Origin of the sequence: Dietzia sp. KRD202, assembly GCF_017168155.1 — a bacterium.
Lineage (GTDB): Bacteria > Actinomycetota > Actinomycetes > Mycobacteriales > Mycobacteriaceae > Dietzia > Dietzia kunjamensis.
In genome coordinates this window covers 1-56,171 of the sequence record NZ_JABFAN010000013.1, presented here as the reverse complement: position 1 = coordinate 56,171, position 56,171 = coordinate 1, and the positions used below count along the sequence as shown (strand labels likewise).

The 56,171-nt window shown below is 70.6% G+C and carries 54 protein-coding genes, 1 tRNA gene and 2 pseudogenes (1 of these 57 running past the window's edge); 33 read left to right on the top strand and 24 right to left on the bottom strand.

The genetic code is table 11. From position 1 onward, the window contains the following. The 4 genes from J1M64_RS09620 to J1M64_RS09605 all read right to left on the bottom strand — a co-directional run. A protein-coding gene (locus tag J1M64_RS09620) for an FAD-dependent oxidoreductase (RefSeq protein WP_206474035.1) crosses the window boundary here: on the bottom strand, window positions 1–416 show its start. The gene continues 1,144 nt to the left of window position 1, outside the view; the window shows 416 of its 1,560 coding nt (coding positions 1–416); it begins with the start codon at window positions 414–416; its stop codon lies off the left edge, out of view. A 9-nt stretch (window positions 417–425) separates the two neighbouring features. Then, entirely contained in the window at window positions 426–1,415 is a 990-nt protein-coding gene (locus tag J1M64_RS09615) for a diiron oxygenase (protein ID WP_120285540.1), read from the bottom strand. A 236-nt stretch (window positions 1,416–1,651) separates the two neighbouring features. After that, entirely contained in the window at window positions 1,652–2,308 is a 657-nt protein-coding gene (locus tag J1M64_RS09610) for a TetR/AcrR family transcriptional regulator (RefSeq protein ID WP_120285539.1), read from the bottom strand. Continuing rightward, on the bottom strand, window positions 2,305–3,342 hold the full coding sequence (locus J1M64_RS09605) for an AraC family transcriptional regulator (protein ID WP_206474034.1): 1,038 nt from the start codon (window positions 3,340–3,342) through the stop codon (window positions 2,305–2,307). Before J1M64_RS09605 ends, J1M64_RS09610 begins: the two co-directional genes overlap by 4 nt. Before the next feature lie 90 nt (window positions 3,343–3,432). On the opposite strand from J1M64_RS09605, the gene J1M64_RS09600 reads away from it, so the two are divergent. Both J1M64_RS09600 and J1M64_RS09595 read left to right on the top strand, forming a co-directional pair. Next, window positions 3,433–5,019 carry an NAD(P)/FAD-dependent oxidoreductase gene (locus tag J1M64_RS09600; RefSeq protein ID WP_206474033.1) on the top strand — a complete coding sequence of 529 codons (1,587 nt, stop codon included), beginning with the start codon at window positions 3,433–3,435 and terminating at the stop codon, window positions 5,017–5,019. Further along, complete coding sequence (locus J1M64_RS09595; protein ID WP_206474032.1) at window positions 5,016–5,849, top strand: SDR family NAD(P)-dependent oxidoreductase; 834 nt, start codon at window positions 5,016–5,018, stop codon at window positions 5,847–5,849. Before J1M64_RS09600 ends, J1M64_RS09595 begins: the two co-directional genes overlap by 4 nt. 264 nt (window positions 5,850–6,113) lie before the next feature. On the opposite strand, the gene J1M64_RS09590 is transcribed toward J1M64_RS09595, so the two are convergent. Genes J1M64_RS09590 through J1M64_RS09580 form a run of 3 tightly spaced genes read right to left on the bottom strand, consistent with a single transcriptional unit; the run spans window position 6,114 to window position 9,894 of the window. Continuing rightward, complete coding sequence (locus J1M64_RS09590; RefSeq protein WP_206474031.1) at window positions 6,114–7,229, bottom strand: ABC transporter ATP-binding protein; 1,116 nt, start codon at window positions 7,227–7,229, stop codon at window positions 6,114–6,116. After that, a complete protein-coding gene (locus J1M64_RS09585) occupies window positions 7,222–8,802 on the bottom strand; it encodes an iron ABC transporter permease (protein WP_241261387.1) in 1,581 nt (526 codons plus the stop codon). The genes J1M64_RS09590 and J1M64_RS09585 overlap by 8 nt, the downstream gene beginning before the upstream one ends. A gap of 48 nt (window positions 8,803–8,850) precedes the next feature. Continuing rightward, window positions 8,851–9,894, bottom strand: coding sequence for an ABC transporter substrate-binding protein (locus J1M64_RS09580; protein WP_307872414.1), 1,044 nt, complete (start codon window positions 9,892–9,894; stop codon window positions 8,851–8,853). A 151-nt stretch (window positions 9,895–10,045) separates the two neighbouring features. On the opposite strand from J1M64_RS09580, the gene J1M64_RS09575 reads away from it, so the two are divergent. Next, window positions 10,046–10,510: an SRPBCC family protein gene (locus tag J1M64_RS09575; RefSeq protein WP_069389847.1), complete on the top strand. Its 465-nt coding sequence runs from the start codon at window positions 10,046–10,048 to the stop codon at window positions 10,508–10,510. Window positions 10,511–10,558: 48 nt separating this feature from the next. Here the strand turns inward: J1M64_RS09575 and J1M64_RS09570 are convergent, their stop codons facing one another. Continuing rightward, on the bottom strand, window positions 10,559–10,768 hold the full coding sequence (locus tag J1M64_RS09570) for a DUF2945 domain-containing protein (RefSeq protein WP_067713023.1): 210 nt from the start codon (window positions 10,766–10,768) through the stop codon (window positions 10,559–10,561). A 96-nt stretch (window positions 10,769–10,864) separates the two neighbouring features. Beyond that, complete coding sequence (locus J1M64_RS09565; RefSeq protein WP_206474028.1) at window positions 10,865–11,743, bottom strand: alpha/beta fold hydrolase; 879 nt, start codon at window positions 11,741–11,743, stop codon at window positions 10,865–10,867. Window positions 11,744–12,009: 266 nt separating this feature from the next. Here J1M64_RS09565 and J1M64_RS09560 point away from each other — a divergent pair, with 266 nt between their 5' ends. Both J1M64_RS09560 and J1M64_RS09555 read left to right on the top strand, forming a co-directional pair. Continuing rightward, the gene (locus tag J1M64_RS09560) at window positions 12,010–12,351 is read left to right on the top strand and encodes a transglycosylase family protein (RefSeq protein WP_206474027.1); all 342 of its coding nucleotides are present in this window, start codon (window positions 12,010–12,012) and stop codon (window positions 12,349–12,351) included. Between the two features lie 150 nt (window positions 12,352–12,501). Continuing rightward, a complete protein-coding gene (locus tag J1M64_RS09555) occupies window positions 12,502–13,857 on the top strand; it encodes an MFS transporter (protein WP_206474026.1) in 1,356 nt (451 codons plus the stop codon). A 3-nt stretch (window positions 13,858–13,860) separates the two neighbouring features. Here J1M64_RS09555 and J1M64_RS09550 read toward each other — a convergent pair whose 3' ends face one another. Beyond that, window positions 13,861–14,448, bottom strand: coding sequence for a dihydrofolate reductase family protein (locus J1M64_RS09550; RefSeq protein ID WP_206474025.1), 588 nt, complete (start codon window positions 14,446–14,448; stop codon window positions 13,861–13,863). A 116-nt stretch (window positions 14,449–14,564) separates the two neighbouring features. Here J1M64_RS09550 and J1M64_RS09545 point away from each other — a divergent pair, with 116 nt between their 5' ends. From J1M64_RS09545 to J1M64_RS09535, 3 genes are all read left to right on the top strand, one after another. Further along, window positions 14,565–15,059: a glutathione peroxidase gene (locus J1M64_RS09545; RefSeq protein WP_067713012.1), complete on the top strand. Its 495-nt coding sequence runs from the start codon at window positions 14,565–14,567 to the stop codon at window positions 15,057–15,059. 81 nt (window positions 15,060–15,140) lie between these two features. Beyond that, complete coding sequence (locus tag J1M64_RS09540) at window positions 15,141–16,427, top strand: alpha/beta hydrolase family protein (RefSeq protein WP_067713009.1); 1,287 nt, start codon at window positions 15,141–15,143, stop codon at window positions 16,425–16,427. Between the two features lie 93 nt (window positions 16,428–16,520). Next, entirely contained in the window at window positions 16,521–17,693 is a 1,173-nt protein-coding gene (locus J1M64_RS09535; protein ID WP_206474024.1) for an alpha/beta hydrolase family protein, read from the top strand. 120 nt (window positions 17,694–17,813) lie between these two features. Here J1M64_RS09535 and J1M64_RS09530 read toward each other — a convergent pair whose 3' ends face one another. Next, the gene (locus J1M64_RS09530; protein ID WP_206474023.1) at window positions 17,814–19,043 is read right to left on the bottom strand and encodes a pyridoxal phosphate-dependent aminotransferase; all 1,230 of its coding nucleotides are present in this window, start codon (window positions 19,041–19,043) and stop codon (window positions 17,814–17,816) included. A gap of 95 nt (window positions 19,044–19,138) precedes the next feature. Here J1M64_RS09530 and J1M64_RS09525 point away from each other — a divergent pair, with 95 nt between their 5' ends. The 3 genes from J1M64_RS09525 (at window position 19,139) to J1M64_RS09515 (ending at window position 23,141) form a co-directional block, all read left to right on the top strand. Continuing rightward, window positions 19,139–20,695, top strand: a complete 1,557-nt coding sequence (locus J1M64_RS09525) for a PLP-dependent aminotransferase family protein (RefSeq protein ID WP_206474022.1) — start codon at window positions 19,139–19,141, stop codon at window positions 20,693–20,695. Between the two features lie 37 nt (window positions 20,696–20,732). Then, window positions 20,733–21,560, top strand: coding sequence for a mycofactocin-coupled SDR family oxidoreductase (locus J1M64_RS09520; RefSeq protein WP_206474021.1), 828 nt, complete (start codon window positions 20,733–20,735; stop codon window positions 21,558–21,560). Between the two features lie 117 nt (window positions 21,561–21,677). Continuing rightward, window positions 21,678–23,141 carry an FAD-dependent oxidoreductase gene (locus tag J1M64_RS09515; protein ID WP_206474020.1) on the top strand — a complete coding sequence of 488 codons (1,464 nt, stop codon included), beginning with the start codon at window positions 21,678–21,680 and terminating at the stop codon, window positions 23,139–23,141. Window positions 23,142–23,245: 104 nt separating this feature from the next. On the opposite strand, the gene J1M64_RS09510 is transcribed toward J1M64_RS09515, so the two are convergent. Beyond that, complete coding sequence (locus J1M64_RS09510; protein ID WP_206474019.1) at window positions 23,246–23,554, bottom strand: fasciclin domain-containing protein; 309 nt, start codon at window positions 23,552–23,554, stop codon at window positions 23,246–23,248. A 2-nt stretch (window positions 23,555–23,556) separates the two neighbouring features. Between J1M64_RS09510 and J1M64_RS09505 the strand changes: the two genes are divergently transcribed. Together J1M64_RS09505 and J1M64_RS09500 are read left to right on the top strand one after the other, a co-directional pair. Next, on the top strand, window positions 23,557–23,964 hold the full coding sequence (locus tag J1M64_RS09505; protein WP_206474018.1) for a cupin domain-containing protein: 408 nt from the start codon (window positions 23,557–23,559) through the stop codon (window positions 23,962–23,964). 128 nt (window positions 23,965–24,092) lie between these two features. Then, window positions 24,093–25,349, top strand: coding sequence for a glutaminase (locus tag J1M64_RS09500; RefSeq protein WP_206474017.1), 1,257 nt, complete (start codon window positions 24,093–24,095; stop codon window positions 25,347–25,349). Here the strand turns inward: J1M64_RS09500 and J1M64_RS09495 are convergent. The 3 genes and pseudogenes from J1M64_RS09495 to J1M64_RS09485 form a co-directional block, all read right to left on the bottom strand. Further along, window positions 25,327–25,590, bottom strand: coding sequence for a hypothetical protein (locus tag J1M64_RS09495; protein ID WP_206474016.1), 264 nt, complete (start codon window positions 25,588–25,590; stop codon window positions 25,327–25,329). The genes J1M64_RS09500 and J1M64_RS09495 overlap by 23 nt on opposite strands. Window positions 25,591–25,698: 108 nt before the next feature. Then, window positions 25,699–26,853: pseudogene (locus J1M64_RS09490) on the bottom strand (ISL3 family transposase); the annotation flags it as partial. Between the two features lie 378 nt (window positions 26,854–27,231). Then, window positions 27,232–27,543 carry a putative quinol monooxygenase gene (locus tag J1M64_RS09485; protein WP_096906522.1) on the bottom strand — a complete coding sequence of 104 codons (312 nt, stop codon included), beginning with the start codon at window positions 27,541–27,543 and terminating at the stop codon, window positions 27,232–27,234. 107 nt (window positions 27,544–27,650) lie between these two features. Here J1M64_RS09485 and J1M64_RS09480 point away from each other — a divergent pair, with 107 nt between their 5' ends. Then, the gene (locus tag J1M64_RS09480) at window positions 27,651–28,592 is read left to right on the top strand and encodes a GlxA family transcriptional regulator (protein ID WP_154830090.1); all 942 of its coding nucleotides are present in this window, start codon (window positions 27,651–27,653) and stop codon (window positions 28,590–28,592) included. Between the two features lie 393 nt (window positions 28,593–28,985). Here J1M64_RS09480 and J1M64_RS09475 read toward each other — a convergent pair. The 5 genes and pseudogenes from J1M64_RS09475 to J1M64_RS09455 form a co-directional block, all read right to left on the bottom strand. Next, a pseudogene (locus J1M64_RS09475) lies at window positions 28,986–29,621 on the bottom strand (flavin-containing monooxygenase); the annotation flags it as partial. Beyond that, a complete protein-coding gene (locus tag J1M64_RS09470; protein ID WP_206474014.1) occupies window positions 29,618–30,547 on the bottom strand; it encodes a patatin-like phospholipase family protein in 930 nt (309 codons plus the stop codon). The gene J1M64_RS09470 and the pseudogene J1M64_RS09475, both read right to left, overlap by 4 nt. A 57-nt stretch (window positions 30,548–30,604) precedes the next feature. Further along, window positions 30,605–31,042 carry a nitroreductase family deazaflavin-dependent oxidoreductase gene (locus J1M64_RS09465; protein ID WP_120285517.1) on the bottom strand — a complete coding sequence of 146 codons (438 nt, stop codon included), beginning with the start codon at window positions 31,040–31,042 and terminating at the stop codon, window positions 30,605–30,607. 74 nt (window positions 31,043–31,116) lie between these two features. Beyond that, window positions 31,117–32,346 (bottom strand): alpha/beta hydrolase, encoded by a 1,230-nt coding sequence (locus tag J1M64_RS09460; RefSeq protein ID WP_206474013.1) that lies wholly within the window; start codon window positions 32,344–32,346, stop codon window positions 31,117–31,119. Between the two features lie 22 nt (window positions 32,347–32,368). Continuing rightward, entirely contained in the window at window positions 32,369–32,803 is a 435-nt protein-coding gene (locus tag J1M64_RS09455) for a pyrimidine dimer DNA glycosylase/endonuclease V (RefSeq protein ID WP_206474012.1), read from the bottom strand. A 97-nt stretch (window positions 32,804–32,900) separates the two neighbouring features. Between J1M64_RS09455 and J1M64_RS09450 the strand changes: the two genes are divergently transcribed. After that, window positions 32,901–33,578 (top strand): DNA alkylation repair protein, encoded by a 678-nt coding sequence (locus tag J1M64_RS09450; RefSeq protein ID WP_206474011.1) that lies wholly within the window; start codon window positions 32,901–32,903, stop codon window positions 33,576–33,578. 27 nt (window positions 33,579–33,605) lie between these two features. On the opposite strand, the gene J1M64_RS09445 is transcribed toward J1M64_RS09450, so the two are convergent. After that, window positions 33,606–34,778, bottom strand: a complete 1,173-nt coding sequence (locus tag J1M64_RS09445) for a glycosyltransferase (RefSeq protein WP_307872413.1) — start codon at window positions 34,776–34,778, stop codon at window positions 33,606–33,608. A 61-nt stretch (window positions 34,779–34,839) separates the two neighbouring features. Here J1M64_RS09445 and J1M64_RS09440 point away from each other — a divergent pair, with 61 nt between their 5' ends. The 7 genes from J1M64_RS09440 to J1M64_RS09410 all read left to right on the top strand — a co-directional run bounded on the left by J1M64_RS09440 (window position 34,840) and on the right by J1M64_RS09410 (window position 42,377). Further along, complete coding sequence (locus J1M64_RS09440; protein WP_206474010.1) at window positions 34,840–35,724, top strand: WcbI family polysaccharide biosynthesis putative acetyltransferase; 885 nt, start codon at window positions 34,840–34,842, stop codon at window positions 35,722–35,724. Further along, window positions 35,721–36,743: a hypothetical protein gene (locus J1M64_RS09435; protein WP_307872412.1), complete on the top strand. Its 1,023-nt coding sequence runs from the start codon at window positions 35,721–35,723 to the stop codon at window positions 36,741–36,743. Before J1M64_RS09440 ends, J1M64_RS09435 begins: the two co-directional genes overlap by 4 nt. Then, entirely contained in the window at window positions 36,740–38,122 is a 1,383-nt protein-coding gene (locus tag J1M64_RS09430; protein WP_241261374.1) for a glycosyltransferase, read from the top strand. Before J1M64_RS09435 ends, J1M64_RS09430 begins: the two co-directional genes overlap by 4 nt. 104 nt (window positions 38,123–38,226) lie before the next feature. Further along, on the top strand, window positions 38,227–39,459 hold the full coding sequence (locus J1M64_RS09425) for a glycosyltransferase (protein WP_206474008.1): 1,233 nt from the start codon (window positions 38,227–38,229) through the stop codon (window positions 39,457–39,459). Further along, complete coding sequence (locus J1M64_RS09420) at window positions 39,456–40,598, top strand: glycosyltransferase (protein ID WP_206474007.1); 1,143 nt, start codon at window positions 39,456–39,458, stop codon at window positions 40,596–40,598. The genes J1M64_RS09425 and J1M64_RS09420 overlap by 4 nt, the downstream gene beginning before the upstream one ends. Continuing rightward, the gene (locus J1M64_RS09415) at window positions 40,595–41,440 is read left to right on the top strand and encodes a galactosyltransferase-related protein (protein WP_307872411.1); all 846 of its coding nucleotides are present in this window, start codon (window positions 40,595–40,597) and stop codon (window positions 41,438–41,440) included. Before J1M64_RS09420 ends, J1M64_RS09415 begins: the two co-directional genes overlap by 4 nt. A gap of 70 nt (window positions 41,441–41,510) precedes the next feature. Then, a complete protein-coding gene (locus J1M64_RS09410) occupies window positions 41,511–42,377 on the top strand; it encodes an alpha/beta fold hydrolase (RefSeq protein ID WP_206474006.1) in 867 nt (288 codons plus the stop codon). A gap of 241 nt (window positions 42,378–42,618) precedes the next feature. Here the strand turns inward: J1M64_RS09410 and J1M64_RS09405 are convergent, their stop codons facing one another. Next, window positions 42,619–43,914, bottom strand: a complete 1,296-nt coding sequence (locus J1M64_RS09405; RefSeq protein ID WP_206474005.1) for an amidohydrolase — start codon at window positions 43,912–43,914, stop codon at window positions 42,619–42,621. A gap of 132 nt (window positions 43,915–44,046) precedes the next feature. Between J1M64_RS09405 and J1M64_RS09400 the strand changes: the two genes are divergently transcribed. Next, on the top strand, window positions 44,047–44,424 hold the full coding sequence (locus J1M64_RS09400) for a PH domain-containing protein (protein ID WP_096906852.1): 378 nt from the start codon (window positions 44,047–44,049) through the stop codon (window positions 44,422–44,424). A gap of 40 nt (window positions 44,425–44,464) precedes the next feature. Beyond that, window positions 44,465–45,652: a PD-(D/E)XK nuclease family protein gene (locus J1M64_RS09395; RefSeq protein ID WP_206474004.1), complete on the top strand. Its 1,188-nt coding sequence runs from the start codon at window positions 44,465–44,467 to the stop codon at window positions 45,650–45,652. A 90-nt stretch (window positions 45,653–45,742) separates the two neighbouring features. Here J1M64_RS09395 and J1M64_RS09390 read toward each other — a convergent pair whose 3' ends face one another. Continuing rightward, window positions 45,743–46,834 carry a Ku protein gene (locus J1M64_RS09390; RefSeq protein WP_206474003.1) on the bottom strand — a complete coding sequence of 364 codons (1,092 nt, stop codon included), beginning with the start codon at window positions 46,832–46,834 and terminating at the stop codon, window positions 45,743–45,745. 72 nt (window positions 46,835–46,906) lie between these two features. Here J1M64_RS09390 and J1M64_RS09385 point away from each other — a divergent pair, with 72 nt between their 5' ends. The 3 genes from J1M64_RS09385 to J1M64_RS09375 all read left to right on the top strand — a co-directional run bounded on the left by J1M64_RS09385 (window position 46,907) and on the right by J1M64_RS09375 (window position 49,486). Then, complete coding sequence (locus J1M64_RS09385; protein WP_241261373.1) at window positions 46,907–47,674, top strand: sulfite exporter TauE/SafE family protein; 768 nt, start codon at window positions 46,907–46,909, stop codon at window positions 47,672–47,674. 72 nt (window positions 47,675–47,746) lie between these two features. Then, window positions 47,747–48,304 (top strand): hypothetical protein, encoded by a 558-nt coding sequence (locus J1M64_RS09380; protein ID WP_241261372.1) that lies wholly within the window; start codon window positions 47,747–47,749, stop codon window positions 48,302–48,304. 216 nt (window positions 48,305–48,520) lie between these two features. Beyond that, complete coding sequence (locus J1M64_RS09375; RefSeq protein ID WP_206474001.1) at window positions 48,521–49,486, top strand: NADP-dependent oxidoreductase; 966 nt, start codon at window positions 48,521–48,523, stop codon at window positions 49,484–49,486. Between the two features lie 93 nt (window positions 49,487–49,579). Here J1M64_RS09375 and J1M64_RS09370 read toward each other — a convergent pair. Beyond that, window positions 49,580–49,649, bottom strand: a tRNA-Lys gene (locus J1M64_RS09370). A 76-nt stretch (window positions 49,650–49,725) separates the two neighbouring features. Here J1M64_RS09370 and J1M64_RS09365 point away from each other — a divergent pair. The 6 genes from J1M64_RS09365 to J1M64_RS09340 all read left to right on the top strand — a co-directional run. Then, window positions 49,726–50,439 (top strand): RelA/SpoT domain-containing protein, encoded by a 714-nt coding sequence (locus J1M64_RS09365; RefSeq protein ID WP_206474000.1) that lies wholly within the window; start codon window positions 49,726–49,728, stop codon window positions 50,437–50,439. A 10-nt stretch (window positions 50,440–50,449) separates the two neighbouring features. Then, the gene (locus J1M64_RS09360) at window positions 50,450–50,713 is read left to right on the top strand and encodes a hypothetical protein (RefSeq protein WP_069389813.1); all 264 of its coding nucleotides are present in this window, start codon (window positions 50,450–50,452) and stop codon (window positions 50,711–50,713) included. 114 nt (window positions 50,714–50,827) lie between these two features. Further along, window positions 50,828–53,470: an ATP-dependent DNA ligase gene (locus J1M64_RS09355; protein ID WP_206473999.1), complete on the top strand. Its 2,643-nt coding sequence runs from the start codon at window positions 50,828–50,830 to the stop codon at window positions 53,468–53,470. A 519-nt stretch (window positions 53,471–53,989) separates the two neighbouring features. Continuing rightward, window positions 53,990–54,649 (top strand): SipW-dependent-type signal peptide-containing protein, encoded by a 660-nt coding sequence (locus tag J1M64_RS09350; protein WP_206473998.1) that lies wholly within the window; start codon window positions 53,990–53,992, stop codon window positions 54,647–54,649. Between the two features lie 103 nt (window positions 54,650–54,752). Continuing rightward, the gene (locus J1M64_RS09345; protein WP_206473997.1) at window positions 54,753–55,355 is read left to right on the top strand and encodes a signal peptidase I; all 603 of its coding nucleotides are present in this window, start codon (window positions 54,753–54,755) and stop codon (window positions 55,353–55,355) included. Beyond that, a partial coding sequence (locus J1M64_RS09340; protein WP_206473996.1) for a hypothetical protein occupies window positions 55,348–56,171 on the top strand: 824 nt, incomplete at its 3' end. The genes J1M64_RS09345 and J1M64_RS09340, both read left to right, overlap by 8 nt.

The following is a 56,171-nucleotide window of genomic DNA, read 5'->3' as shown; positions in this document are numbered from 1 at the left end:
AGCCGATCGAACACCGTCACCTCCACGCCGGGCTGGCGGAGGAGTTCGTCGGCTGCGTACAGCGCGGCGGGGCCGGCTCCCACGACCGCGACCCGCAGGGTCGTCCGGGTGGGGCCGAGGCGGACGATCGTGGGGACGCGGGCCTGGGGCCTGCTCGGCCGGTCGTCCCCGGTCAGTGCCTCGTTGATCCCGAGGAAGTCCTGCTGCTCGGGGGCCAACGCGGTGTGCGGGACGATCGCCCCGACCGGGCACGCCCCCACGCACGCCCCGCAGTCCACGCAGGACACCGGGTCGATGTAGAGCATCTCGGCGGTGGCGAAGTCGGGCTCGTCGGGGGTCGGGTGGATGCAGTTGACCGGGCAGGCGTGGACGCATGAGGCGTCCGCGCAGCAGGCCTGTGTGACGACGTGGGGCATGTCGGCGGCCTAGTCGCGGAACGCCACGGGCGGCTCGCCGCGGTACCGGGAGGGGCGCCCGTCGATCTTCAGGGCCTTCCACACCCGCCGCGCGGCCGGGTTCATCAGGCCCGAGTCCTCGGCGAGCTTGCGGACGTCGCCGAAGAGGTCCGACAGGAATCGCTGCGACTCGGGGCTGTCCCAGTACAGCTCGCGGACGACCTCGTCCGGGATGTCGAACGTCTCGCGGAACTCCTTGGTGGGCTTGAGGATCGCGTCGCACAGCACCCGCATGATCACGGGGAAGGCCAGCGACACGAGGAACGACTCGTTGCGCGACATCCGCGGGGCGTTGCGGGCCACGTAGGTGTGCGCGAACGAGATGTGCCGGGCCTCCTCGGCCACGTGGATCTCCATGATCCGGGACAGGACCGGCGGCAGGGTGTCCGAGTTGCGCAGGACCTGCTTCTGGGTGTGGTCGATGGGTTCCTCACCGGCCAGGACGCCGATGAAGAACGCCACCGGGAACGGGCCCGCGGCGAGCGGGATGATCGGGGACAGCCGCCGGATCCACCGCGGCATGCCGGGCACGTCGGCGCCGATGCGGTTCACGCCCTGCTGGAACATCTGGGTGTGGTGGCATTCCTCGGTGGCCTCGTGGGTGAGGTACCGGAACTCCGCGGCGCCGTTCTGGCTCTTGAAGACGTACTGCATGATCCCGCGGATGAGGATGTTCTCGAACTGCAGGCCGACCTTCATGATGTTGGCCTGACGCCACAGGCCGATCGCGATCTGCTTCTCCCGGGGCAGCCCCAGGTACCACGGGTGGCCGCCGAGCGGGTCGATCCCGGCGGGCAGGATCCAGCGCTCGTCGGTGGGGTCCACCGCGAAGTCCGGGTCGTCCCACGGGATGTCCTTGAAGGCGTCGAAGCTGCGGTGGACCGAGGCGTGCGACAGGCGCCGGAGCGTGTCCTCGTACTCCTCGGTGGTGGCCGACGGGGAGGGGGCGACAGCGGTCATGGCTCATCCTTCCGGTTCCCGACTCGTGGATCGGGAGCGTGGACTGCAGATCGACGGTGACAGAGTGACATCCGTGATCTATTTGTATCTGACGCTAGACACGCAGAGGCGATTCGTCAACCATTCATGAGGTTCGGTTCAGATCTGCGCGGCGGGGATCCTCGCGGCGAGACTCTGCGCGGCGAGACTCTGCGCGGCGAGACTCCGCGCGGCGGGGCTCTGCGCGGCGGTGCGGGTCAGCCCTCGGCGAGTCCACCGCCGAGCAGCGGGCCCAGGTGGGTGCGTGCGAACGCCCGGGAGACCTCGGGGTCGTCCAGATCGATGGCGGTCGACGGCGTGAGGACGAACGAGATGACGAGGCGGACCGTGAGCTCGGCCCCGACGAGCAGTTCCTCGTAGGGGCGGGAGTCGGGGACGGTCCGCGAGATCTCGGCGGCCAGGAAGTGTGCGGCGGCGGTGATGAGCGGCGCCCCCTGCACCGTGAAGTGCGGGACGGTCGCCTCCGGCTCGGTCTCCAGCAGGCGGTTGAGCAGGTCGTGGTCGCGGAGCGTCTCGACGGTGAACGCGAAGCCCTCGGTGAGCTTGTCCTCCACCGTGGCGTGGGCGTCGATCTCCCGCTGCAGGTCGGCGAGGAACCAGGCGGCTTCGCGCAGCAGCGTGGCCTCGACCAGTTCCTGCTTGTTGGCGAAGCGCCGGTACAGCGTCATCCGCGCCAGCCCGGCCCGCCGGGTGATGTCGTTCATCGTGGACCGGGCGATCCCCACGCTCTCGAACTGTGCGGACGCCGCGTCGAGGATCTGCTCCCGGATGGGGTCGTCCATCGAGGTGCCGTCCGGCAGGCTTCGCCCGGAACGCAACATCGCCAACGGGTCGGACGCGGGGGTGTCGCTCATGTGCGCGATTGTCCCACTCCGGGCGGGGTCGTGTGCCCGTGCCTGAACTCGCGTGCGGTCATCCCCCACCAGCGCCTCGCGTACTGGCTGAACGTCGTGGCGTCGCCGAGGGCCAGCGCCGAGGCGATCTGGGCCAGCGGGATCTCCGTCGTGGTGAGCAGGCGCACTGCGATGTCGCGGCGGACCTCGTCCCGCAGGGTCGCGAAACTCGTGCCCTCCCCGGCCAGCCCGCGTTGCAGCGTGCGTGGGGAGACCGAGAGCAATCTTGCGACCTGGGGCAGCGACGAGGTGCCGGTGTCGAGGGACTGGTGCAGGACCGCGCGCGTCCGTTCGGTCATGCTCCGCCGGTCCTCGGGGATGTGCTGGTCCAGGTACCGCAGCGCGAGTTGCTGGACCGCCTCGTCGCCGCCCGAGATGGTGCGGCCCAGGAGTGCGGCCGGCACGCGCAGCACCGCGGCCGCGGTCGACGGCGTGACCGGCGCGCCGAAGAGCGATTCGTACCGTGCGGCGTCGGTGTTGAGCGGGTTGGGCAGGTCGACCGACACCAGGCCGTAGTCCCCGCCGAGCACGCTGCGCATGGCGCGGTGGAGGAAAAGCAGGACGAGATCCACCGTCTGCGGCGGGATGAGCTGCCCGGGGTCCCGGTAGCCGAACCGCACCCCCAAGATGTCGGCCTCGTCGCGCGGATCGGGCACCACGGTGATCTCGATCGAGCGGGAGTGGAAGAACAGGTACTTGGAGGTCATCTCGAGCGCCTGCGTGGTGGTCCGGGCGTTCTTCACGGCCACGGCGACCGGGCCGAGCATGTCCAGATCCTGGTGCCCGGCAACGCGCAGCCCCAGGTCGGGGCACCGGAGCTCCGCGGCCGCGGTCTCCAGCAGGAGGGCGATCGACAGGTCCTCCACCAGGATCTCGTCGCTGTCGAGGGCGCCGGCGGGAAGCCCGGACCGGCGGGCCAGGTCGTCGGGGTCGCCGCCGAGTTCGGTGACCACCTGCCGGACCCCGCGCAGGCCGGCCGATCGGATGAACGCCATGGGACCACCCTGCGGCACTTGGCGCGATCGAGCAACTTATTGGCGCATTCCGGCAAGCCTGCGGTGCCGTCGGCGGATACCGTACCGGTCATGATCAATTCCACCGAGCGTCCGGACGGCCCGGGCGCAGCGCCCGGAGACCCGCTGGACCTGCTGATCGTCGGGGCGGGCCTGTCCGGCATCGACCTGGCCCACCACGTGCACGAGGCGTTCCCCGACTGGCGATGGGAGATGCACGACGCCCATGACGACCTGGGGGGCACGTGGCACACGTTCCGCTACCCCGGCATCCGCTCGGACTCGGACATGGCGACCTTCGGGTTCCCGTTCCGGCCCTGGCCACACGCCTCGACCCTCGGCAGCGGCGCGGAGATCAAGGAGTACCTCCGCGACACGGCCCGCGAGGCCGGCGCGCTGGACCGCCTGCACCTGCGCTCGTGGGTCGCCGACGCGGACTGGCGCAGTGACCACCAGCTGTACCGGATCACCTGCGTGACCGATGACGGCGAACGCATCGTGTGGGCGCGGCGCGTGCACTTCGGCTCCGGCTACTACTCGCACGCCGAGGGGTTCCGCCCCGAGTTCCCCGGCGAGGCGGATTTCCGCGGCGAGATCATCCACCCCCAGCAGTGGCCCGCCGACCTCGACTACACCGGCCGGAAGTTCGTGGTGATCGGGTCGGGCGCGACGGCCGTGACGCTGGTGCCGGCGCTCGCCGAGCTGGGCGCGGACGTGACCATGCTCCAGCGCACCCCCAGTTATGTCGGCCCGCTGCCGGAGAAGGACCTCATCAGCGCGGTGTGGCGCCGACTGCTGCCCGCCCCGTGGAGCTACCGGGCGGCGCGCCTCAACCACGGTGCGCGGGACACCGCCCAGTTCGTCATCGCACAGCGGCTGCCCTGGCTGTTCAAGGCCGGGCTGCGGCTCATGCAGAGGCGCTACATCTCGTCCGAACAGATTGACGAGCACTTCACGCCGCCGTACCGGCCGTGGGACCAGCGTGTGTGCAAGGCCCCCGACGGGGACATCTTCCGGGCGATCCAGCGTGGTGGCGCACGGGTGGTGACCGGGCACATCGACCGGTTCACGCCGGCCGGGATCCGTCTGCGGTCGGGTGAGGAGATCGAGGCCGACGTCATCATCTCCGCCACCGGCCTGCGGCTCGAGGCGTTCGGCGGCGGCACGTTGAGCATCGACGGCGAGGCGCTGGACGTCCCGAGGTTGGCGACCTACCGCGGCATGATGCTGGCGGGAGTGCCCAACTTCAGCTTCACGGTCGGCTACATCAACTCGTCCTGGACACTGCGCGCGGATCTGGTCTCCCGGTACATGGTCAAGCTCTGGAAGGCGGGCGAGTCGGTGTACGCGCCGCGCCTTCCAGAAGGGCCCGCGGACCAGCTCCTGCTGGACTTCGACGCCGGGTACATCCAGCGTGACGGCCACAAGTTCCCCAAGCAGGGCACGACCCGACCGTGGCGTTACGTCCAGAACTTCCTGGTGGAGATCCCCGAGCTTGCCTTCGGTGACCAGCGCCGCGAGATGGCGTTCGGGGACCGGGTGGAGCTCACCGACGCGCGCCGTGGGCGCGAGGCGGTCGGCGTCGGCCGCGACGGTGGGCAGGTCGAGGACGCACAGGATCACGAAGACGACTACGACGACGAGGTGGCCACCGCATGAGCCGATTTCTCCCACGGAAGAGTGCCGAACGGTCCGGGCGGGCGGTCGCCGACGGTGGTGGCAGGCGCGTGTTCATCACCGGTGCCGCGTCGGGGTTGGGGTTGGCGCTGGCCAGGGAGTACCTGGCACTCGGGGACGAGGTGATCCTCACGGACGTCCACGCCGAGCCCCCGCCCGCCGTGCAGGAACTGGTGGGGCGGTGGACGTACCGCCGGGTCGACGTCACCTCGGATGACGACTGGCGGGCCGCCGCGGAGGAGATCGAGTCGCTGGACATCCTCGTCAACAACGCGGGGATCGCGATCGGCGGTGCGCTCGGCTCCACCTCGATGGAGGCGTGGCAGCGGATCGTGGACATCAACCTGCTCGGGGTGGTGCGCGGCTGCCGGGCCCTCGCCCCCAAGCTGGGTCGGGGTGGCCGCCTGGTCATCACCGCCTCGGCCGCCGGCCTGGTGCATGCGCCCCAGATGGGCGCCTACAACGCGACCAAGGCCGCGGCGGTGGCGCTGGGGGAGACCCTGGACGCCGAGCTCCGGCCCCGCGGGGTGTCGACGTCGGTGATCTGCCCGCAGTTCTTCAGGTCCGGGTTGGCGGACTCGCTGTCCGGTGAGGACGCGCGGGCGGACGAGATGGCGCGCAAGCTGCTGTCGCGGACGCGGTTGACGTCGGAGACCATCGCCCGGCGGTCGGTGCGTGGCATCGAGGCCCGGCGCGTGGTGATCACGCCCGACGCCCTGGCGACGTTCTTCTGGTACTCCAAGCGCTTCACGCGCGTGCCCTTCCTGGGCTCGACGCGCCTCATCGGCAGGGTCGTGGCGCGCGGCCGCTGAGCAGGGACGGGTCCGGGGACGGGCCCACTGCGGCCGAGCAGAGGATTTCGCGCAGAGCCACTCGGGCGATACAGGCGAATTCCTCTGCTCGGACGGACAAGATCATCACCCGCTCCCCTCAGTGGTGCGCCGTGGACCTGCGTGACGACAACCAGGAGCTGATCGACCCCATGAGCCCCGCGGCCCGGGCCCGGGCCCGGGCCCGGGGCCGTGGGCTGTGGGCTGTGGGCCCGGGGTTCGGGTCCGTGGGCTCGGGCTCCCGTCTCAGTCCCGCGGGTAGACGAACCCGCGGCGTACGTCGATCCCCACGGCCTCGCCCACCCGCGTCGGCACGGCGGTGCCCGTCGGCACGAGGACCCGCAGTTCGATGTCCTCGTGCCGGCAGATGACGGTCCGACCGCTACGGCCGTACAGCGAGGTGACGAACTCCGCGCCGATCCGGTCGGGCCCTGCTCCGGACCGCGGCCCGACTCCTGATCCGGCCGCGGTCTCGACCCCGGCGCCGGGAGCGGACAGGGCGAGCCCTGCCGGCAGGAGGGCGAGCGTCGCCGGGCCCGTCACGGACCCGGCCGGCCCGGTCAGCGCGTCGGGGCGCAGGGTGATCCCGCCGGACTCGGACCGGAACCCGTCACCGGAGACGGTCCCGTCGACGAGCGTGGCGTCGTGCAGGAAGCCCGCGACGAACGCGCTGGTCGGCGCGGCATCGAGCTGGTCGGGCACGTCGCACTGCACCAGCCGGCCCCGGTGGAGGACGGCCACCTCGTCCCCGATCGCCAGTGCCTCACCGCGGTCGTGGGTGACGTGGACCATCGTGAGATCGTGCTCGGCGGCCAGCCGGCGGAGCATGAGTCGGAGGGACGCGCGGAGGGGTTCGTCGAGTGCGGACAGGGCCTCGTCGAGGAGCAGCACCCCCGGCCGCGCGACGATCGCCCGGGCGAGCGAGACCCGCTGCCGCTGGCCGCCGGACAGGGTGTCGGGGCGACGACGGGCGAAGTCGCCCAGTTCCACGGTCTCGAGTGCCTCCGCGACGAGTCGGCGCCGCCGGGCGGCCGGGACCTTCGCACGCCGCAGCGGGTAGGCGACGTTGTCCTCCACGCTGAGGTGCGGCCACACGGCGTGGTGCTGGAAGACCATGCCGAGACCCCGCTCCTCGGGCGGGAGGTGGATGCCGTCGCCGACAAGGGTCCTGTCGCCGACCCGGATCGTTCCCGCGGTGGGTCGTTCGAATCCGGCGATGGCGCGCAGGAAGGTGGACTTGCCGGACCCGGACGGCCCCAAGAGCGCGAGGATCCGGCCGGAGTCCACCCGCACGTCGAGGTTGTCGAGGGCGACGGTCTCGCCGAAGCGGACGCCGACGCCGTGGGCGACGAGTTCAGGCACGGATACTCCTGGGTGCGGATTCGGACCCGGTGGCGGGTCGGCTGTAACGGGCGCCGAAGGCGGCCAGGACCAGCAGGCCCACCACCATGAGGACCACGGACAGTGCGGAGGAGGCGTTGTAGTCCCCCGCCCGCTGGTACTGGAAGATCACCACGCCGAGGGTCTGCGTTCCGGGCGCGACGAGCAGGACCGAGAGTGTGAGTTCGCGGACCGCCGTCACCGCGACCATGATCATGCCGATCCCGACCGACGGCAACGCCAGGCGCACGCTGGTGTCGAGGCGGGAGCGCAGCGCCTTCGCCCCGCCGATCCGCGCGGCCTCCTCCATCGACGAGTGGATCCCCGCGAGCGGTCCGCGGACGGTCTGGACGACGATCGCCGTGAACGCCGTGACGTACGCGCCGAGGATGACCCAGCGGGTGTTGAACAGCCCGGTGTAGCGGCCGAGGATGAGCCACCCGGTGGCGATCACGAGGCCCGGCACGGCCTGCGGGAGCAGCACCGACAGGAGCATCGGCTCCCGGTCACGACCGGCCAACCGCGTGGTGAACAGCGCGACGAGCAGGCCGAGGACGCCGCAGACCACGGCGGCGCCGAGGGCGAGCACCACGGAGTTGGTCACGCCGTCGATGGTGGTCGAGGCGGTGAGCGCGCGGCGGAAGTTGTCCAGGGTCGCGGTCTCGAGGGTGAGCGGGACCCCCGGGGCGGGCAGGAGCGCCCGGACGGCCAGCCCGACGAGCGGGGCGAGGGTCACCACGACGCTGACGACCCACGCGATCACCCCGAGCGGGACGCGCGCACGGCCGAGGGCCTGGCGGTCGGCGGGACGTCCGGTGCCGCCGAACTCCACGGACCCCTTGGTGACCTGCCGGTCCAGCAGCGTGCCCAGGACGCCGAGCAGGAGCAGCACCACCCCGATCTGGGAGACGGTCTGCAGCGGTGAGGCCACGGAACCCGACTCGAGGAACCGGTAGACCATGGTGGAGAGCGTCTCGTACCCGGCCGGGAGGCCGACGATGACGGGGATGCCGAAGTCGCCGATCCCGCTGACAAAGGTCAGGGTGAACGCCGCTGCCATGGCCGGGCGGATCAGCGGCAGCGTGATGTCGACCTGCGTCCGCGACGGCCGGGCACCGGAGAGGCGGCTCGCCTCCTCCAGTTCGGCGGGGATCCTGCGCAGCGCCGCGGCCACCACGAAGTAGGCCATCGGGTAGGCGTGCAGGGTGAGGAGGAAGACCACCCCGGGCCCGCCGTAGAAGTTCCACGGGGAGAATCCCAGCACCCGGTCCACCAGGCCGCCGTCGGTGAGCAGGCCGCTCCACGCGATGGCGCCGATGAACGGCGGGATGAACAGCGGGGTGAGCAGCAACAGTCGGAGCGCGCCGCGACCGGGCAGGTCGGTGCGGTCGAGCAGGAACGCCATCAGCGTGCCGATGATGACCGCCCCGATCGCCGAGAGCAGTGAGCTGACGAGACTGTTGGCGGTGGCGCGGAGCAGGCCCTGGTCGATGAGTTCAGGGAGGTGGTTCGCCCCCAGCCCCAGGGAGATGACCAGGGCCAGGGGCACGACCATGACGCCCGCGAGGGACGCCCACAGTGCCAGCCGGAGGGGGAGCGTCACCTACCGGACGGCGGCGTTGAAGGCGGCCACGGCCTCGTCCTGGGAGGCGGCGATCGCCTCGAGGTCCTGGTCGAACAGCGTGATGTCGGTGAGCGCCGGGGCGCCCCCGGGGGTTCCGGCGTCGTCGCGGACGGGCAGGTAGTTCTGCTCGACCGCGATCTGCTGGCCCTTCTGGGACACGATGAAGTCGAGGAAGAGCTTGGCGGCCTCGGGGTTCGGGGCGTCGGCGAAGACCGCGCCGGGCTGGGTGATGTAGGGGACGCCCTCGCTCGGGTAGCTCACGGCGATGGGCGAGCCCTGCGCGGCGAGATCGCGGACCAGGTAGTCCACCACGATGCCGACGGGCTTGGATCCCTCGGCGACGGCCTGGGAGACGGGGCCGTTCGACTCGGCGACCTGCGGGTTGTTGGCGCCGAGCCGGTTGATCCACTCCTCGCCGAGGTCGGGCTGCAGGCTCCACGCCGCTGCGTTGAAGGCGGCCGCACCGGAGACGTCCGGGTTGGGCAGGATGATCCGGTCGAGGTACCCCGGTTCGGCCAGCTCGGCCCAGGACGTGGGCGGGTCCGTGACGTCGCCTGTGTTGTAGGCGATCACGGTGGGGATGATGCGGGTGCCGACGTAGAACCCGTCCGGGTCGACGGCGACATCCTCGATGGCGTCGGCCTCGCTCGGCTCGAACTCCTGGAAGAGGTCCTGGTCCTTGTACTGCTCGAACGTCGGGACGTCGGCCGCGAGCAGGATGTCGGCGGCCACCGCGCCGGTGCTCCGCTCCGCCTCGATGCGGGCCTTGAGGTCGCCGGTGCCCGCACGGAAGACCTTCACCTCGATGTCCGGATGCTCCTCGTTGAACGCGGAGATGATCTCGTCGATCTTGGCCTGGGGTTCCGAGGTGTACAGGGTGACCTCCCCGGACGCGGCCGCGGAGTCGGACGTCGCGCCGGAGCCCGTGGTGGCGGGCTCGGAACAGCCCGCCAATCCGAGGGCGCCGGCCGCGAACACCGCAACCGACGCCAGAACCGCCCGGCGACCAACAGACCTCGACACAGCGACCACTCCCAACCTAGGACCTTCGAATCGATATCCCATCCTGGCACCCGCATTGGTCGGGCTAGGGCTATCGGGGTGAATCCACGGTGAATTCGGAGCGGACGACCGACCGGATGCGTTCCGCTGCCCCGGGGTGCACGGTGGGGTCATGAGTAATTCCACTGCCATCACCGTCGAGCGCGTGATCGACCACTCGGCGGCCGAGATCTTCGAGTTCCTCTCCAACCCGGAGAACCACGCCCGTCTCGACGGGTCGGGCTTCGTCCGGGGCGACTACAAGTCCGACCGCATCCAGCAGGTCGGCGACGTCTTCTCCATGGACATGGAGGGCGAGCACATGGGCGGTGAGTACCGCATGGACAACCACGTGACCGGATTCGGCAAGGACAAGATCCTGGCGTGGCAGCCCGCGCCCGCCGGTACCGACCCCAAGGGCTGGGAGTGGGTCTGGGAGCTCGAGGCGCAGGGCCCGGACTCCACGCTGGTGCGTCACACCTACGACTGGTCCAAGGTCACGGACAAGGACGTGCTCAAGAAGGTGTCGTTCCCGCTGGTGTCGGAGCAGCAGATGGAGGATTCGCTGTCCAACCTCGCCTCCGCCGTCTCCGGCTGACCGCCGCGGCGCCCGGCCGCAGCGCACCGCAGCCTCGCCGCAGTCGCGTCAGTCGATCTTCCGTAGCGCCGAGCCCTTGTGCATGGCCAGGTGGCCGGTCTTGTCGCTCTCGATCTCGTACTGCGGTTCGTCCGTGCTGCAGCGCCTCATGCGCCCCTTGAACTCGACGTCCTCGGTGTGGATCTCGCGGATCACGCCGCGCACCATCCCGGCCTCGGAGTTCCACTCGACGTGGTCGCCCTTCGTGTAGTCACTCATGCGGCCAGTATGTGCGCCGGGCGGCGGGAGTGCACGGCCATCTCTCCCGCCAGCTCGAGCGGGCGAGCTCACACGGGCGAACTCACACGGGCGAGCTCACGCCGGCGCGGTCAGCGCGCGCAGCATCTCGTCCCAGTGGGCCAGCGGCAGCAGGTGCCCCTGGCCCTCGTAGACCGTCAGGTGGGCTGAGCCCAGATGCGCGGCGAGCCATCGCCCGTGGTCGGGTGGGGCGATCTCGTCGTCGTCGCCGTACCAGAGCAGCACCGGCGCGGCGATGTCCTCGACCCGGAAACCCCAGGGCCCCACGAACGCCACGTTGTCCCACGCGATCGCGTCGGCGCCCCGGCGCAGCGCCTCGCGGAAGTTGACGAACAGGGCGCGTCGGGCGTCGGGGTCTGCGACCACGGCCGGGTCGCTGGCCGCGAACATCCAGTCGACCCAGGGCGCCGCCTCGTCGTCGCGGACCGAGAGCATCGCGTCGAGGAAGTCGGAGTTGCCGGTGCGGAACACCTCCGCCGCCCGGGCCGGGTCGTCGGGCAGGTGCGACAGCGCGTCGAGGTCGTTCGGCGTGAGTGATTCCCGCGCGCCCGGCCTGCCCTCGTACGGCGCGAGACCACCGGAGACCCCGACCCGCAGCACCCGCCCGGGCAGCGCCGCGGCGGTGGCCAGCGCGAACGCCCCACCCCCCGACCACGCCGACACCGCGAACCTCCCGAGGCCCAGGGCGTCGGCGATCGCCTCTACATCACGTGTGACGCCGGCCAGGCTGATCGGCCCTGCGTCCGACCGGCCGTACCCGGGTCGGTCGAATCCGATCACGCGGACGCCGGCCCGTTCGGCGAGCCCGGCCCCGAAGTCCGCCTCGAGTCGTGATCCCGGCGTGCCGTGGAAGTGGATGAGCGGCGCCCCCGCGGGATCTCCGCACTCGCGCACGGCCACCGTGCGGCCGTCGATGTCCACCCGGTGTTCGGTCATGTCGACGAGCCTAGGGGTGCCTAAACATCCGGCGGGTCGACGACGACGAGGTGAGCCTTCTCACGCGACCGGTCCCGCCTGGCGTCGATCCCGCCGAACCGGTGCGGTGACCAGCAATGATCCGTCCCCGCCGTGCCCCCGTGTGCTGCTCGGCCCCGGCCCCGGACCCGCGGAGGGGGTTGCGGGGGCCCGCCGCCCGGTTCGTAGTGTCGGCCGCCACGACAGGAGATCGACGCACGACACGAGATCCACAGGAGGTCACGGAGATGCAGAAGAAGCTCGTACGAACTCTGACCGGCGCGATCATGGCCGGCGGTATCGCCGCCGGGGGCGCGTCGCTGGCCGCTCCGGCGGCGAACGCGGCCCCGCCGAGCGCGTGGGACCAGGTCGCGCAGTGCGAGTCCGGTGGCGACTGGCACATCAACACCGGCAACGGCTACTACGGCGGTCTGCAGTTCGCGGCCCAGACGTGGAGCGGGTACGGCGGCGGCGAGTACGCCGCTACGGCCGATCAGGCCACGCGCGAGCAGCAGATCGAGATCGGCGAGCGCGTGCTCGCGGGCCAGGGCCCGGGTGCGTGGCCGAACTGCGGCGGCCCGCTCGCCTGATCTGCGCGCGTCCGCTTGCCTGATCCGGGCGGACACGCACAGAGAGCACGCGACCGGCGCCGGGGTGATCCCCCGGCGCCGGTCGCCGTCTGTGCGAGGCCGCGAAGGGGCCCGGATGCCCCGGCGGGCGGGCCGCTATTCTCTTGAATGGTGACCACCGCCGAACGCTTCTATTCTCGCCTCGTCACCCGCGATGCCGACGCCGAGCGCGACCTCCCCGACGTCGTCCGCCGCGAGCTTCCGCGCAACGGGCTGAGGCTCGTGGCCGCCAACACGCTGCAGTCCTCGGGTGACCAGACGGTCAACGCATCGACCGTGCTGCCGTGGCTGTTCCACGTGCTCGGGGTGCCGGCGGCACTGGTCGGTCTGCTGGTGCCGATCCGGGAGTCCGGGTCGATGCTGCCGCAGGCCTTCCTCACGCCGCTGGTGGTGCGGGTGCGCCGCCGCAAGTGGGTGTTCGTCACGGGCGCGCTGGTGCAGGCGGCATCGGTGGCGGTGATGGCCGCGATCGCCGCCCTCGGGCACGGGACGGCGGCGGGCATCGGGATCCTCGCCGCGCTCGTGGTGTTCTCGCTGGGCCGCTGCCTGTGCTCGATCGCGTCGAAGGACGTGCAGGGCCGCACCATCCCGTCGGGGGAGCGCGGTCAGATCATCGGTCTGGCGACCTCGGCGGCGGGGCTGGTCGCGATCACGCTCGGCCTGGCCATCCGGCTCCTGGGCGGCGGCGACCTCGACAGCACCGAGCTGGCGATCCTGCTGGTCGCGGGCGCGGTGCTGTGGGCGCTCTCGGCGTCGACGTACTCCCGCGTGGTCGAGCCGGCCGGGGAGCGTCGGCCGCGCGGTGACGCAAAGGGCAGTGATACGGAGGACGGTGACGCGTCGTCCTCGTGGTTCGCGGACGCGGCCCGCCTGTTCCGCGACGACGCCACGTTCCGCAAGTTCGTGACCGTTCGTGGCCTGCTGCTGGTGTCGTCCCTGAGCCCGCCGTTCATCGTGTCGATGTCGGTCGCCTCGGGCACGGGCGCCCTGGCAGGGTTGGGCGGGTTCATCCTCGCCTCGGGTGTGGCGTCGCTGATCGGGGGACGCGTCTTCGGGCGGCTGGCCGACCGGTCGAGCCGACTGCTCATGGCGGGTGCGGCCACGGCCGCGTCGGCGGTGGCGGTCGCGTTGGTGCTCGCGGTCTCGGTCCCGGGCTTCGACGGTGGGTCCGCCCTCGGGGTCACGGTCTTCGTCGGCGCCTACTTCTTGCTCACGCTGCTGCACTCCGGTGTCCGCGTCGGCCGCAAGACCTATGTGGTGGACGTGGCCGAGGGTGACCTCCGGACGACCTACGTGGCAGTGGGCAACACGGCCATGGGGATCATCCTGCTGGTGGTGGGCGGGATCAGCTCGGCGCTCGCGGTGCTGGGCGTGCAGTGGGCGCTGGTCTTCCTCGCCGTGCTCGGGGTGGTCGGCGCGGTGTCGGCGGTGACGATGCCCGAGGTCTCCCGCGGTGCGGCCCGCTAGATCTCAGACGCCCGGGTCGAATCCGCAGACGTCGTAGATCAGCTTCTGCACACCGTTGGGGTACGCCTGGCTCTCGACCAACTCCAGCTTCTGCCGGGGCTTGTCGGTGTCGCTCCACATGCGCTTGCCGGCGCCGAGGACGAACGGGAACACCAACAGGTGATAGCGGTCGATGAGCCCGGCGTCGGAGAGGTTCCGGGCCAGCGTCGCCGACCCGTGCACGAGGATCGGCGCCGGTTCGGCCTCCTTCACCGCGGCCACCTCGTCGAGCGTGCGGAGGATCGTCGTCGTCCCCCATCCCTCGACGAGGTCACCCTCGACCAACGTTGTGGACACCACGTACTTGGGCATGGCGTTGTAGCGGGGGAACTCGTCGTCCATCTGGGGCCACACGGCGGAGAACGCCTGGTAGCTGACGCGGCCGAGCATCATCGCGCCGGCCTCGTCCTGTTCGCGGGCCTTGATCGAGTAGACGTCCTCGTCGAAGTCGACGGCGAACGTCCAGCCGGTGTTGCGGTAGCCGGGCTCGCCGCCCGGGGCCTCGACGACGCCGTCGAGCGAGACGAAGGCGGTGTAGATGACGTGACTCACGGGCGGACTCCTCACGCGCGGGTCTGCCAGAGTACGCCCGCACGCGGCGCCTGAATACGGTCACAATGGCGTCGAGGGCCGGCCGACCGGGGTCGGGACGACGACGAGGAGTGCCCATGCGCCACGACCAGACCACTCTCGCGGATTTCCGGGCGAGCCTGCTCGACGGGAGCGGGAAGGACTTGTCCGACTACGCCGGGCAGGTCGTCCTGGTGGTCAACACCGCGAGCAAGTGTGGGTTCACGCCGCAGTACAAGGGGTTGCAGAAGCTGTACGAGGAGTTCCGCGACGAGGGCTTCGTGGTGCTCGGGTTCCCGTGTGACCAGTTCGCGCACCAGGAGCCGGGCTCCGACGAGGAGATCGGCGCGTTCTGCGAGCGCAACTTCGGCGTGGAGTTCCCGCTGTTCTCCAAGGTCGAGGTCAACGGCTCGGATGCTCACCCGCTCTATGAGTGGCTCAAGTCCGAGAAGTCCGGGGTGCTCGGCGGCCGGATCAAGTGGAATTTCACCAAGTTCCTCGTGGGCCGCGACGGCCACGTGATCGACAGGTTCGGACCCAACCGGAAGCCCGAGGACCTGCGCGAGGCGGTCGAGGCGGCACTGCGGGGGTAGCGACTCGCACGGCGCGAGTAACGATTTCAGCTGAGAACGGATTAAGCTCCGTAAGTCACTACTCACAACATATGGAGCTTCATGTCCTTCGGACTCCGCCGCGCCGCGGCCGCGACCGCCGGCGCACTCGCCGTCGCCCTGACCCTCGGGTCGGCCACTCCCGCTTTCGCCCAGACCGCCAGCATCGACCCCTCGACGCTCATCGACCCGTCGGCGCTCGGCCAGGAGGACTTCGAGGCGATCATCGACGCCGTCGGCTCCGTGCCGATCGGCTCGGCCGCAGGGATTCTCGGGTCGGTCGGCTCGGCCGACGTCCCACTCGGGGAAGGGTCCTCGGAAACCGTCGGCACGCCCACTCCGGTCGACGAGTCGATCACCAAGACGGAGTTTCGTGGAATCGAGCGCTACCGCGCCGATAAGGCCGGGAACGATCAGGCGTACGAGTACTGGACCATCGCCTCGAAGGCAATGCAGCGTGAGATCACCGTCGAGGTCGTCCCCTCGCGCGGCACGGGCGAGGCGCCCGTCCTCTACATGCTCGACGGCGTGGGTGCGCCGATCAGCAGCACCGGCTGGGCTCACCAGGCGTACATCGCTGATCGGATGGAGGACGAGAACGTTCACGTGGTGAACCCGGCGGGTGCCTACGCCTCGTACTACACCGACTGGGAGGAGATCGACCCGGTCTTGGGCAACAACAAGTGGGAGACGTTCCTCACCGAGGAACTGCCGGCGATCGTCGATGAGCGGCTCAACACGAATGACAAGGCAGCCGTCGGCGGCATCTCCATGGGCGCTCAGGCGGCCATGCATCTTGCGGCTACACACCCTGATGTCTACGACGCCGTGATGTCTTTCAGTGGCTTCTACTCGACCATGGACGCCCTCGGGTACCAGACCGTGCGGCTTTCCGTTGAGACTCGCGGTGGAGACGTCGAGAACATGTGGGGCCCGCACCGCAGCGCGCGGTGGGCGGAGAACGACACCATCTCGCACCCGGAGGGCCTGCGTGGCAAGGCTGTGTACTTCTCGGCCGGCAACGCCGAGATCGGTCCCGATGACGTCAAGCAGTACGGTGCCAACTACCAGGACCTGATAATCGGGTTGGTGCTGGAGATGGGCGTGTACGAGAACTCGAAGGCCTTCGAGAAGGCACTCGATCGTGCCGGGATCGAGCACAAGGTGGACTTCGCCGACACCGGCCTGCACAACTGGCCGAACTTCCTCAAGAACTTCGAGTCCGGATGGGACTACATCAAGCCCGCCTTGTACGGCGGAGACGTCGAGCCCGGAACGGGCACCCCGGGTGCATCCGGCTCAGCCGGTTCCTCCGGCTCGGCCGGGTCCCTGGGCTCGTCCGGAGCCTGATTCATCATCTGAGAAGCGGTCCTGCGCCCTCCCTCACCGGGGCGCAGGGCCGCTTCTGCATCGTCTGATCAGATTCGCAATGAAGGGCACCCGATGAACATCCGCCACCGCACCACCGCCACCGCTCTCGCGGCCATCCTGTCCCTGGGATTCGCCGCGCCCGCCTCCGCCCAGATCGGCGGCGATATCGACACCTCGTCCCTGGGACTCGAGGAGGTCGAGCTGATCGGGTCGGCGGCCGGTTCCCTTCGGCTGGGCTCGACACTCGGGTCGCTCGGGTCGGCCGGTTCCACCAACATCCCGCTCGGTGGCACCGGGTCCTACGTGGAACTCCCCAACCCGCCGCGACCGCGCGACGACTCGATCGACTCGGTCGAACTCCGCGCCATCACCCAGCACGGAGGTTACGAGCACTGGCTCGTCACCTCCGCCGCTATGCAGCGCGAGATCGTGCTCGAGGTGCTCCCGTCCCGCGTGACGGACAAGGGGTCGGCGCCCGTGCTGTATCTCCTCGACGGGGTCGACTCGGTCGAAGGAAACTCGGGCTGGAAGCGGGCCGGGAACATGCCCGCGCGCATGGCCGAGGAGAACGTCCACCTGGTGACACCTACGGGAGGCCCCTCCTCGTACTGGTCCGATTGGCAGAGCGAGGACGAGGTCTTCGGCTACAACAAGTGGGAGACGTTCCTCACCGAGGAGCTGCCCGGCCTCGTCGAGGCGGAACTCGCGACCCGGGGTACGAAGCACAACGGCAAGAACGGTATCGCCGGCGCGTCGATGGGTGCGCAGGCGGCAATGCATCTAGCGGCCACGTACCCGGGGCTGTACGACGGCGTCATGGCGCTCTCCGGCTACTACTCGACCACCGACGAGCTGGGCTACCAGTCGGTCCGTGGCTCGGTGGATGGGCGCGGCGGCGATTCCGCCAACATGTGGGGCCCGCGCGGAAGCGATCTGTGGAAGTACCACGACACGATCTCCCACCCGGAGGGTCTCGAGGGCACCGCGGTGTACTTCGCGACCGGGGGCACGGCGGTGTCCGAAGGGGATCTCCGGAACTACGGCGACGACTACTTCGCCATGCTGCAGGGCCTGGTGCTGGAGAAGGGGGTCATCGAGGGGGCCAGGAGCTTCTCCCGCGAACTCGACCGCCGCGGCATCGCGCATCGCGTGGACTACGGCGACGAGGGTCTCCACGGGTGGCAGACGTTCGTCGACTACATCACGCCCGGTTGGAACCACATCAAGCCTGCGCTGCAGAACTGAGCGACGGCGGGAATCCCCCGCGCACGCCCGTCGAGAAGACAGTTCCGCACACCCGCCTCTCGCGCGACGTGTGCGGAACTGTCTTTTCGATGGAGTCGACGGGGTCGATGCGGCGGCTGGTCAGGCCGCGGCCAGCCGAAGGCGGTCGAGGTGCCGGGCGATCGCGTCGAGCGCCCGGTCGAGCACCGGTGCCTCGGGAAGGCACACGATGCGGAAATGGTCGGGTTCGGGCCAGTTGAAGCCGGTCCCGTGGGTGACCAGGACGTGCTCGGAGCGCAGGAGGTCCAGGGCGAACTGCTCGTCGCTGGAGATGCCGAACATCTCGCGGTCGAGGCGCGGGAAGCAGTACAGCGCGCCCCGCGGCGCCACGCAGCTCACGCCGGGGATGGCGTTGAGGCGCTCGGTGGTCCGGGCCAGCTGCCGCTCGAGTCGACCGTCCGGGTCCACCACGTCGTGGCCCCACGGTGAGTCCTCGGCCAGGGCGACGGGGATCGCGTGCTGTGCGGGGACGCCGGGGCAGACCCGCATGTTGGACAACAGGGTCAGTCCCTCCAGTAGGTCGGTGGCGTGGGAGATCGGGCCGGTCGCGACCACCCAGCCGGCCCGGTAGCCGCACACCCTGTACGCCTTGGACAGCCCGCCGAAGGTCAGGCACAGTACGTCGTCGCCGGCCGCCCGCGCGGCGTGGTGGTGGCGGGCGTCGCCGAAGAGGACCTTCTCGTAGATCTCGTCGGACAGCAGGACGAGCCCGTGGCGGCGCGCGATGTCGGCCATCCCCCGGACGGTGTCCTCGCTGTACACCGCGCCTGTGGGGTTGTTGGGGTTGATCATCACCAGGGCGGTGGTCCGCGGGGTGACCCGGGATTCGATGTCCTCGAGCGACGGGTTCCACCCGTCGGACTCGTCGGCGAGGTAGTGGACGGGCACGCCCCCGGTGAGGTTCACGGCGCCCGTCCAGGTCGGGTAGTCCGGGGCGGGGACCAGGATCTCGTCGCCGGGGTCGACCATGGCCTGCAGGACCAGCGTGATGAGTTCGCTCACGCCGTTGCCGAGGAAGACGTTCTCGGGCGAGACGCCACCGATCCCGTGTCGGCGGTAGTAGTCCGCCACGGCCTCGCGGGCGGTGGGGATGCCGCGGGAGTCGGAGTAGGCCTGCCCGGCGGCGAGTCCCGCCGCCACCGCGTCGACGAGCTCCGGCCGGGCGGTCAGCCCGAAGGGGTGCATGTTGCCCAGGTTGAGCCGCAGGATGTCGTGTCCCTCGGCCTCGAGGCGCATCGCCTCGGTGAGGATCGGGCCACGCACGTCGTAGCGCACGTCGCGGAGTCGTCGGGACTGGCGGTAGGTCGTCATGGACCCCATCCCACCCCGAAAGTGGCGCCCCCGGAAGGACCATTTCGCGCAGAATTGTGAGACCACTGTGCGGCGCCGTGACCTACGATTCCCCCATGGCCCGCACCGCTCGCTCCGGATCCCTGGTGGTGGGGCAGGTGTCGGGGGCTGCGGAGTTGGCGGACGCGATCATCGATCTGGTCGCCGACGGATCCGTGGCCGACGGCGACAGGCTGCCCTCCACGCGCGCGCTCGCCGAGCAGACCGGACTCTCCCGCGGGACCGTGGTCCGCGCCTTCGACGAACTGTCGGCGGCCGGCTTCATCGTCTCCACCCAGGGGTCGGGGACCCGGGTCGCCGCCGGAGCCGGTCAGGCGGCACGGGCCGGGGCGCGGACGCGCGGAGTCAGCCGAACCTCGTCGTCGTCGCCACTCATACGGCAGGGCACCCGCACCTCGTCACCGGAGGTTCCGGCGGCGACCACTGCCCCGCCCGCGCCCCCGGCGCCGGCCACACCCACACTGCGCCGCGGCCGGTCGCCGCGCGATCTCCGTCCCGGGATCCCCGATGCCTCCCTCGTCGACGAGCGGGCCTGGCGGTCGGCGGTGCGCGCCGCCGCGGCGCAGGGCCTGGCGGGTCTGAACCCGTGGGAGGAGCCGAGCCCGGCGTTGCGCGTCGCGTTGGCCGATCACCTCCGCCGGCATCGGGGGATCGCCGCGGGCGACCCGGTGCTGTTCGACAGTTCGCGGTCGGCGATCGCGGCCCTCTGCGCGGCGTTCGTCGCCGGGCAGCAGGGGCGGGCCGGGGGCGGGACCGTGCGGTTTCACACGGAGGACCCCGGGTACCGCGGTGCGGTGCTCATGGCCCGGGAGCAGGGCCTGGAGGTGCGGTTCCATCCCGCGCGGCCGGGCGGCCTCGACGCTGCGCGGCTGGGGGCGGAGCCGGCGATCGTCTTCACCACGCCGGCGCACCAGTTCCCGCTGGGGCACCGCATGAGTGTGGACCGCCGGGTCGCGCTCGTGGAGTGGGCGCGGCGGACGGGGTCGCTGGTGATCGAGGACGACTACGACGGTGAGTTCCGCTACGGCGTCGCCCCGCTGCCTGCGCTGGTCAGCCTGCCCGCGGCGGCCGGTCACGTCGCCTATGTGGGCACGTCGTCCAAGTCCGTGGCCCCGGACCTGCGCGTGGCGTGGTGCCTGCCGCCGGAGCGTCTCCGCCGCGAGGTCGAACGCTGGCTCGCCGTCCACCGGCGCGGCCCGTCGTCTCTGCCCGCCGAGGCGCTGGCCGCGTTCATCGCCTCGGGCGCGATGGACCGGCACCTGGCGCGGGCGGCGCGCGTGTACAGCGACCGTCGTTCCCGGCTGGTGGCGGCGCTGCGCCGGGAATGCCCGGACCTCGAGGTCACGGGCGTGGAAGCGGGGCTGCACCTGTGTGTGGTGCTGCCCGGATATGACGACGACGAGGTGGTGCGCGCGCTCGAGCGGGCCGGGTGGCGCACGCGATCGCTCGGCGGGCAGGCCGCGCATCACGCGGTGTCCGGCCTCGTGCTGAGCTACGCGCGGCTCTCCTCGCGCGACGCGGCCGACTTCGCGGTGGAGCTCCGACGGGTGCTGGAGCGGCTCGGATCGGGAGGAACGCCGACCACTCGGACCCCGACGGTGCTTGAATCCTGACGGTAGTCAACTCATCGCATCGGAAAGCGGTTCACACATGGGTCAGGAACAGTCACTGGCGGGCAGGGTCGCCTTCATCACCGGCGCGGCGAGGGGGCAGGGGCGCAGTCACGCCGTGGAGCTCGCCCGGCGGGGGGCGCGGATCCTCGCGCTCGACATCTGCGAGGACGTCGACACCGTCCCCTACGGGCTGGCAACCGCCGACGACCTGCAGCAGACGGTCGCCGAGGTCGAGGCGGTCGGCGGGGAGATCGTCGCGGTGACGGGCGACGTGCGCGAGCCGGCGGACGTCGCGGCGGCGGTCGACGCCTGCCGGGAGCGCTTCGGCGTCCCGGACATCGTGGTGGCCAACGCGGGGATCAACTCCCAGCGCGGCGAGGAGCCGGACGCCCAGCAGGCGTTTCTGGACACCATCATGGTGAACCTCGTGGGGGTGTGGAACACGGTCCACGCCATCGCCCCGCTGATGATCGAGCGCGGCGAGGGCGGGTCGATCGTCCTCATCTCGTCGACCAACGGCTTGTCCGGGCGGGGAGGCGACGGGTCAGGCGCGGCCACGGGGTACACCGCCAGCAAGCACGGGGTGGTGGGGCTCATGCGCAGCTTCATGATCTGGCTCGCGCCGCACAACATCCGCATCAACACGATCCACCCGGCCGGCGTCCTGACGGCGATGGTGGCGCACGACGAGATGGCCAGGTGGTTCGCGAACAACCCCGAGGGCCACACGATGGGCAACGCCCTGCCCGTGCCGATGCTCGAGCCCATCGACATCTCGCGGGCCGTGCTCTACCTGGTGGAGGAGTCGGGTCGTCACATCACCGGCGTCGCCCTGCCGGTGGACGCCGGGTTCACGGCGAAGTAGCCCGGCCGGCCGCCGGTGGGGAGACCGGCGGCCGGAGGAGCGGATGCGAGGCGACGTGACCGGTCTTACAGTGAGCGCCAGCGACATCCCCGGCGAGCACCCTCCAGGAGACGCACGATGGGCACTTCATTCTGGCGACGCACGACGATCAATCCCCCGGCGGCCGAGTTCCCGGGCGGCGAGCACGTCGACCTGGTGATCGCGGGGGCCGGGTTCACCGGGCTGATCACGGCATTGATGGCCGCCGCGCGCGGCAAGTCGGTCGTGGTCCTGGAGGCGCACACGGTGGGCGCGGGGGCCAGCGGCGCGACCACGGCCAAGGTCTCGGTCCTGCAGGGCACCCGGCTGTCGAGCATCCGCTCCAAGCACGGGTTGGAGACGGCGCGCGCGTACGCCGACGCCAACCGGTACGGACTCGACTGGTGGGCCGAGTTCTGCGAGACCCACGGCGTCGACTCCCAGCGTCGGCGTGCGGTGACGTTCTCCAAGGGGCGGATGGGCACGTCGACCCTGCGCAAGGAGATGAAGACCCTCGTCGACCTGGGTCTGCCCGCCCGCTGGTACGACCGCGTGGACGTCCCGTTCCCGGCCCGGGCCGCCGTGGAACTGCCGGATCAGATGCAGATCGACCCGGTGGAGGCGCTCGCGGCGCTGGCCCGCGCGGCCACGGCCCTCGGCGTGCGGATCGTGGAGCACGCCCGTGTCACCGGACTCACAGCGCAGGGGACCGGGGAGGACGCGTTCGTCAAGGTCACCGCGCATCCGGGCACGATGACCGCCCGCGACGTCGTGCTGGCGACCGCGTCCCCGGCCCTGGACCGCGGCCCGACCGTGGCGACGATGGAACCCGAGCGGTCCTACCTCTGCGCGTTCGAGTACCCCGGTGGCCTGCCGGAGGGGATGTACGGCTCGGTCGAGAGCCCGGTCCGCTCGCTGCGGACGGTGCCCTCACCCGGCGGTGAGGTGCTGTTCGTCGGCGGCAACGGGCACCGCACCGGCACCGCCACGGGCACCGCGTCCAAGATCGACTCGCTGCGGGAGTACGCGGAGAAGTACTTCCCCGGCGCGACGATGACCCACGGCTGGTCCGCGCAGGATTTCCACCCGGTGACGATGCTGCCCAAGTCCGGGCCCCTGCCGTGGGGCAGGGGGCGCGTGCACTTCGCGGGCGGCTACAGCAAGTGGGGCCTCACGGGCGCGCCGGCGGCGGCCGGGATCATGGTGGACCGGCTCGAGGGCGTGGACCCGCGGGTGTCGTTCGGCAAGCCCAGCATCACGGGCATCGCGAAGAACGCCGTGCCCCTGTTCGCGGACGTGCCCGTCCAGCTCGCGGCGACCGCGGCGCAGGCGATCGTGCGCAAGCCACGGCCGAGTATCCGACCGATGGGGGAGGCGACGGGCGACGACGGCGAGACCTGCCGCGTCGGCCTGCTGTGCCCCCACATGGGAGCCGCGCTGACGTGGAACGACGTGGAGCGGTCGTGGGACTGCCCCTGGCACGGGTCCCGCTTCTCGGCGTGTGGCGAGCTCATCGAGGGCCCGGCCACCAGTGACCTCAAGAGGTACGACACGCCCCGCTGACCCGACCGGCTGGCGCGCGCAGCTGACACGACCGGCTGACATGAGCCGCGCCCCGGCCGGTCGGGGAAGGGCCGAGTCGGGGCGCAGCGAGTGTCACCGGCGGGTCAGGCGGGCGGCATCAGGACTCCGTCGAGGACGTGGATGACGCCGTTGGTGGCGTCCACGTCGGTCTGGACGACGTTGATGCGGGTGCCGTTCCCATCGACGAGGGCGACGTTCTCGCCCTGCGCAGGGGGTACGTGAACCCTCGTGGCCTGATCGTTGTGGCCCCGTGACGGGATGGGGACAGGTCCCCCGGGCCGCGCCTCGGGAGGATGCCCTTGCTTGCGAGCGTCCCGGGAGTCGTCGAAACTCGAGACGGAACGCTGGCCGCCGGCCACCGCGTACACCCGTCTACGAAGAAGCAGGAGCATCGATGAGCCCCACCGATCAGGGTCCGAACCCGTTCGTCGTCGACATCGAGGACGCCACCCTCGCCAACGACAACTACCGCACCACGCTGTGGACGGGATCGCACATGCAGCTCACCGTCATGAGCATCAAGCCCGGGGACGACATCGGTCTCGAGGTCCACGACGACCACGACCAGTTCCTGCGCGTCGAGGCAGGGAAGGGCCGGGTCGAGATGGGCCCCGCGAAGGATCAGCTCGACTTCGTGCGCGAGGTCTCCGACGACTGGGTCATCCTCGTGCCCGCCGGGAGCTGGCACAACGTCACCAACACCGGCGAGGAGAACCTCAAGGTGTACTCACTGTACGGTCCGCCGGAGCACGAGCACGGGACCGTCCACCCGACCAAGGCGGACGACCATCACGACCACTGACCGCGACCACTGACGACCATTTACCACGAGCGCTGACGACGATCATGGCCGCGACCGGTTCGCGGTGCCGGAGGGCCCGGGGCGGTGCACACGCCGCCCCGGGCCCTCCGGCATGACACGCTGGTGGCGTGAAGACGCCGGTACCTGACTATCTGCTCGAGATCCGCGACGCCTGCTCGAACGGTGACGCCGGCCGGCTCGCCGACTACATCCCCGAACTCGCGGCCGTGGACCCCGACCGGTTCGCGGTGGCCGCCTGCACGATGGACGGCATCGTCTACACCGCCGGGGACGCGGACGCCGAGTTCACCATCCAGTCGATGAGCAAGCCGTTCGTCTACGCGCTCGCGCTGCGGGACCGGGGAATCGAGGCGGTCCTGGAGAAGGTCGAGGTGGAGCCGTCCGGGGACGCGTTCAACCAGATCTCCCTGGACCGAGAGACGGGCCGGCCGCGCAATCCGATGATCAACATCGGGGCCATCACCACGCACACGCTGGTGAGCGAGCCCGACGCGACCCAGGACGACCGTGACGAGGCGGTGAGGCAGGGGTTGTCCGCCTTCGCGGGCCGCGAGCTCGGAGTGGACGACGCCGTGCTCGACTCCGAGCTGCGAACGGCGTTCCGCAACCGGGCCATGGCCAACCTTGTGCGCGCAGGCGGGATCATCGCGAACGACCCAGATGAGGTGGTGCGCGGCTACACCCGGCAGTGCGCCTATCGGGTGACCGTGCGCGACCTCGCGGTGATGGCGGTGACGCTGGCGACGGGCGGCATCAACCCGGTCACCAAGGAGCGGGTGGTCTCGGCGCCGGTCGCCCGGCAGGTGCTCGCCGTGATGGCCACCTGCGGGATGTACGACGCCGCCGGGGACTGGATGTCCACCGTGGGGATCCCCGCCAAGAGCGGGGTGTCGGGCGGGATCTTCGGTGCCCTGCCCGGGCAGGTCGGGCTCGGGGTGTTCTCACCGCGACTCGACGAGCACGGCCACAGCGTGGAGGGTGTGCGCACCTTCGAGCGGCTGTCCCACGATCTCGAGTTGCACCTGATGAACACCACCGTCACGGACGTGGAGGCCGTCCGTTCGGTGCGGTTCGACGAGATCTCCGGGCGCCGCACCTTCCGGCTGCAGGGCCCCATGACGTTCGCCAGCGCCGAGCAGGTCCTGCGGCGTCTCGCCGAGATCCCCGAGGGGCCGAGCGAGGTGACCCTGGACCTCAGCCGCGTGTCTTCGGTCAACACGAGCGCGCGCCGGATGCTGCTCGAGGCGATGACGCGGTTGTCGGCGGACGGCCACGTCGTCGGTCTGGCCGACCCGGGCCGGCGCCTCCCCCAACCAGACCTGGGCGACGGGACCCGGCCGGTCAACCGGCGGGCGGCCCGCTAGCTAGCCCGGGCGCGCCAGCCCGGCGCACCCAGCGGCACCGGGCACTCAGCCCACCCGGAAGTGCGAGTGGGTTCGGTTCCCTCATGAGCTCGGCCAGTCGCGCCCGGTCGAAGGGGAACAGGTCGATCGTGCCGCCGTCGTGGAAGTACCAGGAGTGGCAGCCGGTGTTCCAGACCGTCGGCCCCATCGCCCCGGCGACGTCGTCGTTGAACTCGGCGGTCGCCTCCTCGGTCACCTCCACCGACCGGATCGCGCCCTCGCGGAGGAGTTCGATCCAGTGGGCGATGTACCGGGCGGTGAGCTCGGCGGTGTGCTGCAGTGAGATCGAGCCGGTGGGGGAGTTGGGGGCTCATCCCAATCGGGGGTGTAGGAGTTGGGGTCTGAAGCCGCCGGTCTCGAGCAGGCTTCGGGCGATGTAGTTGGTCAGGTTGCGGAACCCGAGTGCGGAGCCGCGCAGGTGTTCGAGCCGTCCGTTGAGCGCCTCGGTCGGCCCGTTGCTGGTGCCGGGTCGTTCGAAGTAGGCGAGCACGTCAGCGGCTCGCTTCTTCAGGGTCCGGCCCAGGGTGGTGAGCTCGGTGAGCACCTTGGGGACGCCGGCGCTGAGGTCGGTGATCAGCTTCTCCATGAGCTCGCGGCCACGTTGCCGGTCCTCGTGGCGATAGGCGGCGATCATGCGCTGGTAGACACCCCGGGCCGCCTCGACCTCGACGTGAGCGTCATCAACGAACAGCGCGCGTAGCCTGTCGTTCTACTTGTCGGTCAGCAGGTCCGCGCCGGTGTGCAGCGTGCGCCGCGACTTGTAGAGCGGGTTGTCCCTGAACCCACGGTGCCCGTGGATCGCGACTTGGACCCGGCGCCGGCACCTGTCGAGGGCGTCACCGGCCAGGCGCACGACGTGGAAGGGATCCATCACCGTGACCGCGTCCGGGATCTCCTCCGCAGCGGCGGTCTTGAACCCGGTGAAGCCGTCCATCGCGACCACCTCGACCGCGTCACGGAAGGCGTCGTCGCGGTCGGCGAGCCAGGTCTTGAACGCCGCCTTCGACCGGCCCTCGACCATGTCCAGCAGCCTTGCTGGGCCGGCGCCATCGCGGACCGGGGTGAGGTCGATGATCACGGTGACGTACTTGCCGCCACGCCTGGTGTGGCGCCAGACGTGCTCATCGACGCCAATGACCTTCACGCCCTCAAACCGCGTGGGGTTGTTGATCAGCAGCCGCTTGCCTTCAGCCAGGACCGCGTTGTTGGCGGTGTCCCACGCGACCCCGAGTCCCTCGGCGACACGGGCGACGGTGAGGTGTGCGACCACGATCCCTTCCAGCGCCCACCGCAGCCCGGTGCGCGAGAGCTTCGCGCGTGGCTCCGCCGCGGCACTGGTGTCTTGGCGCCACACGTGTCCGCAGTCGGCACAGCGGTAGCGGTGCACTACAACTTCCAGCACGGTCGGTCGTCGTCGGGAGACCTCGACGTCTATCTGCGGACCGACGCGCCCGGCCGACCTACACCGTCATCTGAGAAGACCCCTGAAACGTCTTCGACGACGACGGGACCGGCGAGGAGGAGGGCGCGGTGAGCTAAAGGAATGGAGCTTGCTCGGCTTCGACGCCGCCGCAAGCTCCGGTGAAACGGTCGGTACTGGTCGGTCGTCGCCGGTCACCACCGGATGGCGGCGTCCCCCACGCTCGGCGTTTGCGCAGGTCAGCGGCTCGTTCGCCCACCGACGTCGCTCTTCTCTGCGACGGACCCCTCGCCGGCTGAGCGCTCGCGGCCTGCATCCTGTCCGTGTGCCGATAGGCCTCGCATCGCTCGGCAACGCAGCATGGCGTTGCGTCGCGACCTGGCGACGACTCGGCGGGGCGCGATCGTCTCGTGCGTTGGCGGACTACGGGAGCTTGGACGCGAGGACGTCGGCCGCCAGGATCTCGGGTGCTGCGCCGAGGAGGTGCTGGTTGTCCGTCAGGGCTGCGACGATGGCGCCGTTGGCGTGGGCGTCGCGAGCGGACTCGTCGGGGAATGCATCGAAGATCCAGAAGGTGTCGGCGTGGGTCCTGACCGCGAACCAGACAATCGTTCCTGCTTCTTCGTTGGCGAGTGCGACAGCGCCGGCGAGCAGATCGGCGAGCGCGTCGTGCTGTCCATCGGCCGCGACGATCTTGGCGACGAAGGCATACGGAAGTGATGCGGGTGTGGACATGAGGGACTCTCCTTGAAATCGGGGTTCTTCGTGGGACGAGTTCAGCGTATGACGAGCGAGGGCCGGTGGGAAGTGGCGTATACGGCAGCATTGCTATTGTTTACGCCATGCGTATCGGACTGATCGCGATCGACGGCTGCTTCGGTTCGGCTATCGCGTCGATCATCGACATCGTGCGGGTGGCCGACGGAGCCCGCGGCGATGTCGACCCGCGGATCGACCCGATCACACTCGCCATCCTCGGTCCGAAACGGCGAGTGACCACGACGGCATCGATGACCCTGTCGGTGGACCACCCGCTGTCGGAGTCCGCAGAGTTCGACGTGGTCGTCGTCCCTGCGCTTGGAACCCTTACGGCCGCCGCTACCAACGACGCCCTCCAGAGCCGAGATGCTCGTTCGGTCATCGCCTCGCTCGGGCGCCTCGACGAGGCGACCACCCGGATCGCCGCGGCGTGCACCGGCGTGTTCGCTGTCGCCGAGACCGGACGGATGCATCATCGGCGGGCGACGACCAGCTGGTTCCTGGGGCCGGAGTTCCTGAAGCGCTATCCGACCGTCGCCCTCGATCTCGACACCATGGTCGTGGTCGACGGGAACCTCGTCACCGCCGGCGCCGCGTTCGCCCACATCGACCTCGCGCTCTCACTCGTGCGATCGATCAGCCCCGACCTGGCCCAACATGTCGCCAAGCTCCTCATCATCGACGAGCGCCCGTCGCAGGCGGCCTTCGTCGCCTACGAACATCTCCGGCACGAGGACCCGATCGTGGTCGAGTTCGAACGCTTCGTGCGCGCCCGCCTGGACGAACCGTTGAACGTCGCCTTCGTCGCGCAGTCGCTCGGCACCAGCCGGCGCACCCTCGAACGACGAGTCCGTGCGGCGCTCAACCTCACTCCGCTCGGCTTCGTCCAACGGCTTCGCATCGAACGAGCTCGGCACCTCTCTGCAACCACGGACCTCACCTCCGCCGAGATCGCGCTACGGGTCGGCTACGCGAACGCCGAGACTCTGCGCTCCCTCCTGCGTAGGGAGCGACGCCGTTCCTGACCTATCGCCATGCCTGTAGCCGGTGTGCTAGTGCTCGACTGGAACCACCTCTCAGCACGTCGCGTCGACGCTCCTGCGTCGCCCCTGGGCGACCCACTCGACACGCCCGCAGCACAGGCCATGTGACGTGTCCCGGCTTCCCGGACGGTCGGGGTTGGGTGGCTGTGATGTCGCTGCGTTCTCGTCGAGAGGATCAGCAGACCCGATCAGAGTCGATTGGGATAAGACGCGAAGGCGGTCAGGTCAGGGCGGCCGAAGCCGGCCGGCGGGGTAGCGTCGGACACGTCGAGGTCTTTCGGATGGATGGCGTAGGAACCTCCATCGTCGGGAGATCTCGACGTCTATCTGCGGACCGACGCGCCCGGCCGACCTACACCCTCATCTGGGAAGAGCCGAGTTGGGGCCCAGCACGGTGAACGCATTGGGGAAGCCCGGGACGGCGGTCATCCGATAGGCGCGCGGGCCGTCGGCCCACTCGCGCTCGAGGGTGCGGCCGTCGCGTCCGACGACCTCCATGGGACGCATGTAGTCGTGCGCGCGGAAGCCGGTCGCCAGCACGATCACGTCGGCGGGCCGCTCGGTGCCGTCGGCGGTGCGGATCCCGTCCGGGGTGACCTGCGCGATGGCGTCGGTGACGAGCTCGGCGTCGCTGCGCTGGATGGCGCGGTAGTACGTCCCCGGACTGGCGGAGTTCCGTGGCGGGGTGTCGGTCCGGATGTGCCCGGCCAGGCCGAGGTCGTCGACGACCCGGCGGTGGTAGCGCTGGATCTCGGCGCCGTCGGCCCACACGCGCGACCAGTCGGGCTTCGGCGCGAACCGGAACTGGTAGAGCTGGGACGGCACGTCGCATGTCAGGCCCGGGTAGCGGTTCCAGTACCAGACCCCGCCGACGTCGGAGCCCTTCTCCAGCACGGTCACGTCGGCGAAGCCGCGCTCGCGGAAGACGTGCAGGGCGGTGATGCCGGCGACCCCGGCCCCGACGATCACCACGCGCGGCTCGCGCCCCTCGCGCGATCGACCCGGACTCACACGTCGACCGCGTTGTCCGTCAGCGCATCGCGGACGGTGTCCGGCGCGGTCACCATGGACGACTCGAACGCCGCCTCCCGTCGGGAGGCGTTCATGAAGTAGGCGCCGAGGCCGGCGAGGTCGACGGTGGTGGGCAGGATCGGGACGACGGTGGCGCCGCGCGCGCGGACGGCGGCGACCTCGTCGTGCAGCTGGGTGGACATCGGGCGGCGGATCAGCCCGTACTCGATCCCGCCGCCCCGGCCGGGGACGCGGACGCCGGGCGCCGAGGCCATGGGGGCGAGGACGAACACGAGGTCGGCGTCCTCCGGCCCGATCAGGTCCACGGACGCGGTGGAGCCCATGCCGCCGTCGACGAAGATCCGGTCACCGACGGGCACCGGCGGCATCCACCCGGGGGTCGCCCAGGAGGCGCGCAACGCCTCGCCGACGGTGGCCATCGGCGAGCCCGGGGCGCCGAACAGTACCCGCTCCCCGGCGAGGACGTCGTAGGCGACGATCCGGGCACCGGTGTGGGGGAGCCATGCGCCGACCTCGAAGCCCTCGGCCAGCCGCTGCAACCAGCCGGCGTCGCCGCGACCGGTGGGGGCGATACCGGTGAGGGCGCCCAGCCCGGACCGTGTGCGGAGCAGACCGGGGTTGAGCAGCGGGAGCCGGGGTAACGGCGGCCGCCCGGGCGGGGTCGAGGCGACGTGTTCGCGGAGCCGCATGTCGCAGGCCTGCCCGCGCTGCATATCGACCAGTTCGTCGACCCCGATGCCGCCGGCGAGCATGGTCACCAGCTCGGCGCCCGCCGAGGTCCCCAGGAGGACGTCCGCCTCACGGGGGTCGAATCCCGTCTGCTCGGTGAGCGCGTGGAGGGCGGCGATCATCCAGGCCCCGCCGATCGTGCCCCCGCAGCCGAGGACGAGAGCGGTGCGACTCATCCGGCGCCCTCCTCGTGTCCCGCGGGGCGCGCCGGCCCGGAGTGCCCCGCGCTGATCCTAATCGCGCGGCTCCAATACGAACACAGGGATGATCCGGTCGGTGTTCTGCTGGTAGTCGCGATAATCGGGGTAGACGGCGACGGACCGGTCCCACCACCGGTCGCGCTCGGGGCCGCTGAGCTCGCGGGCCGTGTAGTCGCCGACCCGGTCCCTGTCGCGGACCTCCACGTGCGGGTCGGCCTTCATGTTCCAGTACCAGACCGGGTGTGTGGGAGCGCCGCCCTGCGAGGCGACGGCCGCGTACGACCCCTCGTGTTCGACGCGCATCAGCGGGGTCTTGCGAAGCTTGCCGGACTTCCGGCCGACGGTGGTCACGATGACCACGGGGATGCCGGCGAGGTCGCCGCCCTCCGCGCCGTCGGTCTTCTCGTAGGTCTCGACCTGCATCCGAACCCACTCGCTCGGGCTGGGCTCGTACTCGCCGGACAAGGGCATCGGGGCTCCTCGGTGATGGGGTTCCGTCGGCTCAGGGCGACACTACGCTTGGCAAGGCGCGCTCGCTGCCCACATCAGGCGAGTCGGTCGGTGAATCTCGAGACCGCCTCGACGACCGCCAGGTAGCGCGGCGAGCGCACCGCGTCGAACCCGTGTTGGGCTCCGGGCAGTTCGGCGTAGACCACGGGGTTCGGCGATCCGGCGCGCAGGTGCCGTACGAGTCGGCGTGACCCCTTCACCGGCGTGTAGGTGTCGTGGGTGCCGTGGATGATCGCCACCGGCGGGGCGCCGGATGCCGCGTGCCGCACGGGGTCGGAGACGTCCCGGGTCTCGAGGCCCAGGCGACCGTAGTAGCCGTACAACCCGATCGCGCCGGCGACAGTGGTGTCGGCGTCCTCGAATCCCGGCTGGAATCGCGGATCTCCCCCGGTCAGGGCGGTCATCATCGCGAGGTGCGCCCCGGCCGAACTGCCCGCCACCACGATCGGCGCGTCGGCCCTGATCCCGTGCGCCGGGCCATCGGTGCGGATCCAGCCCAGGAGCCGCTTGACGTCGACCAGGTGCTGCGGGAATCCCGATTCCGGGTTCGGCGAGAGGTGGTAGGTGGTGCTGATCGCCGCCCACCCGCGTGCGGCGTGGTCGAACAGCATCGCTCGCGACTCCCGGCTCGGGCCGCCGGCCCGGAAGTGCCCACCGTGGATGTGGACGAGCACTCCGCGGACGTCGCCGGCGTCGCTGCCGCCATGTCCACCGCTGCCGCCAGTGTCGCCGCCGGCCCCAGGCGAGCCGGCACGGGTGTAGAGATCGAAGCGGTTGGCCTTCGGGTCCGGTCCGTAGACCATGCCCCGGCGGGCCCGCACCCCGCGCGGCCGCAGCGGCCACGGGCGGAACAGCACCCTCGGCCACGGCGTGCGGTGGAGGGCCGACGGGCTCGTCGTCGTCTCCCCGGCGCTCAGCCCCTCGCCCGGCCCGTCGCCCAGCCCGTCGCCCAGTCCCTCTGCCAGCGCGCGGTCGAGGACGGCCTTCGCGGCGAGGTGTCGCGACAGTACGAGACCCAGACCCGCCCAGGTCAGCGTAGCGATGCCGACCCCCACGCGATCGGAGGGACGCGCGGCCCGACCGCCCCGACCGGCCAGCGCAGGCGCGGTCGCGGCCCCGACCAGCGCCCCGACGTGCAGCGGGAGTTCCTGCGCGGGCAGGCTCCACACCCAGCCGGCGGTCGCGGCGGCGAACGGTCGGCGGATCGGCCACAACGCCAGCGCCGTGGAGACCGCGGCGGGGGCGAGGACCACGGGCAAAGGCACTCGGACGAACGGTGTCGGCATGTCAGGCCTCCGGTAGGGGTGCGCGTTCCCAGGCGGCCACCGGACCCGGGACCAGGTCGAACATCGGGTGCGGCCGCGGTGCGACGAGGCGGTCCAGCCACGCGGGGTCACGGTCGGTGACCTTGACCCGCAGGTGCGCCCACTCCAGCGCGAGCTGCCCGTCGGTGAGCGGCAGGCGCTCCGCCCCGGGCGGCAGGACGACGCGCGTGCGGTCGAAGCGGTAGCCGCGCACCTCGGCGGCGTCGGCCAGCCCGTGCAGCCAGGTGGCGATCCCCGCGACCGGGTCGGGGAGCGTGCGGAAGCGCTCGAGCTGCGGATGACTGCGATAGCCCTTGGTCAGCCCGCGGAGTACCTTCTGGGCCAGGAGCCCCTCGCGCCACCCGGCGACCAGCGCGGCGCGGTCGAGCAGGACGGGATCGATGCTCCACAGGCGCACCCGGCGAGTATAGGTGCGGGCGGGGCGCCGACGCGGTGCGGACGGGAAGCACCGTGAGGCGCGCACGGTGCCGCCAGGGACGGACGAGGAGACGACGATGACGACGACGACAACGCCGACCCGCGACGAGGTGATGGCCGAGCTCGCGGAGCTCGAGGACGCGCGGATCCGGGAGGTCAACGAGCGGCACGGCGACGATCACGCGGTCAACCTCACCACGCTCCGCGCGGTGGCCAAGCGGGTGAAGAAGAACCATCCGCTGGCCCTCGAGCTGTGGGCCACGGGCGACTCGGCCGCGCGGCTGCTCGCGCTGCTCATTTGCCGGCCCAAGCAGTTCTCGGCCACCGAACTGGACACGATGCTGCGCGAAGCCCGCACCCGGAAGGTCCACGACTGGCTGGTCGGCTACGTCGTGATGAAGGGCCCGTACGCCGAGGACCTGCGCGTGGCGTGGCTGGGCGACGCCGACCCGGTGGTCGCCTCCGCCGGCTGGGCGCTCACCGCCGACCGGGTGGTCAAGAAGCCGGAGGGGTTGGACCTGCCCGCGCTGCTGGACGTGATCGAGGCCGAGATGGCCGACGCCCACGAACGGTTGCAGTGGGAGATGAACACCTGCCTCGCCCAGATCGGGATCCAGCATCCGGATCTGCGGGCGCGCGCACTGGAGATCGGCGAGCGCCTGGGTGTGCTGCGTGACTACCCGACGCCGCCGAACTGCACGTCGCCGTACGCGCCGGAGTGGATCGGCGAGATGGTCCGCCGCCGGGAGGCCTGACGCGCCGACCGGGCCCGCCCCGCTCGACTACCTCTCGTCCGCAGCGGAGAGTGCTTGTCGGTAGATCCGGGCGTGGGCGGCGGCGACCGCGGCGTCCTCGGACGCTCGAGCGCGCGGCGGGACCGGCGGGCCGTCGAGCGCGGCCACCAGCGCCCGGCGCAGGTCGTCGGCGGTGGGGTGGGCCGGGTCGTAGACGGCCGTGCCCGATCCGGCCGACCCCGATCCGAGCACGCCGGGGTCCCACTGCTCGGCCAGGTACCCGATCCGCGGGATGACCGGCGACAGCCCCAGGTCGCGGCACAGCTCCAGCCAGCCGGAATGGGTGCCGTGGCGGTGGGGCAGGACGAGCGCGTCGAATCCGGCCAGGGCCGCGCACAGTTCGTCGTCGGCGAGGTGGTCGTGGGCACGGACCTCGACGTCCGGGTGGGCGGTGAGCCGGTCGAGCTCGGTCGCGGCCGCGTGGCGGGGATGCTCCGGATCGCGCGCGGCGGCCAGGGCGTCCGCGCGGACCATCACCGTCAGGCGGGCACCCTCCGGCAGCGCGGTGACCAGCGGAGGCAGGAGTTCCTCGCCGGCGACGCCCGCGCGCAGCGAGCCCAGCACCACACCGACCGTGCGCCCGCCGCCGGAGCGATCGAGCCGCGCGAGCCGGTACGGCTCGGTGACCTCCGCGGCCATGAGCCGGGGATGCGGGAGGACCTGCGCGTCGACTCCCCACCGTTCGCGGATCTCCGCGGCGGCGCCGCGGGTCAGCGTGATCACCGCGGCGGCGCCCCGCACGAGGTGGCCGGTGCGCTCGAGATGGGCGGAGGGGTCGGGCTCGTGCGGGTTGGTCAGATCGTGCACGGTGACCACCAGCGGCAGGCCCCGCGACCGCAACGCCGCCACGAACTCCGCGATCTGCCCGGGGGAGCGATGCTCGTAGCCGAAGTGCACATGCACGAGGTCGGCCCCGTCGAGGACCTCGGGACGGTCGGCGGCCTCGAGCGCCGGGTGCGGCCACCACCGGGCGGGCTCGGCCGGATCCAGCACGTGGTCCGCGAGCACCGTCACGCCGGCCGCGGGCGAGATGGCGTGGCGGACGTAGTCGTGCCCGGCCGGCACGGAGCGCACCCGGACCCGCGGCGTGGGCGGCGGCGTTGACGGGCGCGAAGACGCCGACGACAGCGGCGGCGGGACCGGGGAGGAGCCAGTGTTCACCCCGCCACCGTGCCACGCCCGCCGGTTGCCGCCACCTGGGCCCCTGCATACGCTCGGCCCGGTGAGCACCCCCGACCTCCCGACCGTCATGGTGATCGGCAACTGCCAGGCGGACGTCTACCGCGACCTGCTCCGGACCTCCGCGGAGGTCCGGGTGGTGGACGTGCGGCCGGTGTACGAGATGACGGCCGACGACCTGCCCGGCCTGGAGGCGGACCTCGCCCGCACGGACGTGCTGATCGTCCAACCCGTTCGCGACGACTACCGCGACCTCCCGCTCGGACACCGCCAGCTCGCCGCGCGCTTGCCGGCCTCGGCCACGGTCGTGCTGACCCCCGTCCTGCGGTACGCCGGACTGCATCCATACCAGGTGCTGGTCCGCCCACCCCACGACCGCTCCCTGGTCCCGCCGATCGCGCCGTACCACGACCTGCGGGCGATCGTCGCCGCCGCGACCGGTGACCGGAGCGTTCTCGACGCCGCTCCGACCCCGGAGCAGGCGCGGGCCGCGGCCGCCGAGTCGGTGGAGGCGCTGCGCGTGCGCGAGCAGGCCCACGGGACGCTGGTCGCCTCGGACCTCCTCGAGGGTGCCCCGCGCTGGCACACCATCAACCACCCCGACCGGCACACGCTGGCCACGGTGTTCGACCGCATCATCGAGCGCCTGCCCGGAGGCATCCTCACCGACCCGCCCCGTATCGGCGACCGCGAGCCCCTCGGCGGCACGCGCGCGCCGGTGGAGTCGACCGTCGCACGGGCGCTCGGCGTGGAGACGGGTGATGTCGCCGGGGGCGCCCGCTCGGGCGAGTGGCTGGTCGACGGAGTCCCGGTGCCCAGCCGCGAGATCATCGACGCCCACCTCGACTGGTACGCGGCCACGCCCGGAGTGGTGGAGGAAGGCCTGCGTCGGCACGCCGCCCGCATCGAGATGCTGGGGCTGAGGTGAGCGGTGCGGGGGCCGGCGAGCAGCACGCGCCGCTGACGATCGCCCCGCTCACACTCGCCCTGGGGCCGCCCGAACACGGGGTGACCCGGTTCGCGGTGGAGTGCGCCCGCGCGGCCGGGACGGGAGTGCTCGAGGTCGCCGACGTCGCCGGGGTACGCGAGGTACTCGACGGCCGACCCGGTGTGTCGGTCCACCTGCACGTCACCGATTCCCTCTTCGGTGCCACCGCTGACGACGCCGCGATGACCGTGGAGGATCTGGCGCGCCGCCGCCGCATCGGGGTCACCCTGCACGACGTCCCCCAGCCTGCGGAGGGCGCCGAGCGGTGTCGGCGGCGCACGCGGGCCTACCAGCGCATCGCGGGCGCGGCGGGGCTCGTCGTGGTGAGCTCCGAGCACGAGCGCCACCTCTGCGCGGCGGCCGACATCGCCGTCGACGCCGTCATCCCGCTGCCCGTCCCCGACCTGGCGCCGCCCGCCGACCTGACCCCCGACGCCCGGTCGGTGGGCGTGTTCGGATTCCTGCACCCGGGCAAGGCCGTCGATGTGGTGGCCGACGCCGTCGCCGCGCTCGCCGACGCCGGTGACGAGGCCGTGTCACTACGGCTGTTGGGGACGTCCGCCGAGGGGCACGACGACTATGTCCACGCCGCGCTGGAGACCGTCCGGGCCGCTGGTGGCGGCGCGGAGGTGACGGGTCGGGTCGACGACGACGACCTCTCCCGCGTCCTCGGCGAGGTCACCGTGCCCGTCGCCCTGTTCCGGAACGTGTCGGCGTCGGGGTCACTCAACACGTGGGCCGCGGCCGGGCGACGCCCCCTGGTCTACGACTCGGACTACACCCGCGAGATGGAGCGCCGCCATCCCGGGTCCCTGCTGATCACCGACGGGGCGGATCTCGTCGGCGACCTGCGACGACTCCTCGACGACCCGTCCCCCACCCGTCGCGAGGCGGCGCCGTCGGGGATGGCCGACCTCGGCCGGGCGTACCGCCGAGCGTGGGAGGGATGGCTCGCATGACAGGCACCCCGAACAGTGACGTCCCGAGCAGTGACGTCCCCAAGAGTGTCGACGTGGTGATCCCGTTCTACGAGGACCAGCCGATGCTCGACCGGATCCTCACGTCGCTGCGCCACCAGAGCGACCCCCGACGAACCGTTCGCGTCATCGTCTCCGACGACGGCTCTCGCACCGCGCCGGTGGTCCCGCCCGAGGTCACCGTCGTGCGCCAGGATGATCGCGGCTTCCGCGCCTCGGCAGCGCGCCACCTCGGCGCCTGCGCGGGCGACGGCGACCTCCTGCTGTTCCTCGACGGCGACACCGTCCCGGGGCCCGACTTCGTGGCGACGATGTGCGCCGCGCTGGACGGCCACCCGGACCTGCTCGCAGTGGGCCGCCGGCGGTACGGCCGGTTCGCCGTCACCCGGACCGGGGACGAGCCGACCGTCGAACCGGCCGAGATCCTCCCCGACCCCGCCTGGCCTGCGGCGTTCTACGCGAACACGGCGGACCTCACCCGCGGCGAGGATCTGTGGCGGGGGGTGTTGTCCGCGGCGTGCGGCCTGCACCGCCGCCTCTACGACCTCGCCGGCGGGTTCGACCCGGACATCGTCGGCTACGGCGGCGAGGACTGGGACCTGGCGTGGCGCTGTGAACAGGCCGGCGGCCGCCTGCGTTACCTCCCCGACGCGGTGGCCTGGCACGACGGCCCCGACTGGGCCGGCCGCGCCGACGCCGACCACACCGACGGCGGTCACGCGGACGATCACCGCGACGAGTCCGACCGACTCGCGCGCAAACTCGCCCAGAAGAACGCCGAGTCCGCCCTCCTGGCCGGCCTCATCGCCTCGCCGCTCACCCGGCCGGCCGCCGGGATCTTCGCCCTGCCGTCGGTCGCGGTCCACGTCCACGCCGGCAGCCCCGAGTTCGCCGGGACCGGCTCCACCGCCGCGACCTGCCTCTCCCTGCTCGCCTGGGGCGACGTGGCCGTGACCGTCGACCCCGCCACACCCGACGCCGCCGTGGTCGCCCGACTCTTCGCCGATGACCCCCGGGTGACCCTCGGGACGCGCGGTCGGTGGTGGCGGCCCGGGACGCCGGGCGCGGGCCCTCGTCGTCGTCCCCCCGTCCTCGTCGACATCCTCCGTCCCTGTGCGCCGGGGGCGCTCGACCCGCGGCGCCTGCGCGCGCTGTGCCCACCCGTGGGGAGCGTGACCCTGGACGACGACGAGGGCTACAGCCTCGCGGAGGTCCGCAGCTCGCGGGCGCTCGCACGCGAACTCCACTGGGGCGAGCAGCCACCCGAGCCGACCGCGGTTACGGCGTCGCACGCCGGCGTCCGGGGCATCGACGACGACGGCGCGGGGGTGCGGCTCGAGAGGGTGCTCGGCGGCTGGTGAGTGCCGGGGGTGGCCAGCGGTGGCGGAGGGCCCCCCGGGGGGCCACTATCAGAGGTTCCGACATCCTCCGCACCCGCCGGGGGCGACGAGACGAGAGGGGGCCCGTGGACGCCCGCAACGAGGATCTACTCGACATCGCGGTGATCGGCCCGTCGCGGTTCCCTATCCGGGAGCCGTACGCCGGTGGGCTCGAGGTCGTGGTGGCCAAGGAGGTGCGGGCCCTGCGTGCACGGGGACACCGCGTCACGCTCTACGCCGCCGCCGGCAGTGAGGGTCACGACCGGCGCCACGAGTTCACCACCCTGGCCGCCGCCACCGGACGCGGCGACAGCTACTACCCGCCCGGCGGGTACGAGGCCGACGCCGCGGAGTTCGAGCGACTCATGGACCACGTGGCGGTGTCCGGGTTCGACGTGGTGCTCAACCACAGCCTGTCGCACGTCCCGCTCGTCCGCGCGGCCGAGATGGCCACGCCCATGATCACGACCCTGCACTGCCCGCAGCTGGCGCCCATGCAGGAGGCGTTCGACCGGCTGGGGTCGGCGACCGGCAGGGTGCTCGCCGTGAGTCACTCCGTCCTGGGGTCCTGGCGGGTGCCCCACGGTGCCGAGGTGCTGCCCAACGGGGTCGACCTGCAGATCTGGCGCCCCCGGGCAGGCGCCGGCGGGCGGACTGCCGCCCGTTCCGCCTTCCGGCCCGCCGCCGCCGGTACCGCCGGTACCGCCGGTACCGCCGCTACCGCCGCTGCGGCCCGACCGGTCGCCGGGCGCACCTCCCGGGTCGGCCTCCGGCCCACCGACCGTCCCCGCGCCGTGTGGACCGGCCGGATCGTTCCGGAGAAGGGCCCGCACCTGGCGGTCGAGGCGGCCCGGCGCACCGGGCTCCGGCTCGACCTGGCCGGCCGGGTCGGCGACGACCGGTACATGGAGAGGGTGCTCGCGCCCCGGTTGCGCGACGCCGGCGACAGCGTGCGCTACCACGGTCCGCTCGGTCGGGACGCGCTCGTCCCGCTCGTCGCCTCGGCCGCGGTCGCACTGGTGACCCCGTGCTGGGAGGAACCGTTCGGGCTCACCGCCGTCGAGGCGCTGGCCTGCGGTACCCCGGTCGTGGCCCTGGCGCGTGGCGGCATCCGGGAGATCCTCAGCGGCCAACCCGGCGTGGTGCTGGTCGAACCGGGCCGTGACCCCGCGTCCGCCCTCGCGGCCGGCATCCCCGCCGCGTTGACGCTGGACCGCGCCGCGACCGCCCGCGCGGCCGCCGCCGCGTTCTCCCACGACGCCCGCATCGACCTGCTCGAGGCCCGCCTGCGCGGGCTGCTGGTGGGCGCCGCGTCGTGATCGGGATCTACGCCCACCACCAGGGCAACGGTCACGTGCAGCGGGCGCTCTCGGTCGCCGCCGACCTGGACGACGAGGTCACCGTCCTCACCTCCGCGCGCATCCGCGACGACGCCAATCCCGACCCCGGGCGGATCCGGGTCCTCCCGCTTCCACTGGATTACGACGAGGCCGGGCCGGTGGCGGACCCGACCGCCGGAGGCAGGCTGCACTGGGTGCCGCTGGGGCAGACCGGGCTCCGTCAGCGCATGGCGATGATCGCCGGGTGGATCAACCGGACCGCGCCGGACGTGTTCTGGAGCGACATCTCCGTCGAGGTGACCCTGGCCGCGCGGTTGACCGGGACGCCCGTGGTCACCACCGTGCTGCCGGGCCGCCGCGACGACGCCCCGCACGTCCTCGCGCACGGGGTGTGTTCGGCCCTGGTCGCCGGGTGGCCGCGCGTCGCCGGTGCGCCGGCCCCCGCAGGGGCGGACCGCCCGCTGGTGCCCGTCGGCGGGGTCTCGCGCTTCGCCGACCGCGCTCCCGACCCGGGCGCCCGGGGCGGTGGCCGACCGAGGGTCCTGCATCTGCGGGGCTCCGGTGGCGCCGGCCACGACGCCCGCTGGGACGCCGTTCCCGGGCTACTCGGCGACGTCGAGTGGATCTCGCTCGGCGGGCCGGGCGGACGCTGGGTGGCCGACCCGTGGGACGAGTTGTGCCGGGCCGACGTGGTGATCACCGCCGCCGGGCAGAGTTCGATCGCCGACCTCGCCGCCGCCGACGCCCACGTCGTCGTGACTCCCGAGGAGCGCCCCTTCGGCGAGCAGGACGCCACCGCCGACACCCTCCGGACGCTGGGGCTGGCGGAGGTCGTGGGCCGCGACGACCCGGTCGAGCAGCTGGTCGACTCGATCCGGCGCACGCTCGAGCGCGCCCGCTCGACCCCGGGTGCCGGGTCGGGCCTGCGGGAGGCGTGGGAGGTCGACGGTGCGGCCGCACGCCTGGCCGGCGTGCTCACCGCCGTCGCCGCGGGTCACGAGCCGGAGGGCCAGGGGGCCGGTCACGGGGCCCGTCACGCGGCGGGCCAGGGGGCCCGTCACGCGGCAGGCCACGGTGCGGGCCAGGGGGCCCGTCACGCGGCGGAGGCCACGCTGTGACCGCCGCAGCGTCGATCGCGGTGGTGACCGTCTGCACGCCCGGTCGCGCCGAGCACCTCCGCTCACAACGTCGGGCGATGGCCCAGCACCTGCCCGGCGCCCGGCACGTCGTGGTCCTGCCCGAGCGGCCGGGCAGTGCCGACCTCGCCGAGGAACTCGCCGCTGACGGCGTCGAGGTCGTGGAGCTGGAGGCCGGCCCCGACCTGCCCGTCGCCCGGAGCCGCAATCTCGGCGGCGACAGAGCGGCCGAGCTGGGCGCGAAGCTGATCGTCTTCCTCGATGTCGACTGCATGCCGGGCCCCGACCTGGGGTGGTACTACTCCGAACTGCCCGACGGCGCCGTGGGCCTGGGCCCGGTCACCTACCTGCCCGAGTCCGCCGGTGCCCCCGACCCCGCCGAGTTGCCGGCCTTCACCGACCCGCACCCGGCACGCCCGTTCCCGGCCCGGGGCACCCGCGCGCTGGAGCCGGACGAGTTCGGGATGTTCTGGTCCCTGTCGTTCGCTCTGCGCCCGGCGCTGTGGGCGCGCCTACGCGCGGACTTCGGCGGGTTCGACGAGGCCTTCACCGGTTACGGCGCAGAGGACACCGACTTCGGGCGCAGGGTGCTGTACCGCCGCGTGCCGGTGCTGCTCGTGGCCGGCGCCCATGCCTACCACCGGTGGCACCCGGTCGCCGATCCGCCGGTCGACCACCTCGCCGACCTGTTGCGCAACGGCGCCCACTACGCCGAGCGCTGGGGTGACTGGCCGGCCCCGGGCTGGTTCGAGAAGTTCGAGCAGATGGGACTGGTGCGTCGCCGCGGCGACGGCTGGGAGGCCGCTGGCGCCGTCGAGCGCTGAGTCGCACCCCTCCCCACAGCACCACGCGCGCCGAGAAGAGGATCTCGCGCGTATCGCCCGAGAAGCGGGTGTGCGAATTCCTCTGCTCGACGGGCGGTCGGGCGGTCGGCGGCGGGGCCCGGTCGGGGTCTCCCTGCCCACCCTGGTGATGTCCAACTCGTTCACCACCTCGGTTGAGCTGTACCGTCCGCAGTTCGCCGACGACACGCTCAGTTCGCGGATGAACCTGCTGGCGATCGAACCGTACGGGCACGGCGCCACCCGCTCGCGGTACCGGCACTTCACCTACTGGGACAGCGCGATCGCCAATCTGCAGGTGCTCGACGCGTTGGGCATTGATACCGCATTCGCCCTGGGAACCTCGCAGGGCGGGTGGATCGTCACCCGGATGGCGCTGCTCGACCCCGACGCGATCCGAGGCATCGTGGTGGTCGGGACCTCGATGGACTATGAGAGCCAGGCCAGCATGGAACGCGGCTGCTGGGACGGCTCCGACTTCTGCAGCCCGGCGATCGACGCGCTCGCGGCCCCCGTCGGCGATGACTGGGTGGTCGACGACGACTTCGTCCTGGGCGTCCTCGCCGCCGGCCTCGGCGAGAACGTCTCCGACGCGGAGAAGCAGTTCTGGCTCGACACCTACCGCACCAACTATCGCGGCGACGACGGCCGGCACCGCCTGCGCACAGCCTCCATCAACCTCCGCGACCGCGACGGCCTCGAGGCCCGGCTCGACGGCGTCACCTGCCCGGTGCTGTGGCTCCAGGGCACCGCCGATCAGGTGTACTCGGTGGCCAACGCCGAGGACGGCATCACGCGCTTCACCACCTCCCCCTCCGCCGAACTGCAGATCGTCGACGACGGCCAGCACTTCCTCACGGCCTCGGATCCCGACACCGCCAACACCGCGACCCTGGCATTCGTGGAGAAGTGGAGCTGACGTCACCGCGCAGTGAGCGACTCCCCGACCGCCTGGACGTACGCGTACTCGTCCCCGAACAGCAGCTGATCGGCCTTCGCCCGCCGGAAGTAGTGATGCAGCGGATGCTCCTCAGCGCTCACGCCTTGACCGCGATCGCTAAAGGCACAGCGATGCCGTTGTCGGCCCACTTCAGCCGGTTCCGCCACCGTGGTGACCGCGGGGCGTGGGGCGAAAGCGACTTTGTCGTCGTCGTCGCTCGCTAATCAACCCGGCCCTCGGCGCCCAGGTAGGCCAGCGCCGCCACCACCTGGGCGCGCGTCGCGGTAAGCAGCGTCGGCTCCTCCAATGGCGCGAAGTGCGGCGAATGGTTGGCCGGGATCTCCTGACTCACCGCGCCGCGCGAGACCGCATCCCGGTAGCGGGCGGGATCGACCGAGCCGACGGTCCAATACGTGTACGGCACCCCGAACGCGTCCGGGATCAGCGAAAAGTCCTCCGACGCCGTGACCCGGCTGGCCTCGTACACCGCCTGCGGCCCGAAGTGGTCGACGAACGCCTCGGTGACCGTGTCCGTGACCGCCGGATCATTGCTGGTGAGCGGGTACTGATCGTAGTAGTGGAACTCCGGGTCGGCCGGGGCTCCGGCACCCGCGCATTCGGCGCGGACGATCCGCTCGATCGCCGCGATGACCTGCTCGCGCACCGTTAGATCGTAGGTGCGGATGTTGAGCAGCAATTCCGCCGAGGCCGAGATGATGTTGGCCTTGGCACCCGCCATGAGCGAGCCGACCGTGAGCACCGCGAACGTCCCCGGTTCCACCTCACGCGAGACGACGGTCTGCAAGCGCAGGACAATCGACGATGCCAGGACAACCGGGTCAACCGCCGTGTGCGGCATCGAGCCGTGAGCGCCCCGTCCGTGGATGGTGATCTTGAGCGAGTCGCCAGCCGAGAGCACCGGGCCCGTCACCGTACCGATCGTGCCGGCCGCCGCAGGCATGACGTGCTGACTCAGCGCCACGTCCGGCCGCGGGACCCGCTCGAGCAGGCCGCCATCGATCATCGCCCGGGCGCCGTCGGCCGTCTCCTCCCCCGGCTGGAACACCGCGATGTAGGTGCCCGACCAAGCGTCTCGGTGCTCGGCCAGGATGCGGGTGGCTCCCAGAAGTGCCGCCGCGTGCGCATCGTGGCCGCACGCGTGCATTACGCCTGGCGTCTGGGAGGCGTACTCCAGGCCCGTTTCCTCCTGGATCGGCAGTGCGTCGATGTCGGCGCGTGCGAGGACGGTGGGGCCTTCGGCAGGAGGGGCGTCGGCGGCGGCGGGTCTCGTGCCGGCGGGGCCCGGGTTGCTGATGACCGCGACGACGCCCGTCCCACCGATGCGCTGGGACTCCAGGCCCAGCGCGGTGAGCTCCTGCTCGATCCGGTCCGCCGTCGCGTGCTCGGCCATGCTGAGCTCCGGGTGGCGGTGGAAGTGGCGGTAGAGGTCGCGAAGCCACGGAAGGTGGGTCGAGACGGCGGACTCGAGGGTGGCGGGACTTGCGATGGTTGGCATGACTTCCACCTTCCTCCACTTCTCTCGGTCGAGTCCTCCGAAATGCGTCTCGAGCGCCCCTGTTCGGTGACTACTATCGCGAGCAGATCCAATGACTGTGCACGACGCTAACTTGAATAGATCGGACCTATCTTGACTTCTGCTGTCGCCAATATCGCCGCCTGGACTTTCGTGGCAGAATGCCCGATTCCAGAAGATATCGGGCCTCTGCTCGTTCAGGGTGAGCAGCCGATCGCCGCGTACAAGACATTCCGCGACTCGGCGATCTTCACCACCAAGCGCCTCATCGTGCGGGACGCGCAGGGACTGACAGGCAAGAAGGTCGAGATCTACTCCCTGCCGTACAACGCGATCAACATGTGGTCGTCCGAGAACGCGGGGAGGATGCTCGACTTCAACTCCGAGCTCGAACTGTGGACACGGGCCGGCCACATCAAGATCAACCTGAACCGGGGAGTCGACATCCGAAAGCTCGACCACCTCATCGCGCATGTCGTCCTGAACGGGTGACGGCTATCGCTCTCGCTCGCGGGGCCAAGTCAGGCAGCCAGTGAATCGCAAGATCAAAGGCAACAGGGCGGACGTGGACGACGAATGGGAAACAGCGTTCAGACGGATGGCCGAGCTGACCCACCAGCAAAAGAATGACCGGACGTGGCGCTCAGGTCATCGGACCCTGATGCGCGAACTCGGGCTACATCATCGCGAGGTCTACATGTGCCGTGGATTGGCGTGGCTGTTGACGCCAGACGGTTGGCATGGGCTGGGCTCCGAGTATCTCTCTGCTTTTCTCGAGTTGCTCGCCGTGTCAGTCGAGGGCGCGGAGCATGCCTCCGTCACCACAGAGGAAACTCGCGGTAATACCCGCGCGGACATTGTTGTGCGGACTGCAGCGGCGACGGTGTTGATCGAAGCGAAAATCTCGGCCCCGGAGGGCGCAAGACAAGCAGACCGACTTGCCGAGGGGTGGAGCGCCCAGGGCCCATCGTTGGTCTTCTTGACCTCGGACGGAGGCGTCCCGGTCACAGCCGTGGATAGTGTCGACCAGTGGGCAACGCTGCGGTGGGAGGACCTGGGGGCAATTGGCCGGGTTCTCATGGATCGCATCGGTCCGGAGACCATCGCCCCGGGGGCTCGAGACCTTATCGAAACGCTCGAGATGAGCGGAGGAGGGCCAGAGACAGTGGACGACTCCAAGTTGGAGTTCTACTTGAATCATCGGGAGCAGATTCTGGAATGGTCTGACTTGCATGGTCAGGCGGTTCACCAGCTATCCGCGTCATTGCGCAAGTATCTTGAGCCAGTTCAAGTGCGTCCTTCCGAGCGATTCAGTGTCTGGGAGTCATTGGAGAGCAGCATCCCCCTTATGCAGTTGAAGGTGCCGGGTCCTGACGGGTCTATCGGAGGGTTCCTAGAACTCCAGTGGCGCCCGAGCGACCTGCTTCGCCCGGGGCTGAAGTTCGAATGGCCACAGTTGATCATCTGCAGTCATCCTGACGCCGGAGCCAAGTGCCGACACGAGGTGCAGCTGGCCACTCAGGCAACGGCTACTTCTCGAGGCATGGCGCTCGAACTCAACCGGTGGTGGATCTGGCGAGCTTCTTTGGCACCCGAAAAATCGATAACTGACCTCGACGAGTACGCCCGGGACTGCGTCAGGCATCTGTTAGAGCTTTGGGAAACCGTCGGACCTGCCATTGCGGAGGCTCACACGAGGCTGGCAACTACTCCTCGCTAACGGCCCCAGCACGGGCTTCGGTCTGCTTCCCACGAGGCGTCGAGGTCCATCGACACGAAGGCCGCACTGAGGCGGTCGCTGCGCGCCGACTCAGGCGGACTTCTTGGCCGGCGTCTTGCGGGCAGCCGACTTCTTGGCGGGCGTCTTCTTGGCGGTGGACTTCGCAGTTGTCGACTTTGAGCCGCTACTGTTCGAGCCAGAGCTCTTCGACGAGCTCGAGCCGGTCTTCCTGGCAGTAGACTTCTTTGCCGCTGCCTTCTTGGCAGGAGCCTTCTTCGCCGCGGTCTTCTTGGCCGGGGTCTTCTTCGCCGAGCTCTTGGTGCTTTTCGTGGCCGACGACTTCGTCCCGGAGCCGGAGTCCTCGTCGTCGTCTTCGTCGTCGCTGGCGTCGGCGTCGCCGCCGCGGTCCTTCACACTCGCCCGCAGGGCGGCCAGCAGGTCGGCGACCTCGTCGTCACCGTCGTCGTCGGACGCTTCCTCACGCTCCTCGACGGTAAACGCCTCTCCCCCGGCCGCCTTAGCCTCGATGAGCTCCTTGAGCTGAATCTGGTAGTCGTCCTCGTACTTCTCCGGCTCGAAATCCGCCGCCATTGTCTCGATCAGCGAGGCCGCCATCTTGACCTCCTGCGGCCGGACCTTCGCCTCCTTGTCCAGGCCCTCCAGGATCGCCGGGCGGATCTCATCCGGCCACAGCAACGTCTGCAGCATGAGGATGTCCTTGTACACACGCAGCGCGCACAAGCGGGTGCGGTTGCGCAGCGTGAACGTGCAGATCGCCAGCCGGTCGGTGGACTCGAGCGCCTCGCGCATCAGCACGTACGCCCGGTTCGAGCGCGACGCCGGCTCCAGGAAGTAGGCACTGTCGAAGGCGACCGGATCGACCTGGTCGGCCGGGACGAACTCGGTGACCTCGATCTCGTGGGACTGCTCCACCGGCAGGCTCGCCAGGTCCTCCTTGGTGAGGATGACCATCTCGCCGTCCTCGGACTCGTACGCCTTGGCGATGTCGGAGAACTCGACCTCCTCGCCGTTGTCGTCGCGCACCTTCTTGTAGCGGATGCGCACGCCGTCCTTCTTGTCGACCTGCCGCGCGTGCAGATCATGGTCCTCCGTCGCCGAATACACCTTGACCGGCACGTTCACCAGACCAAAGGAGACCTCGCCCTTCCAGATGGATCGCATGGGATGAGTATGCGATATCGGGGCGTGTGGCGCCGCCGGTCGCAGGCAGGCGCACCTGGAATGCTGTGGTCCATGCCCGCCGACGTCGGTCCCCTCCTCCTGTTTGTCGCAGCGGCGTCCGTCATCCTGGGCACGGTCCTGCAGCGGGTCAGCGGGATGGGTGTCGGGCTCGTGGTCTCGCCGACGTTGGCGCTGCTCCTCGGGCCCGTCGCCGGGGTGCTGCTGACCAACATCACGACCACCGTCTCCGCGGCTCTCATCGCGATCACGCTATGGCGAGACATCGACTGGCGGCGGTACGTGAGCCTCGCGCCGCTGATCGTCGTGGGGTCCGTGCCCGGCGCCCTCCTCGTGGGCACTGCCGACCGCAGCTGGCTCGAGGTGGTGATCGGTGCTGCCCTGCTGGGCACCCTCGTCTTCACCGCTCTCGTGCGCATCCCGCAGGTGGGCGGTCGGTGGCCGGCTGCCGTGGCTGGCACGGCCGGAGGATTCCTCAACACCGCGGTGGGCGTGGCCGCGCCCGCGATGCTGGTCTACGCGCAGGCGACCGGATGGAACCAGCGGTCCTTCGCCGCCACCCTGCAGCCGATCTTCTTCACCATGGGCGCGACCTCCGTCATCACCAAGGTCGGCCTCGGCGCCGCGCCGATCTCCGGACTGCCGCCGATCGGCGTGATCGGGCTCGTCGTGGCGATGGTTCCGATCGGCATTCTCCTGGGCGGCGTGGTAGCCAAGCGAGTGTCCGCGACGGTGGGGCGACGGGTCGCCGTCGTCGTCGTCACCCTCGGGGCTCTCACCCTCCTCGGGCGAGGGATCGGGGGATTGGCCGGGGTCCTCTGAACGGTGGGCCGACCTCGCCGTGACGGCCGACGCGCCGCGGGCCTGTTCGCGCCGAGGAGACACAATGGGGCCATGGCATCCCCGGAACAGCGCGCACAGTTCGAACGATTCGCCCCGCTCCTGGTCCGAGAGGGCGTCGACGTACAGACCGCGACCGTCGCCGACCTCCAGGCCGGCATGGAACGCGCGCAGCAGCGCCACAAGGCCGCCGTCGAGCAGGTCCGGGCCGTTCTCTACGCCCACGAACGGGGCGACACCTCTGCCGCCGGCGAGCTCCTCGAAGCCCTGGAGTTGACCGCCGAGGCCTCTCCCCCGCCGATCCCCGACGCCCTGACCGTGGCCTCCCGCTTCGCGCAGCTCGCTCAGTCGGTGGCGCCGGAGCTGCCCGCCGCCGTCATCGCCACGGTCCGCGACAGCGCACGGCTTCCCGACGCCCCGGACGGCATGGCAGGCCTGTGCGATGCGGTCCTGCTCGACTGCGACGCAACCTCCGGCATGCGCACCGTGATCGGCGAACACGGGCTGGCGTCCGCCCTCTACGCGGCCGCGGCCATGACCAGCGCGGCGTTCACCCTGTGGTCGAAGCAATCGGGGCGGTCGATGGACGAGCTGATTAGTAGTCACGCCTGACCCGTCAGGCGGTTACGCGGGTCTCGGCGGCGGTGAGGCGACGGGTTGCCGTCGTCGTCGTCACCTTCGGGGCTCTCCCCCTCCTCGGGCGAGGGACGGGGGGCCCGGCCGGAATGTTCTAGTTGGGCACGTGGTTACTCGGCGGGGAAGCAGTCACTCGTACCACCAATCCAGCGGAGCCGTCCCGACTCACGGGTCCCGCGGGAAAGAGGAACAATGACCGTCTCAACCAGCACCGTCCGCGCCGTCGGAGTGACGACCTACGGGGGCCCCGACGCCCTGCAGGTCGTCGACGTCCCCGCACAGGAACTCGGGCCGACCGACGTTCGCGTGCGCGTCACGGCCGCAACCATCAACCCCACCGACACCTACACGCGCAACGGTTCCCGTTCGAAGACCGGAACCCCGCGTGGAGCTGCAGACGTCCCGGGCATGGACATCGCGGGAACCCTCGTCGAGATCGGCGAGAACGCGCAGACCTCCCTGTCGGTCGGCGACCGGGTCATGGGGATCGTGGTCCCCCGCGACGATCACGGTGCGTATCGCGAGGACATCGTCCTGCCCGCACAGTCGATCGCCGCCGCGCCCCGCGATGCCGACGACGTCGCCGCATCGACGCTCCCGATGAACGGCCTCACCGCCCGGCGCGCTCTCGACCTGCTGGGGTTGAAGCCCGGTGAGGTGCTCGCGGTCACCGGCGCGGCCGGGTCGACCGGTGGCTACGTGGTGCAGTTGGCCAAGCATGCCGGCCTGGCGGTGGTGGCCGATGCGTCCGAGGCGGACGAGGAGCTGGTCCGGTCGCTCGGTGCCGACCAGATCGTGCGGCGCGGCGACGGCGTCGCCGACCGCATCCTCGAGCTCTACCCCGACGGCGTCGACGGCCTCTTCGACGGAGCCGTGCAGGACGCCGCCGTGCTCCCCGCGGTCAAGACCGGCGGCGGAGTCGCGACGGTGCGGTGGTACCAGGGCGACGGCAGCCGTGACCTCAAGGTCCATGCCGTGAGCGTGGCCGATATGGCCGAAGAGCAGAGCAAGCTCGACGAGCTGCGGCAGTTGGCGGAAGACGGCGTCGTGACCCTGCGCGTTGCGGACAGCTACGCGCCCGAGGATGCGTGGCGCGCCCACGAGCGGCTCGAAGCCGGTGGGACTCGGGGGCGGTTGGTGATTGACTTCACGCGGTGATAGTGGGGGCGGGGGCGCCCCGGGAGGGGCGCGCCGGTGGCCCTGGCTGCCGCCCGCCCATAACGCCACCTACGGATCCACATGCGCGATGCCTGCCCAGTAGCCGCGATACCGACGGCCTGCGGATTAAAAGTCCGTACCTCTACCACCTCAGGTATAGGGCGGAGGACGGTAGCAGCCAACTATGTGCGGCACGTCAGGTTGGCCTGGCTGTCGGTCTTGCGTCTTAAGCTCGAGGTGTGGAGCTCCCCAGTAAGACGCGGATACGGAAAAGCGGCGAAGTTCTGCGCTCCGCCTTATTCGATTCTGGCTCCTCGTTCGACCTGGCTGAGCTGGACGAGGCATTCGAAGTGGTGAAGTGCTTCCGTCGCGCCCACCAAGAGCCGATGGCGAAGGTCCGCAACGGTCTGACGTCGATGGTCAACACTCTCGGTTTCGACCCGGTCATCACGCAGCGTCTCAAACGGTCCGAACGGATCATTCGCAAGCTTCACCGCTCCGTGGAGTCACCTCAGGGGCGAACCAGCTTGGACCGGCTTGAGGACATCGCTGGGGTACGGGTCATTCTTCCGGACCAGGCAGCGGTCCGTATGCTCGTTGAGCGCATCGGAGACCGTTGGGTGGTCCATCGCGACCGCGATTACGTCACAAAGCCGCAGCCAACCGGATACTGGGCTCGCCACATCATCGTGGTCCGCGATTCCAGGTTCGTCGAGATCCAACTTAGGACGCCCCTGCAACAGGAGTGGGCGAACGCCACCGAGACAGCGGACACCAGATTCGGTTTGACGCTCAAAGATGGCGTGGGGCCCATGTCGATGGTCACGTACTTCGCGCTCGCAGCCAAGCAGCTGCAGGCGCAAGAATTGGGGCATACAGTGGACCGAGCTACCCTTGAGGCCTTTCGCGAAGCCCGCGAGCTCGTGGTCCACGAGGGCTACTACAAGAAGTAGGGAGGTCAGGATGACACGGTCGCTGGTCCACTTCCTGCTCGTCTACAGCCTCGACGACAGAAAACTCATCCGGCAGGAAGCGTTCGAGGACACGGCACTCGCTGCCACCGCTTACGAGACGGCAGAGGCGAAGTACCGCAATAACACCGACGTCGTGAAGTTCGAGGTCGTCTTGGTTGGCGCCGACAGCATCGAGACGGTGAAGCGAACTCACGGGCACTACTTCCAGGACGCCGACGAGGCGATGTTCGCCGAACTGCTTGCAAGCCACTGACCTCACTCAGCTCCAAGCCTGCCTCGTCCGCAGCACACTCTTGAAGTGCCTCGCACGCCGGGGACCGAATCGCAGCCGGTCGCCGATGTCTGACCTAAGTGCCAGAGTGGACCCATGGCGAGCAAGGGCGGCAAGGAGTCGGTCGAGGTCGACGGGCGGACTATCCGGTTCACCCACCCCGACAAGGTGCTCTACGAGGCCACCGGCACCACCAAGGCCGATGTGCTGGAGTACTTCCTGGCCGTCGCCCCGCTGCTCATGACGTACGCGGGACGGCGGCCGGTGACGCGCAAGCGCTGGCCCGACGGCACCGACGACAAGTCCTTCTTCGAGAAGAACCTCCCCTCCCACGCGCCCGACTGGGTGCCGCGCGTCGCGATCGAGCACTCCTCGCGCACCGTCCGCTACCCGGTGCTGGACTCCCCCGCCGCGCTCGCGTGGTTCGCCCAGCAGGCCGCGCTCGAGCTGCACGTGCCGCAGTGGACCCTGGAGAACGACGAGCCGGGCCGGACACGACGGATCGTGATCGACCTCGATCCGGGCGAGGACGTGGATCTGGATACGACGGCGAAGGTGGCCCTCCGCGTCCGCGACCTTCTGTCCGAGGCGGGACTCGACTCCTTCCCTGTGACCTCCGGGTCCAAGGGGATCCACCTCTACGCCCGCCTGGAGAAGGCCGTCACCGCCGCCAGCGCCTCCAAGGTGGCCAAGCAGATCGCGCAGTCACTCGCCAAGCAAACCCCCGACCTGGTCACCGCCACCATGAAGCGCTCCATCCGCGAGGGCAAGGTGTTCGTCGACTGGAGCCAGAACAGCGGCGCAAAGACCACCGTCGCGCCGTACTCCCTGCGCGGGCGGGCCGAACCGTGGGTCGCCGCTCCCCGCTCGTGGGAGGAACTCGGCGACGGCGGACTCGCGCACCTGCACTGGGACGAGGTCCTGGGGCGCCTGGAGTCCGATGGCGACCTCCTCGATGGGCTCGAAGGCTCAGCCCAGAAGAAGGCCACCAAGAAGAAGTCGACCTCCTCCACCGGTTCGGCATCGCGGGCGAAGAAATCGGGTGGCAGCAAGAAGAGCTCGTCGTCGTCGTCCGATGACGAGGACCCCGAGCCCGCCGACACAGACTCCACCGACGACACTCACTCTACGGAGGTGGAGGGCTGCGACGCCGAGCCCGCCAGCGAGGACGCGGTGGTCACCAGCCTGGCCGAATACCGACGCAAGCGGGACCGTCGCAAGACACCGGAGCCGTTCGACGGCGAGGTCGAGACCGACCGCGACGACGTCGACGGCCCGATCTTCGTGATCCAGGAGCACCACGCCCGCCGACTGCACTTCGACCTGCGGCTCGAGCACCACGGGGTGCTGGCGTCGTGGGCCGTGCCCAAGAACCTGCCGACCGAGCCCAAGGACCGGCGGCTGGCCGTCAGCACCGAGGACCACCCGCTCGGCTACGAGACGTTCGAGGGCACCATCCCCAAGGGCGAATACGGCGCCGGCCACATGACCATCTGGGACCGCGGCTGGTACGAGTGCGAGAAATGGCGCGAAGACGAGATCATCGTGTGGCTGCACGGCGACAAGGTCTCCGGCCGCTACGTGCTCGTGCGCACCAGCGCGGAGAAGAACCAGTGGATCGTGCAGTACATGAAGGACCAGTCGCCGGACTCCTTCTACGGCGGGCGCGACAACCCGAAGTCGTCGTACCCCGAGGGCGACAAGCGGGCGCGCTCGGGCGGCTCGTCGTCCGGCGGCTCGTCGCGCGGCTCGGGCGGCGGGGCGTCCCGCGAGTCGGACAGCGCCGAGCGGCCTGACGCTCCCCCGCTGCCGATGATCCCCACCGCCGCCACGGTGACCAAGCTCCCCGACGACAAGTGGGCGTTCGAGGGCAAGTGGGACGGCTACAGGGTGACCATTGCGACCAGCGGAGCCGGCGGGCAGGCGCGCCTGGTCAGCCGCAACGGCAACTCGATGGACTGGCTGACCTACGGATTCCCCGGGCTGGCCGATGCGCTCGAGCGGCCCGCGGTGATCGACGCCGAACTGGTGATCCTGGGCTCCGACGGCGTCCCGGACTTCGCGTCACTGGCCAAGCAGGCCGCGGCGGAGGGGCAGGACTCGTCGCTGCCCGCCGTCGAGCTGTTCGTCTTTGACGTGCTGGAGGTCGACGGCGTGGATCTGCGAACGCAGGCGTGGGAGCGGCGCCGCGAGGTGCTGGATCTGCTGGCCCCGGCGCTGACCGGGGTGGATCGGGTGCACGTACCGGAGGTGCTCGACGGCCCCGGCGACCGCGCGCTGGCCGAGGCGGAGGAGTTCGGCTGGGAGGGCATCGTCGCCAAGCGTCGGGACTCCCGCTACGAGTCGGGCCGGCGGTCCAAGGCGTGGCTCAAGGAGAAGCTGCTCACCACCACCGAGGCCGTGGTGGGCGGCTGGCGGCCGGGCAAGGGCGGGCGCTCCGGCTCATTGGGCTCGCTGCTGCTCGGCCTACCCGCCGAGACGGGCCTCACCTACATCGGCCGTGTGGGCACCGGCTTCTCCGACAAGCAGTCCCGCGCGCTGCTCGAAGAACTCGAGCCGCTGACTCGCAAGACCAGCCCGTTCGTCGAGCAACTGCCCGCCGACGCCCGCCGCGACGCCATCTGGGTCCTGCCCAAGCTGGTCGTCGAGGTCCGCCACCAGGGCTTCACCGAGGACGGTCACATGCGCCAGTCCTCCTGGCGCGACATCCGGCGGGACAAGCTGCCGGGGGACCTATAGGAGAGCCGCGGCAGATCTGCGGAGCAGTCAGCGTCTGCAGCTGCGGGTCCGCTCCCGCCACGGCAAAGCCAGCCGGTTCGGCGCACCGAGCGAGTGAGTGGGTTGGCGGAGGCGGCCGGCCCTCGTCGTCGTCGTACCCCTCCCGGCGGGACCGGCAGCATGCGCGCCCACACCCACTGATCCCGGCCATCGGGCACTGGCCGGTTGATGAGAACTCCCCGTGACGGGCTCGATATAGCGCGGCGGACCACCTCGTGGTCGCCGAGCGTCTCTCTTCTGGACACACCGTCCAGGACGGTCGTCCAGACCGGTCTGTTCAGTATTCTGCCCACTTCAAACCTGAAGTAGACCTCATATGTCCTGGTACAGAGCGTTTGTCAGCCGATCGGGCGGATTGTGACGTTACAGACAAATGTCAACTTTCAGTTTGCTACTCGCAGGTAGGTAAGCGATAATAAATGAGATGCATCAACAAGGTGTGTTGATGCCAGGCCCTCCCTCTCAGAAAGGCTCCCCCCGATGAGCACCGCGCCCCAGACCCCCCAGCCCGCCGCCAAGAACCAGAACCGCCGCAAGAAGGTCCGCGCCGTCATGGCCTCCGGTCTCGTGCTGGGCGTCGGCGCCGCCGTGACCCTGGCCGCCTGGTCGGACACCGTGTGGGGCGAGGGCACCTTCGGTACCGAGAACACGTCCTTCAACATCGACGGCTCCTTCGACGGTGGATCCTCCTGGGCCGCCCACGTCGCCTCCGACGGCGAGGGCGCGGATGGCCCCGGCGCGATGACGTTCGCCCAGGGCGCCAACAAGCTCATCCCCAACGAGCCCGTCTACCAGCTGGTCGGACTCAAGGAGACCGAGGGCAACCTCGGAGCCGACATCGTGCTCAGCCGCACCAACTCCGACGTCTCCCCGCTCGCGGACTACGTGAGCGTCGGCGTCGCCGACGTCGGAACGAGCGCGACCGCCCCGACGTGCGACAGCTCCGTCACCTTCACCCAGACCGCCACCATCGGCGCGGCGCCCGGGGACATGCTGACCGGCGACATCGCCGCCGAGGGTTACCGCTGGGTGTGCTTCTCCGCCACCCTCGCCGATGGCGCCCCCCTCGAGGTCGGCGACGAGCTCTCCGACGCGATCCTCTGGGAGGTCACCGCCACCTCCAAGGACCCCGTCGCGTAATAACTCGTGACCGCGGTGGCGGGCGACGCTCCCGCCGCCGCACCCATCCCGCCTTCTCCCTCCCCTCCCCCCTTCGACTCCCAGCCCTCACCAGGAGAACGCCATGAGCACACCGACCGTGCAGACCCCCTCGGAAGGCCCGGCCTCAGCTGCCACCTCCCACCGGGCACCGCGCACACGGTCGGTGTGGTCGTACATCGGCGGCGGCATCGCCAATCTCCTGGCGGCGGGCGGAGTCGTGGCAGTGGGGCTCGTGATCGCCGCGGTCACGATGAACATCTCGCTGATCATGTTCAAGACCGGATCGATGAGCCCCACCATCCCCACCGGAGCCGTGGCGGTGGTCAAAGAGATCTCCGCCGACGAGATCCGCGTGGGCGACGTCATCACGGTCGACCGCGGAGAGGGCAAACTCCCGGTGACCCACCGGGTGGTGGAGGTGCACCCGCAGACGCCCGGCGAGGCGCTCGTGCAGATGAAGGGCGACGCCAACCCCAACATCGACCCCGGCATGTACCGAGTCGAGACGGTCCGCAAGGTGCTGTGGTCGGTGCCCGAGCTCGCGAACGTCATCGTCTGGTTCAGCAACCCCATGGTGCTTGGCGGCATCACCGGACTGGCCGCGCTCGGAGTGCTGTGGGCCTTCTGGCCCAAGGACGAGGACGAGGACGAGGACGAGGTCGACGGGGGGCCCGCTCATGCGTGAGTCAATCAAGCAGCCGCGCATTCTCCTTGCACTCGCCGGCGTCCTGGCGCTGCTCGCGACCCTGACTCTCGGGGCCGCCACCATGCGTCCGACCGAGGCGACGTGGCAGGACACGGTCAATGGTCAGTCGGTGTTCGGCGCGGACCCCGCCGGGATCAAGAGCTACGCGCGGGCCATCTCGGGCAACGGTGTGATCAAACGCCCCATCACCTCGGACGCCATCGGTCCGGCGCGCGCCGTCGCGAACCCGGCGACCCGGAGCGCCTCAGCTCGGTTGGCGTACGACGACAGCGGGATTTTTGACGCTTTGCCGCTGGAGATGGTTGGCAAGTCCTGCGCCAGTGTCGGCGCGCGTGATTCCGCAGAATGTGCGCCCGACGCCGCCCTGTCGGCAGGCGCTAGCCTCGCTTCATCTGAAGTAAGCCGCATACGACTATCCGGCTCCAGGCAGTACATCTCCTACGAAACATCGGAAACCCAAAAACCCATCACCGCTACTGCACAGTGCGAGCCCGGAAAAGACGGTGTGGCCAGTGTGACGGCGGGTGGCCCGATAGTACTTCGCGGGGACACTCCGCTTTATCTTCCGCCGCCTAACATGCAGACCACCGCTACCAGCCGAGTCACCTTACTTACCGGAGTAGCCGGCACTCTGCAGTACCACCGTTCGGCGGGGCCAGGGTGGGCGAAAGCCGAGGCGCGTCTCTACGTGACCAGCAACGTGTACTTCTCAGACTTCACCTTCCACGTAACGCTCGCTTCGGCAGAATGCGGTCTCGGCCGAGATCTCCCCGCTGACCCCCAGCGCCCCACCAC

Bases quoted from the DNA above. Each gene is read 5' to 3' on its own strand.
- J1M64_RS09615 (WP_120285540.1), bottom strand. From the start codon at position 1,415: ATGACCGCTGTCGCCCCCTCCCCGTCGGCCACCACCGAGGAGTACGAG.
- J1M64_RS09610 (WP_120285539.1), bottom strand. From the start codon at position 2,308: ATGAGCGACACCCCCGCGTCCGACCCGTTGGCGATGTTGCGTTCCGGG.
- J1M64_RS09605 (WP_206474034.1), bottom strand. From the start codon at position 3,342: ATGGCGTTCATCCGATCGGCCGGCCTGCGCGGGGTCCGGCAGGTGGTC.
- J1M64_RS09600 (WP_206474033.1), top strand. From the start codon at position 3,433: ATGATCAATTCCACCGAGCGTCCGGACGGCCCGGGCGCAGCGCCCGGA.
- J1M64_RS09595 (WP_206474032.1), top strand. From the start codon at position 5,016: ATGAGCCGATTTCTCCCACGGAAGAGTGCCGAACGGTCCGGGCGGGCG.
- J1M64_RS09585 (WP_241261387.1), bottom strand. From the start codon at position 8,802: ATGGTCGTGCCCCTGGCCCTGGTCATCTCCCTGGGGCTGGGGGCGAAC.
- J1M64_RS09575 (WP_069389847.1), top strand. From the start codon at position 10,046: ATGAGTAATTCCACTGCCATCACCGTCGAGCGCGTGATCGACCACTCG.
- J1M64_RS09570 (WP_067713023.1), bottom strand. From the start codon at position 10,768: ATGAGTGACTACACGAAGGGCGACCACGTCGAGTGGAACTCCGAGGCC.
- J1M64_RS09565 (WP_206474028.1), bottom strand. From the start codon at position 11,743: ATGACCGAACACCGGGTGGACATCGACGGCCGCACGGTGGCCGTGCGC.
- J1M64_RS09560 (WP_206474027.1), top strand. From the start codon at position 12,010: ATGCAGAAGAAGCTCGTACGAACTCTGACCGGCGCGATCATGGCCGGC.
- J1M64_RS09545 (WP_067713012.1), top strand. From the start codon at position 14,565: ATGCGCCACGACCAGACCACTCTCGCGGATTTCCGGGCGAGCCTGCTC.
- J1M64_RS09540 (WP_067713009.1), top strand. From the start codon at position 15,141: ATGTCCTTCGGACTCCGCCGCGCCGCGGCCGCGACCGCCGGCGCACTC.
- J1M64_RS09535 (WP_206474024.1), top strand. From the start codon at position 16,521: ATGAACATCCGCCACCGCACCACCGCCACCGCTCTCGCGGCCATCCTG.
- J1M64_RS09530 (WP_206474023.1), bottom strand. From the start codon at position 19,043: ATGACGACCTACCGCCAGTCCCGACGACTCCGCGACGTGCGCTACGAC.
- J1M64_RS09525 (WP_206474022.1), top strand. From the start codon at position 19,139: ATGGCCCGCACCGCTCGCTCCGGATCCCTGGTGGTGGGGCAGGTGTCG.
- J1M64_RS09520 (WP_206474021.1), top strand. From the start codon at position 20,733: ATGGGTCAGGAACAGTCACTGGCGGGCAGGGTCGCCTTCATCACCGGC.
- J1M64_RS09515 (WP_206474020.1), top strand. From the start codon at position 21,678: ATGGGCACTTCATTCTGGCGACGCACGACGATCAATCCCCCGGCGGCC.
- J1M64_RS09510 (WP_206474019.1), bottom strand. From the start codon at position 23,554: ATGCTCCTGCTTCTTCGTAGACGGGTGTACGCGGTGGCCGGCGGCCAG.
- J1M64_RS09505 (WP_206474018.1), top strand. From the start codon at position 23,557: ATGAGCCCCACCGATCAGGGTCCGAACCCGTTCGTCGTCGACATCGAG.
- J1M64_RS09485 (WP_096906522.1), bottom strand. From the start codon at position 27,543: ATGTCCACACCCGCATCACTTCCGTATGCCTTCGTCGCCAAGATCGTC.
- J1M64_RS09480 (WP_154830090.1), top strand. From the start codon at position 27,651: ATGCGTATCGGACTGATCGCGATCGACGGCTGCTTCGGTTCGGCTATC.
- J1M64_RS09470 (WP_206474014.1), bottom strand. From the start codon at position 30,547: ATGAGTCGCACCGCTCTCGTCCTCGGCTGCGGGGGCACGATCGGCGGG.
- J1M64_RS09465 (WP_120285517.1), bottom strand. From the start codon at position 31,042: ATGCCCTTGTCCGGCGAGTACGAGCCCAGCCCGAGCGAGTGGGTTCGG.
- J1M64_RS09450 (WP_206474011.1), top strand. From the start codon at position 32,901: ATGACGACGACGACAACGCCGACCCGCGACGAGGTGATGGCCGAGCTC.
- J1M64_RS09430 (WP_241261374.1), top strand. From the start codon at position 36,740: ATGACAGGCACCCCGAACAGTGACGTCCCGAGCAGTGACGTCCCCAAG.
- J1M64_RS09405 (WP_206474005.1), bottom strand. From the start codon at position 43,914: ATGCCAACCATCGCAAGTCCCGCCACCCTCGAGTCCGCCGTCTCGACC.
- J1M64_RS09390 (WP_206474003.1), bottom strand. From the start codon at position 46,834: ATGCGATCCATCTGGAAGGGCGAGGTCTCCTTTGGTCTGGTGAACGTG.
- J1M64_RS09385 (WP_241261373.1), top strand. From the start codon at position 46,907: ATGCCCGCCGACGTCGGTCCCCTCCTCCTGTTTGTCGCAGCGGCGTCC.
- J1M64_RS09380 (WP_241261372.1), top strand. From the start codon at position 47,747: ATGGCATCCCCGGAACAGCGCGCACAGTTCGAACGATTCGCCCCGCTC.
- J1M64_RS09375 (WP_206474001.1), top strand. From the start codon at position 48,521: ATGACCGTCTCAACCAGCACCGTCCGCGCCGTCGGAGTGACGACCTAC.
- J1M64_RS09360 (WP_069389813.1), top strand. From the start codon at position 50,450: ATGACACGGTCGCTGGTCCACTTCCTGCTCGTCTACAGCCTCGACGAC.
- J1M64_RS09355 (WP_206473999.1), top strand. From the start codon at position 50,828: ATGGCGAGCAAGGGCGGCAAGGAGTCGGTCGAGGTCGACGGGCGGACT.
- J1M64_RS09350 (WP_206473998.1), top strand. From the start codon at position 53,990: ATGAGCACCGCGCCCCAGACCCCCCAGCCCGCCGCCAAGAACCAGAAC.
- J1M64_RS09345 (WP_206473997.1), top strand. From the start codon at position 54,753: ATGAGCACACCGACCGTGCAGACCCCCTCGGAAGGCCCGGCCTCAGCT.